Origin of the sequence: Vibrio genomosp. F6 (assembly GCF_005146325.1) — a bacterium.
Lineage (GTDB): Bacteria > Pseudomonadota > Gammaproteobacteria > Enterobacterales > Vibrionaceae > Vibrio > Vibrio cortegadensis.
This window is the reverse complement of record NZ_SYUT01000072.1, coordinates 1-55,198: the sequence shown is the minus strand read 5'-3', so window position 1 is coordinate 55,198 and position 55,198 is coordinate 1. Positions and strand designations below refer to the sequence as shown.

General features: G+C 43.6%; 50 protein-coding genes. 13 read left to right on the top strand and 37 right to left on the bottom strand.

The window, feature by feature from the left end:
• From tuf to fkpA, 9 genes are all read right to left on the bottom strand, one after another.
• Positions 1–1,091 (bottom strand): elongation factor Tu (gene tuf / locus FCV43_RS18905; protein ID WP_136996043.1); only part of this gene is annotated, 1,091 nt, incomplete at its 3' end.
• A 148-nt stretch (positions 1,092–1,239) separates the two neighbouring features.
• Positions 1,240–3,336, bottom strand: a complete 2,097-nt coding sequence (fusA, locus tag FCV43_RS18900) for an elongation factor G (protein ID WP_136996042.1) — start codon at positions 3,334–3,336, stop codon at positions 1,240–1,242.
• 170 nt (positions 3,337–3,506) lie between these two features.
• Entirely contained in the window at positions 3,507–3,977 is a 471-nt protein-coding gene (gene rpsG / locus FCV43_RS18895; RefSeq protein ID WP_012604916.1) for a 30S ribosomal protein S7, read from the bottom strand.
• Between the two features lie 104 nt (positions 3,978–4,081).
• Complete coding sequence (gene rpsL, locus FCV43_RS18890) at positions 4,082–4,456, bottom strand: 30S ribosomal protein S12 (RefSeq protein WP_012549145.1); 375 nt, start codon at positions 4,454–4,456, stop codon at positions 4,082–4,084.
• A gap of 176 nt (positions 4,457–4,632) precedes the next feature.
• Positions 4,633–4,914 carry a sulfurtransferase complex subunit TusB gene (gene tusB, locus FCV43_RS18885; protein ID WP_136996041.1) on the bottom strand — a complete coding sequence of 94 codons (282 nt, stop codon included), beginning with the start codon at positions 4,912–4,914 and terminating at the stop codon, positions 4,633–4,635.
• 17 nt (positions 4,915–4,931) lie between these two features.
• On the bottom strand, positions 4,932–5,288 hold the full coding sequence (gene tusC, locus FCV43_RS18880) for a sulfurtransferase complex subunit TusC (RefSeq protein ID WP_017053172.1): 357 nt from the start codon (positions 5,286–5,288) through the stop codon (positions 4,932–4,934).
• Positions 5,285–5,710 (bottom strand): sulfurtransferase complex subunit TusD, encoded by a 426-nt coding sequence (gene tusD / locus FCV43_RS18875; protein ID WP_017053171.1) that lies wholly within the window; start codon positions 5,708–5,710, stop codon positions 5,285–5,287. The genes tusC and tusD overlap by 4 nt, the downstream gene beginning before the upstream one ends.
• Positions 5,710–6,432, bottom strand: coding sequence for a helix-turn-helix transcriptional regulator (locus FCV43_RS18870; protein WP_017053170.1), 723 nt, complete (start codon positions 6,430–6,432; stop codon positions 5,710–5,712). Before FCV43_RS18870 ends, tusD begins: the two co-directional genes overlap by 1 nt.
• Positions 6,433–6,628: 196 nt before the next feature.
• The gene (fkpA, locus tag FCV43_RS18865; protein WP_017053169.1) at positions 6,629–7,417 is read right to left on the bottom strand and encodes an FKBP-type peptidyl-prolyl cis-trans isomerase; all 789 of its coding nucleotides are present in this window, start codon (positions 7,415–7,417) and stop codon (positions 6,629–6,631) included.
• A 128-nt stretch (positions 7,418–7,545) separates the two neighbouring features.
• Here fkpA and FCV43_RS18860 point away from each other — a divergent pair, with 128 nt between their 5' ends.
• Both FCV43_RS18860 and FCV43_RS18855 read left to right on the top strand, forming a co-directional pair.
• Positions 7,546–8,526: a WD40 repeat domain-containing protein gene (locus tag FCV43_RS18860; RefSeq protein ID WP_136996040.1), complete on the top strand. Its 981-nt coding sequence runs from the start codon at positions 7,546–7,548 to the stop codon at positions 8,524–8,526.
• Positions 8,527–8,528: 2 nt separating this feature from the next.
• The gene (locus tag FCV43_RS18855) at positions 8,529–8,756 is read left to right on the top strand and encodes a SlyX family protein (RefSeq protein WP_017053167.1); all 228 of its coding nucleotides are present in this window, start codon (positions 8,529–8,531) and stop codon (positions 8,754–8,756) included.
• A gap of 114 nt (positions 8,757–8,870) precedes the next feature.
• Here the strand turns inward: FCV43_RS18855 and FCV43_RS18850 are convergent, their stop codons facing one another.
• The 5 genes from FCV43_RS18850 to kefG form a co-directional block, all read right to left on the bottom strand.
• The gene (locus FCV43_RS18850; RefSeq protein WP_136996039.1) at positions 8,871–9,884 is read right to left on the bottom strand and encodes an isoaspartyl peptidase/L-asparaginase family protein; all 1,014 of its coding nucleotides are present in this window, start codon (positions 9,882–9,884) and stop codon (positions 8,871–8,873) included.
• A gap of 179 nt (positions 9,885–10,063) precedes the next feature.
• Positions 10,064–10,657, bottom strand: a complete 594-nt coding sequence (gene slyD, locus FCV43_RS18845; protein ID WP_017053165.1) for a peptidylprolyl isomerase — start codon at positions 10,655–10,657, stop codon at positions 10,064–10,066.
• A gap of 129 nt (positions 10,658–10,786) precedes the next feature.
• Entirely contained in the window at positions 10,787–10,987 is a 201-nt protein-coding gene (locus tag FCV43_RS18840; protein WP_017053164.1) for a YheV family putative zinc ribbon protein, read from the bottom strand.
• Between the two features lie 15 nt (positions 10,988–11,002).
• The gene (gene kefB, locus FCV43_RS18835) at positions 11,003–12,799 is read right to left on the bottom strand and encodes a glutathione-regulated potassium-efflux system protein KefB (protein ID WP_136996045.1); all 1,797 of its coding nucleotides are present in this window, start codon (positions 12,797–12,799) and stop codon (positions 11,003–11,005) included.
• On the bottom strand, positions 12,783–13,388 hold the full coding sequence (gene kefG, locus FCV43_RS18830; RefSeq protein WP_136996038.1) for a glutathione-regulated potassium-efflux system ancillary protein KefG: 606 nt from the start codon (positions 13,386–13,388) through the stop codon (positions 12,783–12,785). The genes kefB and kefG overlap by 17 nt, the downstream gene beginning before the upstream one ends.
• Before the next feature lie 347 nt (positions 13,389–13,735).
• Between kefG and FCV43_RS18825 the strand changes: the two genes are divergently transcribed.
• Together FCV43_RS18825 and FCV43_RS18820 are read left to right on the top strand one after the other, a co-directional pair.
• A complete protein-coding gene (locus FCV43_RS18825; RefSeq protein ID WP_136996037.1) occupies positions 13,736–15,658 on the top strand; it encodes an ABC transporter ATP-binding protein in 1,923 nt (640 codons plus the stop codon).
• Positions 15,655–16,134, top strand: a complete 480-nt coding sequence (locus tag FCV43_RS18820) for a TIGR02444 family protein (protein WP_136996036.1) — start codon at positions 15,655–15,657, stop codon at positions 16,132–16,134. Before FCV43_RS18825 ends, FCV43_RS18820 begins: the two co-directional genes overlap by 4 nt.
• Positions 16,135–16,178: 44 nt before the next feature.
• Here the strand turns inward: FCV43_RS18820 and FCV43_RS18815 are convergent, their stop codons facing one another.
• Positions 16,179–16,775, bottom strand: a complete 597-nt coding sequence (locus FCV43_RS18815) for a LysE family translocator (protein ID WP_136996035.1) — start codon at positions 16,773–16,775, stop codon at positions 16,179–16,181.
• A 128-nt stretch (positions 16,776–16,903) separates the two neighbouring features.
• On the opposite strand from FCV43_RS18815, the gene FCV43_RS18810 reads away from it, so the two are divergent.
• The 5 genes from FCV43_RS18810 to crp all read left to right on the top strand — a co-directional run bounded on the left by FCV43_RS18810 (position 16,904) and on the right by crp (position 21,456).
• Positions 16,904–18,292 (top strand): PLP-dependent aminotransferase family protein, encoded by a 1,389-nt coding sequence (locus FCV43_RS18810; protein WP_136996034.1) that lies wholly within the window; start codon positions 16,904–16,906, stop codon positions 18,290–18,292.
• The gene (locus tag FCV43_RS18805; RefSeq protein ID WP_113797176.1) at positions 18,289–19,266 is read left to right on the top strand and encodes a hydrolase; all 978 of its coding nucleotides are present in this window, start codon (positions 18,289–18,291) and stop codon (positions 19,264–19,266) included. The genes FCV43_RS18810 and FCV43_RS18805 overlap by 4 nt, the downstream gene beginning before the upstream one ends.
• Positions 19,267–19,407: 141 nt before the next feature.
• A complete protein-coding gene (locus tag FCV43_RS18800; protein WP_017052557.1) occupies positions 19,408–19,620 on the top strand; it encodes a YheU family protein in 213 nt (70 codons plus the stop codon).
• A gap of 87 nt (positions 19,621–19,707) precedes the next feature.
• Positions 19,708–20,577, top strand: a complete 870-nt coding sequence (locus FCV43_RS18795; RefSeq protein ID WP_113797178.1) for a phosphoribulokinase — start codon at positions 19,708–19,710, stop codon at positions 20,575–20,577.
• A 246-nt stretch (positions 20,578–20,823) separates the two neighbouring features.
• On the top strand, positions 20,824–21,456 hold the full coding sequence (gene crp / locus FCV43_RS18790; protein WP_004729651.1) for a cAMP-activated global transcriptional regulator CRP: 633 nt from the start codon (positions 20,824–20,826) through the stop codon (positions 21,454–21,456).
• Positions 21,457–21,556: 100 nt separating this feature from the next.
• Here crp and FCV43_RS18785 read toward each other — a convergent pair whose 3' ends face one another.
• The 21 genes from FCV43_RS18785 to pilM all read right to left on the bottom strand — a co-directional run bounded on the left by FCV43_RS18785 (position 21,557) and on the right by pilM (position 48,264).
• The gene (locus FCV43_RS18785) at positions 21,557–22,348 is read right to left on the bottom strand and encodes a DUF1338 domain-containing protein (RefSeq protein ID WP_136996033.1); all 792 of its coding nucleotides are present in this window, start codon (positions 22,346–22,348) and stop codon (positions 21,557–21,559) included.
• Positions 22,349–22,478: 130 nt separating this feature from the next.
• On the bottom strand, positions 22,479–23,936 hold the full coding sequence (astD, locus tag FCV43_RS18780) for a succinylglutamate-semialdehyde dehydrogenase (protein WP_136996032.1): 1,458 nt from the start codon (positions 23,934–23,936) through the stop codon (positions 22,479–22,481).
• 103 nt (positions 23,937–24,039) lie between these two features.
• Positions 24,040–25,059 (bottom strand): arginine N-succinyltransferase, encoded by a 1,020-nt coding sequence (astA, locus tag FCV43_RS18775; protein WP_136996031.1) that lies wholly within the window; start codon positions 25,057–25,059, stop codon positions 24,040–24,042.
• 90 nt (positions 25,060–25,149) lie between these two features.
• Positions 25,150–26,361: an aspartate aminotransferase family protein gene (locus tag FCV43_RS18770; RefSeq protein ID WP_029203370.1), complete on the bottom strand. Its 1,212-nt coding sequence runs from the start codon at positions 26,359–26,361 to the stop codon at positions 25,150–25,152.
• A 407-nt stretch (positions 26,362–26,768) separates the two neighbouring features.
• The gene (locus FCV43_RS18765) at positions 26,769–27,347 is read right to left on the bottom strand and encodes an aminodeoxychorismate/anthranilate synthase component II (RefSeq protein WP_017052563.1); all 579 of its coding nucleotides are present in this window, start codon (positions 27,345–27,347) and stop codon (positions 26,769–26,771) included.
• A gap of 151 nt (positions 27,348–27,498) precedes the next feature.
• Positions 27,499–28,398, bottom strand: a complete 900-nt coding sequence (locus FCV43_RS18760) for an endonuclease I family protein (RefSeq protein WP_136996030.1) — start codon at positions 28,396–28,398, stop codon at positions 27,499–27,501.
• 48 nt (positions 28,399–28,446) lie between these two features.
• Positions 28,447–31,395: an ExeM/NucH family extracellular endonuclease gene (locus FCV43_RS18755; RefSeq protein WP_136996029.1), complete on the bottom strand. Its 2,949-nt coding sequence runs from the start codon at positions 31,393–31,395 to the stop codon at positions 28,447–28,449.
• A 147-nt stretch (positions 31,396–31,542) separates the two neighbouring features.
• Positions 31,543–34,788 carry an ExeM/NucH family extracellular endonuclease gene (locus FCV43_RS18750; protein WP_136996028.1) on the bottom strand — a complete coding sequence of 1,082 codons (3,246 nt, stop codon included), beginning with the start codon at positions 34,786–34,788 and terminating at the stop codon, positions 31,543–31,545.
• 25 nt (positions 34,789–34,813) lie between these two features.
• Complete coding sequence (locus FCV43_RS18745; protein ID WP_136996027.1) at positions 34,814–35,902, bottom strand: porin; 1,089 nt, start codon at positions 35,900–35,902, stop codon at positions 34,814–34,816.
• 443 nt (positions 35,903–36,345) lie between these two features.
• Positions 36,346–37,365, bottom strand: coding sequence for a tryptophan--tRNA ligase (trpS, locus tag FCV43_RS18740; protein ID WP_136996026.1), 1,020 nt, complete (start codon positions 37,363–37,365; stop codon positions 36,346–36,348).
• Positions 37,366–37,513: 148 nt separating this feature from the next.
• A complete protein-coding gene (locus tag FCV43_RS18735; RefSeq protein WP_017052569.1) occupies positions 37,514–38,200 on the bottom strand; it encodes a phosphoglycolate phosphatase in 687 nt (228 codons plus the stop codon).
• A gap of 115 nt (positions 38,201–38,315) precedes the next feature.
• Positions 38,316–38,990: a ribulose-phosphate 3-epimerase gene (rpe, locus tag FCV43_RS18730; protein ID WP_017052570.1), complete on the bottom strand. Its 675-nt coding sequence runs from the start codon at positions 38,988–38,990 to the stop codon at positions 38,316–38,318.
• Between the two features lie 125 nt (positions 38,991–39,115).
• Positions 39,116–39,970 carry a Dam family site-specific DNA-(adenine-N6)-methyltransferase gene (locus tag FCV43_RS18725; RefSeq protein ID WP_136996025.1) on the bottom strand — a complete coding sequence of 285 codons (855 nt, stop codon included), beginning with the start codon at positions 39,968–39,970 and terminating at the stop codon, positions 39,116–39,118.
• Between the two features lie 69 nt (positions 39,971–40,039).
• Positions 40,040–41,635: an AAA family ATPase gene (locus tag FCV43_RS18720; RefSeq protein WP_136996024.1), complete on the bottom strand. Its 1,596-nt coding sequence runs from the start codon at positions 41,633–41,635 to the stop codon at positions 40,040–40,042.
• A gap of 117 nt (positions 41,636–41,752) precedes the next feature.
• The gene (gene aroB, locus FCV43_RS18715; RefSeq protein ID WP_113797203.1) at positions 41,753–42,841 is read right to left on the bottom strand and encodes a 3-dehydroquinate synthase; all 1,089 of its coding nucleotides are present in this window, start codon (positions 42,839–42,841) and stop codon (positions 41,753–41,755) included.
• Between the two features lie 23 nt (positions 42,842–42,864).
• Positions 42,865–43,383 (bottom strand): shikimate kinase AroK, encoded by a 519-nt coding sequence (gene aroK / locus FCV43_RS18710; protein ID WP_017052574.1) that lies wholly within the window; start codon positions 43,381–43,383, stop codon positions 42,865–42,867.
• A 184-nt stretch (positions 43,384–43,567) separates the two neighbouring features.
• The gene (locus FCV43_RS18705; protein WP_170961696.1) at positions 43,568–45,364 is read right to left on the bottom strand and encodes a type IV pilus secretin PilQ; all 1,797 of its coding nucleotides are present in this window, start codon (positions 45,362–45,364) and stop codon (positions 43,568–43,570) included.
• Between the two features lie 98 nt (positions 45,365–45,462).
• Positions 45,463–45,933 (bottom strand): pilus assembly protein PilP, encoded by a 471-nt coding sequence (locus FCV43_RS18700; protein ID WP_136996044.1) that lies wholly within the window; start codon positions 45,931–45,933, stop codon positions 45,463–45,465.
• A gap of 49 nt (positions 45,934–45,982) precedes the next feature.
• Positions 45,983–46,573: a type 4a pilus biogenesis protein PilO gene (locus tag FCV43_RS18695; protein WP_017052577.1), complete on the bottom strand. Its 591-nt coding sequence runs from the start codon at positions 46,571–46,573 to the stop codon at positions 45,983–45,985.
• Positions 46,566–47,201, bottom strand: a complete 636-nt coding sequence (locus FCV43_RS18690; protein ID WP_136996022.1) for a PilN domain-containing protein — start codon at positions 47,199–47,201, stop codon at positions 46,566–46,568. The genes FCV43_RS18695 and FCV43_RS18690 overlap by 8 nt, the downstream gene beginning before the upstream one ends.
• The gene (gene pilM / locus FCV43_RS18685) at positions 47,188–48,264 is read right to left on the bottom strand and encodes a type IV pilus assembly protein PilM (protein WP_136996021.1); all 1,077 of its coding nucleotides are present in this window, start codon (positions 48,262–48,264) and stop codon (positions 47,188–47,190) included. The genes FCV43_RS18690 and pilM overlap by 14 nt, the downstream gene beginning before the upstream one ends.
• Before the next feature lie 143 nt (positions 48,265–48,407).
• Here pilM and FCV43_RS18680 point away from each other — a divergent pair, with 143 nt between their 5' ends.
• Complete coding sequence (locus tag FCV43_RS18680; RefSeq protein WP_136996020.1) at positions 48,408–50,984, top strand: penicillin-binding protein 1A; 2,577 nt, start codon at positions 48,408–48,410, stop codon at positions 50,982–50,984.
• Between the two features lie 107 nt (positions 50,985–51,091).
• Here FCV43_RS18680 and oxyR read toward each other — a convergent pair whose 3' ends face one another.
• A complete protein-coding gene (gene oxyR, locus FCV43_RS18675; protein ID WP_017052581.1) occupies positions 51,092–51,985 on the bottom strand; it encodes a DNA-binding transcriptional regulator OxyR in 894 nt (297 codons plus the stop codon).
• A 167-nt stretch (positions 51,986–52,152) separates the two neighbouring features.
• On the opposite strand from oxyR, the gene FCV43_RS18670 reads away from it, so the two are divergent.
• The 3 genes from FCV43_RS18670 to FCV43_RS18660 all read left to right on the top strand — a co-directional run bounded on the left by FCV43_RS18670 (position 52,153) and on the right by FCV43_RS18660 (position 54,979).
• Positions 52,153–52,884: a glutathione peroxidase gene (locus FCV43_RS18670; RefSeq protein WP_017052582.1), complete on the top strand. Its 732-nt coding sequence runs from the start codon at positions 52,153–52,155 to the stop codon at positions 52,882–52,884.
• A gap of 138 nt (positions 52,885–53,022) precedes the next feature.
• The gene (locus FCV43_RS18665) at positions 53,023–54,495 is read left to right on the top strand and encodes a dihydrolipoyl dehydrogenase (RefSeq protein ID WP_113797209.1); all 1,473 of its coding nucleotides are present in this window, start codon (positions 53,023–53,025) and stop codon (positions 54,493–54,495) included.
• Between the two features lie 232 nt (positions 54,496–54,727).
• Positions 54,728–54,979 carry a DUF3624 domain-containing protein gene (locus FCV43_RS18660; protein WP_029203375.1) on the top strand — a complete coding sequence of 84 codons (252 nt, stop codon included), beginning with the start codon at positions 54,728–54,730 and terminating at the stop codon, positions 54,977–54,979.
• Positions 54,980–55,198 lie beyond the last annotated feature (219 nt).

Sequence of the window (55,198 nt, the reverse complement as noted above, 5' to 3'; positions counted from 1 at the left end):
ATTAGCTCAACCGTCATTTGAACGTTGTCACCAGGCATTACCATTTCAACACCTTCTGGAAGTGTGATATCGCCTGTTACGTCAGTTGTACGGAAGTAGAACTGTGGACGGTAACCTTTGAAGAAAGGAGTGTGACGGCCGCCTTCATCTTTAGACAGTACGTATACTTCTGACTCAAATTTAGTGTGTGGGTTGATTGAACCTTTAGCAGAAAGTACTTGGCCACGTTCAACGTCATCACGCTTAGTACCACGTAGAAGTGCACCAACGTTCTCACCTGCACGACCTTCGTCAAGCAGTTTACGGAACATTTCAACACCAGTACATGTAGTTACTGTAGTTTCTTTGATACCAACGATTTCTACTTCGTCACCTACACGTAGAATACCACGCTCGATACGACCAGTTACAACAGTACCACGACCTTGGATTGAGAATACATCTTCAATAGGAAGTAGGAACGGTTGGTCAACAGCACGCTCTGGTTCTGGGATGTAAGAATCTAGTGCTTCTGCAAGCTCAACGATCTTGTCTTCCCACTGTTTTTCGCCGTTTAGTGCGCCAAGAGCTGAACCTTGGATTACTGGTAGGTCGTCGCCAGGGAATTCGTATTCAGAAAGAAGTTCACGAACTTCCATTTCTACTAGTTCTAGTAGCTCTTCATCATCAACCATGTCACATTTGTTCATGAATACGATGATGTAAGGGATACCAACTTGACGACCAAGTAGGATGTGCTCACGAGTTTGTGGCATAGGGCCATCTGTCGCAGCAACAACTAGGATACCGCCGTCCATTTGCGCAGCACCAGTGATCATGTTTTTAACATAATCCGCGTGTCCTGGGCAGTCTACGTGTGCGTAGTGACGTGCTGGAGTATCGTACTCAACGTGAGAAGTTGCGATTGTGATACCGCGCTCACGCTCTTCTGGAGCGTTATCGATAGATGCGAAGTCTTTAGCTTCACCACCGTACACTTTTGAAAGTGTAGTACAGATAGCAGCAGTTAGAGTTGTTTTACCGTGGTCAACGTGGCCGATAGTACCAACGTTTACGTGCGGTTTCGTACGTTCAAATTTTTCTTTAGACACGAGCGTGTTCCTTCCTAGTTATGATTCGCCACGATCATTATTGATCGAGACGCGCCAGAATTTGCTATTTTATGCGCCAACTCTCGTCAGCGCAATATTTGGACGTATGGATTCTTCAAAAAATTGGAGAAATATACATCCTGCTTGTTTAACCACGCTCTGCAATGATTGCATTTGCAACATTTTTTGGCACTTCGGCGTACTCACTAAACTCCATAGAGTAAGAAGCACGACCTTGTGTCGCAGAACGTAAATCAGTTGCGTAACCGAACATGACAGACAACGGAACTTGTGCACGAATTATCTTCAGGCCAGCTGTTCCCTCGTCCATACCTTCGATGAGGCCACGGCGACGGTTAATATCGCCAACAACATCACCCATCCAGTCTTCTGGAGTAGTTACTTCAACTTTCATCACAGGCTCAAGCAGAACTGGTTGAGCTTCGAGAGCGCCAGTTCTGAAAGCCATAGAGGCAGCGATTGTAAACGCCATCTCACTTGAATCTACTTCGTGGTAAGAACCATCATACAGTGTCGCTTTAATATCCAAAACAGGATAACCAGCAAGAACACCATTGTTCATCTGCTCTTCAATACCTTTCGATACTGAGCTGATGTACTCTTTAGGCACTGTACCATTGGCAATTTCATCGACGAAGACAAAACCTTCACCCGGTTCAGAAGGTTCGAGTTTAAGCCATACGTGACCATACTGCCCTTTACCACCGTGTTCGCGGATAAATTTACCTTCCGCTTTCGCAGTACCACGGATAGTTTCACGGTAAGCAACTTGTGGATTACCAACGTTGCAGTTCACGCTAAATTCGCGCTTCATGCGGTCAACAATGATATCCAAATGCAGTTCACCCATGCCTGAAATCAGGGTTTGACCCGTTTCATCATCCATATCAACGCGGAATGATGGATCTTCTGCCGCAAGCTTGCTTAACGCAATAGTCATTTTATCTTGATCAGCTTGAGAGCTTGGCTCTACAACGATCTGAATAACTGGATCTGGGAACTCCATGCGCTCAAGAACAATCTTATGGTTCTGATCACACAGTGTTTCACCAGTAGTTACATCTTTTAAGCCAATAATAGCTGCGATGTCACCTGCTCGCACTTCTTTCACTTCTTCACGTTTATTTGAATGCATTTGAACAATGCGTCCTAAACGTTCACGCTGTTTCTTCACCGAGTTGTAAGCGGTTTTTCCACTTTCAACAACGCCAGAATAAACACGTACGAAAGTTAAAGTGCCAACAAACGGGTCTGTCGCAATTTTAAATGCGAGAGCTGAAAATGGTTCGTTGTCGTCTGCATGACGTTCAACTTCATTTTCATCTTCATCCAAACCTTGAATTGCTGGAACATCAATTGGAGAAGGCAAATATTCAACAACAGCATCAAGAACTGCTTGTACACCTTTGTTTTTGAATGCACTACCACAAGTGGCCAGTACAATTTCATTATTCAGTGTACGAATTCGTAACGCTTCCTTGATCTCAGCTTCTGTTAGTTCACCTTCTTCAAGGTACTTATCCATTAGCTCTTCAGTTGCTTCCGCCGCTGCTTCAACAAGGTTGTTATGCCATTCTTCTGCTAACTCTTGCATATCGGCTGGAATCTCTTCGTATGAGAAGGTCATGCCTTGATCGGCTTCATTCCAGTTGATTGCTTTCATCTTAATAAGGTCAATTACACCTCTGAAACTCTCTTCCTCACCAATATTTAGGTGAATAGGAACAGGGTTAGCACCAAGACGTTCTTTTATTTGTTCTACTACGCGCAGAAAATCTGCACCGGTACGGTCCATTTTATTGACAAATACAATACGAGGTACGCTGTATTTATCAGCTTGGCGCCATACGGTTTCAGATTGAGGTTCTACACCAGATGAGCCACAGAAAACGACAACGGCACCATCAAGTACACGCAATGAGCGTTCTACTTCAATGGTAAAGTCAACGTGTCCTGGGGTATCGATGATATTGATTCGATGATCTTGGAATTGCGCATCCATACCACGCCAGAATGTCGTAGTCGCAGCTGAAGTGATAGTGATACCACGTTCTTGCTCCTGCTCCATCCAGTCCATGGTAGCCGCACCATCGTGAACTTCACCGATTTTATGAGAAAGGCCAGTATAGAACAGAATACGCTCAGTTGTGGTTGTTTTACCTGCATCTACGTGCGCACAGATACCGATATTACGGTAGCGCTCAATAGGAGTTTTACGAGCCACGATTGTATCCTCATTATGTAGGGACTATTAATATTAAAAATGTAATTTAACAATCACTTTAGAAATATGAATAAACCCTATTTTCTATCTCTTTTAAAATATGGTTTTTAAAAAGGAAAGCTTAGAAAATAAAGAAGTGCTGCAGGCAAGCCCGCAGCACTAAAAAGGTATTACCAGCGGTAATGTGCGAATGCTTTGTTAGCATCAGCCATACGGTGAACGTCTTCACGTTTCTTAACCGAAGTACCTTTGTTCTCAGACGCGTCTAGCATTTCAGCAGCTAGGCGTTGAGCCATAGATTTTTCACCACGCTTACGCGCAGCTTCAACTACCCAACGCATAGCAAGAGCGTTACGGCGAACCGGACGAACTTCTACAGGTACTTGGTAAGTTGAACCACCCACACGGCGAGATTTAACTTCTACCGCAGGACGAACATTTTCAAGAGCTTCTTCAAATACAGCTAAGTGATCTTTACCAGATTTCTCAGCCATAACTTCTAGTGCAGTGTAAACAATTTTCTCTGCAGTAGATTTCTTTCCGTCAACCATAAGGATGTTAACGAATTTTGCCAGCAGCTCAGATTTGAACTTAGGATCTGGAAGGATCTTACGCTGGCCTATAACGCGACGACGTGGCATGGATATTCTCCGTTGTCTTCTTCAGGTTTTTTCCAAAACTTTTCAGAATAATAAATAAAATAGTGTTTGGCCTTACTTAACGCTTTCTTTTTAAAAAAGACGCATTAAGACTTAGGACGTTTAACACCATACTTAGAACGACCTTTCTTACGGTCGTTTACGCCAGCACAGTCAAGTGCGCCACGTACAGTGTGGTAACGCACACCTGGTAAATCTTTAACACGACCACCACGGATAAGAACAACACTGTGTTCTTGAAGGTTGTGACCTTCGCCGCCGATGTATGAAGTAACTTCAAAGCCGTTAGTTAGACGAACACGACATACTTTACGTAATGCTGAGTTCGGTTTTTTTGGAGTAGTAGTATATACGCGAGTACATACACCACGTTTTTGTGGGCACGCTTCTAGTGCTGGCACGTTGCTTTTAACAACTTGCTTTGCACGAGGCTGGCGTACCAACTGGTTAATAGTTGCCATTAAATAGCTCCTGAATTACTTGAAAGTAAGCTTTGTGAAAAATCTAGCCCTATCGATACTTAGTATAAATAGGGACGCAAAATTCTATTCAGCAGTGAGGGGTGTGTCAAGAAATATACAATCAAGATCGCATTTATTTTAGCCATCTAGCAGTGCGTGAGCAATTAGAGTGGAAATCACTCCCATGTCATTGATTGTTCATGCGTGGCAGTCAGCTCAACAAACCCTGTAAAATCAACACCTTGAAAATATCTATTTGTTGTTAAAGTCAAACCTCTGGCCAATGCATCGTTCGAAAGAAAAAAAACTGAAGCTGGACAATTTTTCAGCAAATAATGCGAGAAATGACCTTCATTAATCGCATAAATTGAATCTTCGACCAAAATCACGGCATCTTGATCAGCTAAATACGCTAAAACAGAAGGTATTTGATGGGGGGTTTTCACGATATGAAGCATAATTTCATCTCTTAAAACTAGAAGGTAAGGATCTTATTACAACGCTGAAGTTTGGCCGTAATTTCACTTTTGGATAACCACTCAGGTTCTAAAATTGTTGCCGTTTTTAACAACCCCATATGTTCATAACTTTCCTGACAGGCATAGATATTTTCAATCTCGTATAATTCCATCAGTTTGAACGCGCTGATGTAATCTCGTCCTAAAATAACTTCCGGTTGCTGATTTAAAATAAGCTGAGCAACGCCCTCTGCGATAAAAAACACATGGATGTTCTCACTGTATGCAGAGGCCGCCAATAAAGCATCTAAGCCTTCACGCCCTTTGCTTGTCGTATGAGGAGAGCTTTTAAACACAAACGCAATCGACTTCAAAATTGCACCACTCTATCTTGCATCAATAATGCTTCTGCTAATGAGCCTAAGCCACTTTGATTAAAACGACTGGCTAAGTTGTCGGAGTCTAAACCGTGTTGCTTAGACTCGCTCTCGCTGACAATACCACGACGTAATGCCGCCGCTACGCAAGTCTCTAACCTTACTGAATGTTGCTCAGCTAACTCTTGCCAATGTTTGACGAGATCAAATTCATCATTCGCTGGCACAGTAAGGCGAGAGCCGTTATTAACACCATCTTGATAAAAAAAGACACTGACCAAATGGTGCCCTTTTTCGAGCAATGCTTGAGCAAACAGATACGCCGTTCTTGCGGATTGACTCCCATAAACTGAGCCATTAACAACCAGTGTATATGTAAGTTTTTCAGCCGCTTGTTGCGCTTTATTTTCAGAGGCCATTACGCCTCTCCATCTTCAACTTTACGCTGGCGAATATACAAATAGACGGTATGTTTTGAGATGTTCAAGCGATCCGCGACACGGTTGATCGCATCTTTAATATCAAAAATCCCTTTGTCGTAAAGTTCCATTACGATTTGGCGATTCTTTGTATTATTCGATACCGATTTATCGGCATTAATATCTTCAATTGTGCGCTCAACCGTTTGGTCAACCAACTCTTCAACATCACTTGCGAAGTTAACTGATGACGCCGCTTCTTCCGCTTCTTGTGTTGGCATAAACGACTGCAATACTTGGGAGAATGGCGCGTCTAAATTAACGTTAATGCACAATAAACCAATCACTCGCTCTTCACCGTTACGTATTGCAACTGTGATAGATTTCATTAGCACCCCACCCTTTGCACGGGTGAAATATGAACGAGAAAAGTTACGTTTTGAGCCTTCAATATCCTTTAACATTCTCAGCGCTAAATCGGTGATTGGTGATCCGACTTGACGTCCTGTATTTTCACCGTTGGCAATTTTAATCGCCGATGTATTTAGATCTTCTAAAGAGTGCAAAACAATTTCACAGAATGGCCCAATGAGACTGGCAATTCCATCGACCACGGCTTCATAAGATTTAAGAATGATTTTGTCATGCTCACTAAATGGCATCACGGTAACGGATTCCATTTCGAGCAACATATCAGCATTTACTGTTTCTGTGGTTGTCACTTTAAATTAGCCTTAGAACGAAAAATCAACAAATTGATGTAAGTTTATCAGAAAATTTTAATTGCACATCAATGTAACTGGCTAACTAGTGATTTAAAACAACTAATCTCTTACAAAATTAGCGCTATAACCTTTATCTTCCTGCATAAAAAAAGCCTGAATCGCTTCAGGCTTTATTAGAAATATTGTTTAGATATTACTGAACTGCAGTTTTAGTTCCGTTATCGATGCTCAATAATTCCACTTCAAATACCAGTGTTGAGTTTGCTGGAATCGTTGGCGTATCTTGTGCGCCGTACGCTAATTCTGAAGGGATAACAAACTTGTATTTAGAACCCACTTGCATCAGTTGAACACCTTCAGTCCAACCTGGAATTACGCGGTTAAGAGGGAAGGTTGCTGGTTGGCCACGATCATAAGAGCTATCAAATTGAGTACCGTCAATCAATGTGCCTTTGTAGTGCACTTCAACAGTATCAGTATCTTTTGGTGATTCACCTTCAGCTTTTGACATTACTTGGTACAGCAAACCTGATTCTGTTTTCGTTACGCCTTCTTGTTTTTCGAAGTTCGCACGGAAATCATCGCCCGCTTTCTTTGCTGCTGCTGACTTTTCTGCAGCTTGTGCCTGCATTTTTTCTGAAACGCGCTTGTCTAAAGATTCCAACGCGGCACGAGTATCTTCTTCACTCATTTCAGGGTTACCTGCGAAAACGTGCTCGATACCTTTAAGAACCAACTCTTTATTTAGATCAATACCAATTTCACTCGGTTTATCAATACTTGTGCTCAAGTAGTTTGCGAATGACACGCCAATTGCGTATGCCGCTTTATCATCTTCTGTTTTAAAGTGAACGGTTTTGCCGGCTTCTGCTTGAACTTGCTCTGCTGGTGCCGTTTCTACTTTTGGTGCTTCTTCTTTTTGGCAACCCACTGCTAGCATTACTGTTGCTGCAAGTAGCGACACTTTAAAAATCGATTTCATTTATTTCTCCAAAGATGGACTAGCCATTTGTTATGGTGCACAAATCTCATGTTTAGATGGGTGCATTAAATTGTTGTTCCAATATACTAGTTATATGTCTTTAGACACAAACTGGATTATGAGAGCTGATGCGAATAATTTCTCACTCAATACTATGTGCCATTGTCATCACCATGTTAAATGGGTGTTTTTTTTCGAGCAAAGATGAACAGCGTTGGGAAATTGAACCTCAAGGCTCCACCAGCTTTGCGCTCAGCCGTGATGGGCGGTTTGCGCTACTCTATTCAAAACAGAGCCATTTACTCTTTTGGGATCTTGTTGAAGGAAAGCAACTGGATCAACTTGGCGAACAAGATCCACAAGCGAATACCGTATCTCGTATTCGCATTTCTGACAATGGCCGTTTTGCGATTACCGCCAGTCAAATAAACTTTGCCGTTTGGGATTTGGCTTGGAGCCAATCTGAAGGGCTATGGTCTATCTCTGATGGTTTAATTCGCGATGTTGATATCGCCAGTAATGGTGAACAAGTTCTACTAGGTTTATCAAATGGTAAAGCTATTTATGTGGACTTAGTCACCGGAAGACGCATAGAGTTCCTAGCGCATAGAGAAAAAATTAATTCTGTTGCGATTTCACCGAATGGTCGCTTTGCGCTTTCTGGAGGGAACGATTACAAAGCCTACCTGTGGGATACCCAATCCGGTTTAGTGCTGCGCACCTTTGAACATGAGCAGCGCGTGAATCGCGTCGCGCTACAGAGAGATGGCAAACTTGCCTTTACCTCTGATGGCGGAAATGGTGCATTTGTGTGGAATTTAGAAACCGGTGAGAAGGTGTCAGCACTAAGTAGCTTATCACGCCAGCTTATTTTTTCTGCTGCTCGATTTTCTGATGATGGTTCGCAACTCATTACAGGAACGCCCTCTGGCCGAGTGATGGTTTGGGATACAAAAAGCGGTAAACGCACTGATGGTTTTGAAGTCAAACCGCTAAAAGATGCTCGTCCTCCACGCGCAGTGGTGTATGATGCAGCCTTCGATTTACAGCAACGTGTGATAACAGCCACGTCTGCTGGCATAGCTCAAGCTTGGAAACTAGACGATTAATCATGACTGATAAAAACATTCAACAGCTCGAAGATCGCATCAATGATCTTGAGTGCAAACTGGCATTCCAAGAGCAGACGATTGATGAACTCAACGATGCTTTAAGCCAACAACAATTTTTGATCACTCGTATGCAAGATCAGATGAAGTTTGTTGTCGGAAAAGTGAAAAATATGGACTCTTCGAATTTAGCCGATCCAACGGAAGAGACACCACCACCTCACTATTAATGTGATGAGTCTTGTCTTTACTCCCTGAGTTCTCGATTCGATAAGAAGCTTATTTTATTAGATAAGCTTCTTACATCTAGAGTCAGTAGGGATAACAACAAGGAAAACTAAGTCCTATTCATCTGCGTAAATTTTGACACTGAACTTCCCATCGACATCAATACTCGCGCGATACATTCCTGAGCTATTCATTGCAAAGTGGATATCCCCTTGGGCATCGACCGCGATCAATCCGCCCTCTCCTCCCATCGCTTTTAGATCCCCCTGAATAATATTCTCACAAGCCGTGTGTACATTTTCTTTCAAATAACGCATACGAGCAGCCACATCTCCGGCCACCATTTTACGTAAGAAAAATTCGCCCATCCCCGTTGTAGAGACCGCGACATTACCGTTTTCAGCAACCGTACCCGCCCCTATTATGGGTGAATCGCCAACACGACCATATTTTTTATTGGTGACGCCGCCCGTACTCGTTGCGGCCGCCAAGTTACCTTGCTGATCCAGTGCGACGGCTCCAACGGTGCCATATTTATTATCATCAGGATACGCTGAATCAGTTTGGCTTCCTGTAAGAGGCGATTCTAATTGCTGCTTCTGTTGATCATAAGAGTGCTCATAAGAGGCTTCTGAAAGCGCAAACAAACCTTTCTCTTTCATCGATTGAAGCTGCTCATAACGACGGTCGGTAAGGAAGTAATCTTGTTCGGTATATTGGTAGCCCTGATCGAAAGCAAACTGCTCAGCCCCTTCGCCCATCAGTAACACGTGATCACTTTTTCTCATCACATCGCGGGCTAATTCAATCGGATTTCTTATATGGCGAACCCCAGCAACGGCTCCAGCATCCATCTTTTTCCCATGCATCACTGAAGCGTCCATCTCGATGAATTCTTGATGAGTTAACACTGAACCTTTACCAGCATTGAAATGTGGACAATCCTCCATCACTTTCACCGCGGCGACAACTGCATCCGCCGCATCACCTTTCGCTTGCAAAATTTCATAGCCAGCTCTCACTGATTTTTCTAAGGTGGTTAGAATACCCAACTTTAACGAGTCGCTCATCTGCTCACGCAAAATAGTACCCGCACCACCATGTATCGCGATAGAAAATGGTTGACGCATAAAACACCCTTTTATGTAGAAATATAGCGTTCCGCTCAGTATCAGCAGACTATTCATTAGCACTTAATATCCGTGCCAGCCTGTCATTAGTCAACCTGTCAGATCAGAAAGGGCCTTAAATTAAAGGCATAAAAAAACCCTCCAATTTGGAGGGTTTTAGAAATCATTTCAATGCGGAATTAGTGAGAACCACAACCGCCGCCGCCACAGCAGCCTTCTTTCTTCTCGCCGTGGTCGTGATCATGGCCTTCGCCGCCACAACAACCGCCTTCATGGTCGTGGTCATGACCGTGGCCACCACAACCGCCTTCTTGGTGTACATGGCCGTGTTCAGCTTCTTCTGCCGTTGCTTCACGAACTGCTACAACTTCAACGTCAAATGTTAGAGTTTGGCCAGCAAGCATGTGGTTACCATCAACAACAACTTCGTCGCCATCAACTTCTGTTACTTCTACAGGAATTGGACCTTGGTCAGTATCCGCTAGGAAACGCATACCCACTTCAATTTCTTCAACACCTTGGAATACATCAGCAGGAACGCGTTGTACTAGGTCATCGCTGTGTTCGCCGTAAGCATCTTCTGGAGATACTGTCACTGAGAATTTATCGCCTGCAACTTTACCGTCTAACTCTTTTTCAAGACCAGTAATGAGGTTGTTGTGACCGTGAAGGTAATCTAGCGGTGCTTCAACTGTTGATTGATCGACAACCACACCGTCTTCAAGTTTAACTTGATACGCTACGCTTACTACTACGTTCTTTTCAATTTTCATGTGTACTCCAAGGGAATAAAAGCTCTAGATAGTGACAACTAGGCCTAAAGAAGATCATGCTCTTAGGACGAAATAAAGGTCACATAAGAACTTATCCCCACATTATGGGGATGAATTGGCGAAACTCAATCATTCTGGTTTAAAAATACCGATCATTTCTTGTGTCGCATGTTCAGTTTTATCTACAGATTTAGGCTTACGCTGCTCAGTGAAGTCACATTCGACGCACTCAACCAACTCAATATTGTTTTCAATCCACCAGCGAAGGGTGTCTTGCGTTTTACAATTTGGACAACTTGCTCCTGCAATAAAGCGTTTTCTCTGTTTCACGTCTAGTTCCTTTTTCTATTCCCAATAGTTACGAGACTGGCGATCGTTCTCCATCTCATGACCAAATATCTCTTCCAACTCTTTCCGCGCTTCTTTCGATCGCAATGCGAGCTCTTTATCTTCACTGTGCTGAGGCAGTAACTCTTTAAGCATCGAGTTATCTAGCTTTCTAAAATGTGCTTCAGCTCGCTTTGCTTGATAAGGATGCATACCCAACTCAGTAAGAGCCTGTCGCCCTAAATCAAGTGCCCCTAAAAAGGTCTCACGAGAGTAATTATTAACACCATGATTCATTAATTGATAAGCTTCAACACGGCTACGTGCACGAGCTAATATTTTTAGACGTGGAAAATGCTGTCGGCAGATATCAACAATTTTCATGATTTCATCAGGAGAGTCAGTACACAGCACAATCGCTTCCGCTTTATCTGCCCCTGCAGCTCGTAATAAATCCAACTGAGTCGCATCCCCATAAAACACTTTATAGCCAAACTTACGCAATAAATGAATTTGGCTCGCGTCACTTTCTAATACGGTAATACGGATCTTATTGGCGTACATCAACCGACCAATAATCTGCCCAAAACGACCAAAGCCTGCAATGATCACTCTTGGACTACGATCAACCACATCAGATTGCATCGCATCTTCACTGATTTGATTAAGTTCGCGAGCGAAAAACCTGTCTTGTAGTTTAAGCATTAATGGCGTGGTGACCATAGATAAGCTCACCACAACCAATAAGAAAGAGACCTGCTCCCCCGACAAAATACCTTGCGCACTGGCAGCAGTAAAAATCACAAAGGCGAACTCCCCACCTTGGCTTAAAATCATCGCCATTCGGCTTCGAGCTTTGGTTTGAATGCCAAAAATACGAGCCAATCCATAAAGCACAAAGCCTTTAAATACGACTAAAGCGGTGACGGCAACCAAGATAGCCAGCGGACTCTCTGCCAACAAACCTAAGTTAACTGCCATCCCTACTGAGATAAAGAAAAGCCCCAACAGCAAGCCTTTAAATGGCTCGATCGCTATCTCTAATTCATGACGATATTCGCTTTCGGCCAATAGCACACCCGCTAAAAATGTCCCGAGCGCCATCGATAAGCCAATCTTCTGCATCAATACCGCAATACCAATCACCAATAACAGCGCCGCAACGGTGAACAATTCACGCACGCCACTCATCACTACATACCGAAACAGCGGTCGCAGCAAAAAGTGCCCACCAATCAATAACCCAAAGACTCCGCCGAGCATCCACAGCATGTCAGCCCAACTGCCTCCGGTACTCCCTGCTAATAATGGGAGCATAGCCAACATTGGGATCACCGCGATATCTTGAAAAAGCAGCACAGCAAAACCAGACTGTCCTGCCTCTTTACCACTCAGTTCACGCTCTTCGATAACACGTAGCGCAATGGCGGTAGATGACAAGGCTAATCCCATACCAATCACTAAACTGGTTTGCCAACTTAAGCCGAACATATAAGCGATAGCCGCAATCAATAAGGTCGTAATACAGACCTGTGCGCCACCAAGCCCGAGAATGGGCCCTCGCATCGTCCAGAGTTTTTTAGGGTTCAACTCCAAACCAATTAAGAACAGCAGCAGCACCACACCAAATTCAGAGAAATGAAGAATGGCTTCTACATCACTAATTAACCCTAATCCCCAAGGGCCAATAGCAACTCCGGCTAATAAATAACCCAGAACAGAACCAAGCCCTAAACGCTGAGCAAGTGGAACCGCCACCACCGCGGCAGAAAGAAAAATCACACTACTCTGTAGAAACTCACTGGCCATCCGCATCTCCATCTGTCGCTGATAGTTGTTCAGAAAGCTTGCCTAATGGATCTTGTAGCCAGTGGCGATATCTATCGGCGTGGTGCTCTCTCTCCTTGTCATTAATGTTTCGAGCCCAGTGCAGCACTAATGGATCTAACCAGTGCATACGGCACAGTGATGCGGTTAACTCAAATGGCTGCAAAATCTCTTCCAGTGGATACTTGTTGTAACCCTGCGCACCAAACGCGCCTTCTTGACCGCCAGTCGTAATGACACTGCGCCAATATTTACCCTCTAGTGCGCATTCATGGCCAAACGCAAAGCCTTTAGATAGAACGCGATCAAACCACTCTTTTAATAAAGCAGGACATGAATACATATAAAGAGGATGCTGAAACACGATGACATCATGCTCAAGTAGTAACTGGTGTTCGAAATTAACATCGATAAAGAAGTCAGGATAGGTGGCGTAAAGATCGTGCACACGAACATGCCCCAAAGGTTCAATCGCTTTGATCATGGCCTGATTGGCTATCGAACTATGCGGCTCAGGGTGCGCGTATATCACCAATATTTTAAGCGGTGATGCAGTGTGAGATTGGGTATCACTCATTCTTTAACTGTACTTCCTTGGGTGCTTAGTAGCCTCAACTCAGGATAATTGAAGCCGCTCTGTACTGCTCTTTTCGCGCCTAACCGCGTTAAAATCACCGCAATAGACAAGCTACTGACTTGTGATTTTGCCTTGTTATGCATCTAAAATTGCAACACTGAGCAAATAAATCGACTAACCATTTAAAATTAATAAGCTTTTAGACTTTCTTATCCAGAGTTGAGGCTAGTTATCAAATTGTTATATGATTTCTGCATCATAACCCAATTTGTATAATGATCGACTTTTATCTGGTTTCATCCTACTATGCTCACCGCCTAATCACCTCCAATCTCAATGCGATTTTTATGATTACTTTCTCTGATATTCAACTGCTTCGCGGCGGAAAACCATTACTCGACCAAGCATCTGCTACGATTCACCCTGGCGATAAAGTCGGCCTTGTCGGCAAAAACGGTTGTGGTAAATCAACGCTATTCGCTCTATTAAAAGATGAACTGTCTATTGATGCAGGAACCTTCCACCAGCCAAGCCATTGGGAATTAGCGTGGGTAGCACAAGAGACACCGGCTCTAGAACGTAAAGCCATTGAGTATGTGATTGATGGTGATAGAGAGTATCGCGGCCTAGAGAATGCATTAATAGAAGCAGAACAAGCAGATAATGGCACTTTGGTTGCAGAGCTGCATGGCAAAATTGAGACGATTGGTGGTTACAGCATTAATGCTCGCGCGGCGGAACTGCTTGACGGCCTTGGTTTTAGCCAAGAGCAGATGAGTTGGAATCTTACTCAATTTTCTGGTGGTTGGCGTATGCGTTTGAACTTAGCGCAAGCTCTACTCTGCCGTTCAGATCTACTACTGCTCGATGAACCGACCAACCACTTGGATTTGGATGCGGTGATGTGGTTAGAGCGTTGGCTACAAAGCTACCCTGGCACTTTGATCTTAATTTCGCACGATAGAGACTTCTTAGATCCTATCGTCAATCGCATCATTCATGTCGAGAACCAGTTGCTCAATGAGTACACCGGTAACTATTCATCGTTTGAAACGCAACGAGCTCAAAAGCTAATTTTGCAACAGGCCATGTACCAGAAACAGCAGAAACAGATGTCGCACATGCAGAGCTACATCGACCGTTTCCGCTATAAAGCCTCGAAAGCTCGCCAAGCGCAGAGCCGAATCAAAGCGTTAGAGAAAATGGAGCAAGTGCTACCAGCGCAGTTCGATAACCCATTCAGCTTTGAATTTAGGGAACCGTCCGCTCTGCCAAACCCAATTTTGATGATGGATGAAGTGTCTGCGGGTTACGACAACAATCTTATTCTCGAAAAGATTCGTTTAAACCTCGTTCCGGGAAGCCGTATCGGTCTATTGGGTCGTAATGGTGCGGGTAAATCAACATTAATCAAACTGCTCTCTGGCGACCTTGCGGCTCAGTCTGGTGAATTCAATTACTCTCAAGGCGTGAAAATTGGCTATTTCGCTCAACACCAACTTGAAACCTTGCACCCAGAAGAGACACCACTGCAACACATGATGCAGATAGCACCCCAACATACAGAACAACAACTACGAGATTACCTCGGCAGTTTTGGGTTCAATGGTGATAAAGCGCTGGATAAAGTTGCGCCATTTTCTGGTGGTGAAAAGGCCCGTTTAGTATTGGCACTATTAGTCTGGCAAAAACCAAACTTACTACTGCTCGATGAGCCAACCAACCACCTTGATTTGGATATGCGCCAAGCGTTAACCATGGCTCTGCAAACCTTCGAAGGTGCGATGGTGATTGTCAGCCACGATAGGTATTTACTGCGTGCCACGACCGATGACCTGTATTTAGTTCATGATCGTCAAGTTGCGCCTTTTGATGGTGACTTAGTTGATTACTACAAGTGGTTAACCGATCAACAAAAACTAGAGCGAAAAGAAGCACAAGCTCTCGCTCCAGCAAAAGACAGCGCAAACAGTGCGGCATCAAAGAAAGATCAAAAACGTCGTGAAGCTGAATTTAGAAAGCTGACCGCCCCTATCCGCAAAAATTTAACCAAGCTTGAAGCGAAAATGGATAAATTAGGCGAACAGTTAAGCGAAGCAGAACTACAATTATCAGACACATCACTTTATGATGCAGAAAATAAAGCTAAACTTACTCAAGTACTCGCGCTACAAGCATCAAGCAAATCGGAATTGGAAGAGACAGAGTTAGAATGGATGTCTGGGCAAGAAGACCTTGAGTCCATGGAAAAGGAATTTAGTATCGAATGAGCCAAGAGCACGTAAACATATCTTTGACCTTAGAACGCTTATGGCAATTTAGCTTGCAATATTACAGTGTGCGAGAAGTTAAAGAAGCGTGCTTAACGCTCCAAAATCAATTCCACGGGAATGTGAACCTGCTACTACTGCTCAAATGGCTCGACGAACAGCAGGTTGCCTTCCAAGAAAGTGAATGGCATAAGGTACAAGCGTGCCTTGGCCGTTCAGAGTCACTGCTCCATAGTTACCGAGAGCTTCGTCGCCATCTCAAATCCAATACCCCTGACTCACTCTACCGAGAAGCGTTACAATTTGAATTACAGCTAGAACGACAACAACAGTCTGATCTCGTCGATTGTATTAATGCACTTCGCCTACACAATAACTACAGTGAACCACTGACTCTGCGTTACTGCCGTCAACTCGGCGGTGAACAACTCTATCCCGCCTTTTCAGAACCCGCGCCAAAAATCGCAAATAGCTAGATCCATAACCCATAACCCATAACCCATAACCCGTGACATTACTATTACCAGATAAACACCACACAACTCGCGGTTAAAGTCCCCATACCGAGGTTAAATCGTTGCCATGCTTTCGGGGTTGATAGCCAACGCCTAATGAATGCACCAAACCCAACCCACACCGATGACGTGTGTACCTGAACAAGTAGAAAAATGATAGATATCGCAGCAATCGACCACCAGTAATCCTTGCCCGAATACGCAAAGGATCCAACGGCTGTAATCGACATCATCCAAGCTTTAGGATTTAAATATTGAAATAGAATCGCCTCCCAACAAGTCATCGGTTTGTTTGCCTTACCTTCCCCTTTACTCATCGCGCTGGAAAAAGCGATTTTCCACGCTAAGTAGAGCAAATAAGCACTGCCGAGGATCTTCAAAGCATCTTGGATCTCAGGATAGGTTTGAAACAATACGCCAAGCCCCAGGCCATTCAGGGAAATCAAACTGATCAAGCCAAATCCAATACCGATAAAGTGAGGGATAGACCGACGATAGCCAAAATTAGCACCAGAGGCGGTCAACATGACATTATTTGGCCCTGGCGTGCCTGTCATCACCAATGCAAATAATGCTACCGATAGAAAAAATTGCCACTCCATTGAACACCCCTTTAAATTGTATCGATACAATTATCCATTTAGATAACTAATTGTTGAGTTTTTGTTTCACTTTGCACACAATAACCATAACAATGCGTTTTATTATTAGCAAAAGGTTTATTGTCACCATGACAATTCAAGAAATGACGCTGTCTAAGCAAAGTACAACACCGATGTACAAACAGATCGCTGATCAGCTTTCTAAGCAAATTGATCATGGGGATCTCAAAGCCAACCAAAAATTACCGACTCAACGCAAGCTTGCAGACCAATTACAAGTGACTGTTGGCACTATCACTCGTGCGTATGCAGAAGCAGAACGACGTGGGCTTGTTGAAGCAAGAGTAGGATCTGGAACTTTTATTGCCGATAAAAACAAGAGCAGTTGGAGCTTTGAAGAGAGCACCGAAGATCCAGATGAGTGCAATTTTGGCTACAACATTCCGCCAAATATTGAGCGGAGCAATATGCTTAATCAGGCAATGGCGACCCTATCGCAATCCCCCCAACTGATTGAACAACTGATGCTGTACCAAAAGCCTCATGGATTAGAGTCTCATAAGCAGCAGATTTGCCACTGGCTCGATAACAAAGGCGTTCGCCTCTCTCCACAGCAGCTACTATTTAGCTCAGGCGCTCAACATGCCGTTCAAATTGTGATTGATGCTTTCACTCGTGCAGGGGACACCTTACTGGTAGAAAAAAGCACTTATCCCGGCCTCCTCAGTTTAGCGAGACAGAAACAGTTATCGGTCAAAGGGGTCGAAATGGATGAACAAGGGATAACACCTGCTGGATTAGAAGCGGCTTGCCGGCAATATCAAGCACGCTTTATCTACCTTACCCCAACCTTTCAAAACCCGACGACGGCCATCATGTCTCAACAGAGACGACACGACATACTCGAAGTCTGTAAGCGATATGATCTGCTGATCATTGAAGATGATGTAAACGGATTGCTTGCCGCTGAAGTTAACTCTCCAATGGTGAACCTCGATCCCGAGCAGGTGATCCACATTGGCGCTTTTTCTAAATGCTTAGCCCCCGGATTGCGAGTGGGCTACTTACACGCCCCGAAGAAACTCTACCAACCTTTGGTTTCAACCTTGCAAAACCACAGTTGGATGGTAAGCCCTCTATTGACCGCTTTAGCGTGTGAAATGACCGCCAATGGGGATGCAGACAAAACGCTTGATATTATTCGTCAGGAAATGGAGCAACGGCTAGCGATAGCCCTCGAATATCTCTCCCCTTTTCAGCCAGTGTATAAGCGAGATTGCTTCCATTTATGGTTACCACTCCCAGAGCACTGGCGATTGAGTGATTTCGTCGCTCAAGCCGCTAAAATGGGGGTTGTGGTGAAATCTGGAGAACTATTTTCCCCACCAGCAGGCAGTATTTCCCCTGCGGTAAGGCTTGCACTTAGCTCGCCAATCAACCAAGCTCAACTAAAGAAAGGGCTCATTGCGCTTCAAACACTACTCCACTCCAACCCAATGAATGAGTTTGATTTATGACTATATTCACAGCAGCTAAAGGGCTAAGTAATCCTCACCTGCAGACATTGATGCCGCGCTTTATTCGAAAAAAAGCACTATTTGATCCTCTTTGGCAAACTCTTGATACGCCTGATGGGGATTTTCTTGATCTTGCATGGAGTGAAGACTGGACGACTAAGCAAGCCAAAACGAAACCGGTATTCATTCTTTTTCATGGACTAGAAGGTTGCTTCAATAGCCCATACGCCAACGGGTTAATGAATGCTTTTGCTCAAGATGGCTGGATTTCAGTCATGATGCATTTCCGTGGTTGCAGTGGAAAACCAAATCGACTGGCAAGAGCCTATCACTCTGGCGAAACAGAAGATGCGCGTCTTTTCTTAAACTATATTCAGCAGCAATTTCCCAACCAACCCAAAGTGGCCATTGGGATCTCATTGGGCGGAAACATGTTAACCAACTATTTGGCGTCTTATAGAGATGACCCTATTCTTGATGCCGCAACCATCGTTTCTGCTCCTCTTGATCTCGCTGCCTGCTCTTCGCGTATTGAGCAAGGCTTTTCCAAGGTTTATCGAAACTACCTACTCAATTCACTCAAGCACAATGCACTCAAAAAGCAGCACTTACTGAGTGAAGAGCTCGGTGTAACCGACAATTGCATTAAACAAGTCTCTCGCTTGTACGACTTCGATGACTTGATCACCGCACCTCTTCATGGATTTAAAAACGCCGAAGACTATTACCAGCAGTGTTCAGGGATCCATAAGATCAAACAGATCACCATTCCAACTCAGTTTATTCATGCCAAAGATGATCCATTTATGACCGATGCGGTGATCCCTCGTTTTGTTTTGCCTGAGAATATTGACTACCGATTATTTGAACGAGGTGGTCATGTCGGCTTTTTAACTGGCCATGCGCTCAAGCCAACTTTCTGGCTAGAAGAGGCCATTCCTGCGTATTACGAAAGCTTTCTGAACCAATCATAATGTAAACGCTAGGAGCCACCCGATCCCAGATAAATGAGTGAAATGTAAATACGGTATTGGTTTTTGGGATCAACTTGGGATATAAAGCCTCTCGCTTCATATCCTAGCATCCTGCTCCCAACCAAAAATTCAGAGGTATGTATGATCATCCCGTGGCAAGAGATCGAACCTGAAACGTTACAGAACTTAATCAAAGAGTTTGTTCTTAGAGAAGGTACCGATTACGGCGAGTTTGAGTTTTCACTGCAAGATAAAGTGGATCAGGTCATTATCCAACTTAAGTCAGGAGAGGCAAACGTCGTATTTTCTGAGCTACATGAAACCGTTGATATTCAGATTCGAAATCGAGTTTAACCGCATAGCAGACCATGACAGATCACATTTACGTGTTATAGTGTTACCGATTGCTAACAAGTACGTTACTTCAAGACAAGGTTTGTCATGTCCGCAAAACACCCAATAATCGCAGTGACTGGCTCTTCCGGTGCCGGTACTACAACAACTTCTGAAGCCTTCCGCAAGATGTTCAATATGATGGATGTCAAAGCGGCATGGGTTGAAGGGGATAGTTTCCACCGTTTTACACGCCCTGAGATGGATGTGGAAATACGCAAAGCCCGAGAACAGGGTAAACACATCAGTTATTTCGGCCCTCAAGCGAATGACTTTCCTGCTTTGGCTGAGTTTTTCAGAGAGTATGGCAATGAGGGTGTTGGCCAAGTAAGGCGTTACCTTCATACATTCGATGAAGCGGTACCCTACAACCAAATGCCCGGCACTTTTACCCCATGGCAGGACATTTCATCTGACTCTGATGTGTTGTTCTATGAAGGATTGCACGGTGGGGTCGTAGATGGCGACATCAACGTTTCACAGCATGTCGATTTATTGATTGGCATGGTGCCAATAGTCAACCTAGAGTGGATTCAGAAATTTGTCCGCGATACACGAGATCGTGGCCACTCCAGAGAAGCGGTAATGGATTCGATCGTTCGTTCAATGGATGACTATTTGAATTATATTACTCCTCAATTCTCTCGCACTCATATCAACTTTCAGCGAGTGCCAACTGTTGATACATCAAACCCATTGAATGCAAAAGGCATCCCAAGTTTAGATGAAAGCTTTGTTGTCATTCGTCTACGTGGGATTAAAAATGTTGATTTTCCGTACCTATTAGCCATGATTGATGGCTCCTTCATGTCACGCCATAACACCCTGGTTGTGCCGGGAGGGAAAATGAGTTTTGCCATGGAACTCATCGTGAGACCAATCCTGCAACAGCTGATTGAAACAGGAAAAATTGGTTAGTCATCACGCTTAAATCTCGGTTACTTTTCATACCGTGATCATGTGCACAGTTTTGCGTAGAAGATCGTGGCAATGACACGATTAAAATCAAGAAATGGATTAGGAAAAAGGATACTATTCCTAACCGAAACACAAGATAGCTTGTAGCACTAACAAGAGTGCTCTTATCCTAACGGAACTGCCTACTACTAGGCTTTGCTAATTATGGAAAGCAGCAAGCGTACCCTGCAGAGGAAGTGAGATATTATGGTTCTAGGTAAACCTCAAACCGACCCAACATTAGAGTGGTTTCTTTCACACTGTCATATTCATAAGTACCCATCAAAAAGTACGCTGATTCACGCAGGTGAAAAAGCCGAAACTTTGTATTACATTGTGAAAGGTTCAGTTGCGGTACTAATTAAAGATGAAGAAGGCAAAGAGATGATCTTGTCTTACCTTAACCAAGGTGACTTCATTGGTGAGCTAGGTCTTTTTGAAGAAGACCAAGAGCGTACAGCATGGGTTCGAGCAAAATCTCCTTGTGAAGTTGCTGAGATTTCTTTCAAGAAATTCCGCCAACTTATCCAAGTAAACCCAGACATCCTAATGCGTCTTTCAGCGCAAATGGCAAACCGTCTACAAGTTACTAGCCAAAAAGTAGGTGACTTAGCATTCCTAGATGTAACGGGCCGAATTGCACAAACGCTACTAAACCTAGCGAAACAACCTGATGCAATGACTCACCCTGATGGCATGCAAATTAAGATCACTCGCCAAGAAATCGGTCAAATCGTTGGCTGCTCTCGTGAAACGGTTGGTCGTATCTTGAAGATGCTAGAAGAGCAGAACTTGATTTCAGCTCACGGTAAGACAATTGTAGTTTACGGTACTCGCTAGTTCGCGTTACTGAAAACACTATAAAATTTAAAAACCACCAATATCGCTATTGGTGGTTTTTTATTAGCTAATTTTTACGCCATGCGCTCGTATTAATGATCTAGCCGTTTGTACTCTCAAAGATCTTATCGGCTGACGCTGCAACAAAACCCGTGTACAACTGACCATCATTCATTGGGTAACGTTTCGCAAACTCGTAAAATCCGCCAGGGACAACTTGTTCACTCTCAGTAAATTGGACCGATACGCGATCGGCCATGGTCGATGATTGCTCCAATAGCACTTCAGGTGAGCCTTTAACCTCCCCCCCAGAACCATTGATAACAAACCCAACGCTACTGAGATGATCATTCACCTCTTGAACTTCGCTAAAGTCATTTAATTGATTCACACTGACCGTAAAGTGATTAGCACCATAGCCATGAGCCGCTAACCAAGAGGCGTATTCACTCTCTTTTGCTAAAGTTTGGTAATCTTCAAAGCTCAGTTCCCATTGACGGCCGCTGTATAAAAAGTCCTGAGTCTTCAATTGTTGAGCATCAACTTGATCCACCAGTTTAACGACGATGGCTTGTAACGCTTCAGAGCACTCTTCCACTTTCAGCTCACTAATAAAGACTTTTGGTTGGTTTGGATCATCATGTTCATAATGCTTTGCAACCAACTTTTTGCTTTCAAATAGATAATCACCACACTCTTTATACCCTAATGCTAAAAAAGGCTTCGCTAAGGTTTCAATCCCAAGAGGAGCAACATTAAACGTTCGAAGTGCGATGTGATCATTAATCAGCTCAGCATCTTCGCGAAGCAATTGATGAACCTTATCCGCAGAAGGGCAAAGGCGTTGAATATAATCTTTCCATAGGGATTCAAATAAAACATCTGGCGTCATGACGCCTCCTTGTTGTATTTATTAGGGTCTGTAGACCGAGTTTGCTGTAGAAAAAAGGTTATCTCATGCTGTATCACTCTGCATTCGATAACCATTTAGTACTGAATTGAGGTTTCCGCCTACCGTCGCCCTAAAGCTCTAGACCAGGGCTAAAGGTAGCAGGGAGTAATGTCTCTTCACCTTCCATTGATGCCATTGGATAAGCACAATAGTCAGCAGCGTAGTAAGCACTTGGTCGTAAATTACCAGAAGCGCCAGGGCCACCAAATGGCGCATCACCACTCGCTCCGGTCAATTGGCGGTTACGGTTCACGATGCCCGCGCGAATGTGATCCACAAAGTAATCCCACTCACCATCGTCTGTCGACACAAGTCCAGCAGACAAGCCAAATCGAGTATCATTTGCCATTTCAACCGCCGCATCGAGGCTTTCGTAACGAATAACCTGTAGTAACGGGCCAAAATACTCTTCATCTGGTAGCTCGACGATTTGTGTTACATCGATAATACCCGGTGTCACAAATGCCGCCTCTAAGCCTTTCGCAAGCACTAAGCTTTCACCACCTAACGATTGCAGGTTCGCTTGAGCATCCAAAATAAACTTCGCTGCCGCTTCTGAAATTTGTGGGCCCATAAACGGGGCTGGCTCAGCAAACGGTTGATCAACTAGAATCTTTTGAGTCGCACTGATTAACTTCTCAAGAAGTGCATCGCCTTTACTGCCGAATGGGATATACAAACGACGTGCACAGGTACAACGCTGACCTGCACTGATGAAGGCCGACTGGATAATGGTGTATACCGTCGCATCTAAATCGCCGTATTTATCAGAGATGACCATTGGGTTGTTTCCACCCATCTCTAATGCCAGCATTTTACTTGGTTGCCCTGCAAATTGGCGATGAAGGATATGTCCGGTATTCGCACTGCCCGTAAAGAGCACACCGTCGATTCCTTTCGCATCAGCAAGAGCAATCCCCGTCTCTTTTGCCCCTTGTACAAGGTTAATGACACCAGCAGGTAGACCCGCTTTTTGCCACAGTTTCATAACAAACTCACCTGTCCAAGGCGTCTGTTCTGATGGCTTAAAGACCACGGTATTACCCGCAAGAAGCGCAGGTACAATATGACCATTTGGCAAGTGACCAGGGAAGTTATAAGGCCCAAATACTGCCATGACACCTAAAGGTCGGTGGCGCAGTACTATTTGATTGCCTGCCGCTTCACGAGAAGCTTCACCCGTTCGCTCGTGATACGCTCGAATTGAGATAGCAATTTTACCCGCCATCGCACCCGCTTCTGTACGCGTTTCCCAAATAGGCTTACCCGTCTCTTTTGCTATGATCTGTGCGATCTCTTCGCTGTTCTCTTTCACTTTTTCAGCAAACGTTAGTACAACCTGTTCACGCTCTGAAAATGAAAGATGCTTCCAACTTTGAAATGCCAAGCGAGCGGATTTAACCGCAGATTCAACTTGAGCGGGAGTGGCACTATCACCATGCCAAATGACATCATTATTGAAAGGGCTGAGTGAAGTCATCGCTTCACCTTGTCCTGCAACCCATTCACCTGCGATCCATTGAGTCATCTTAATTCCTTCTAAATAATTCCTATCCACATAGCCAGCCAATGATTTGTTGACTGGCTATGACAATGAGATAGCTTGTTAATCACATCGCACAATCATTTATCTATTGCGCTAATAACCGAACAGAATCACCTTCATTCACTTCAAGCGCTTCCGCCACCTCAGAGGATAGGATCACACTTTCGCTGGCTAGGTCATACGCACCTTTCGCCGCCACTGCTCGGAAGTTTTCAAACGAGGTATTACCCATCAAGTAAGCTTGTGAACTTGAATGTTCAGCAATCACCACTTTCGCACGAATCGAATCTCGCACAGAGTCGATATTACGTAAATCACACTCTACTGTTGGGCCAGCATCGAAAATATCAACGTACCCACGATTGGTGAACCCTTCATTTTCAAGTAACTTCAATGCAGGTCGAGTATTTTCATGTACAACACCAATCACATCTTGAGCTTCTTGGCTCAGCAAGTTGATGTAAATCGGCAACTTCGGCATAAGATCAGCAATAAAGCCTTTCTTACCAATTCCGGTTAAGTAATCTGCGAGAGTAAAATCAATCGAGAAGAAGTGATCTTGTAGCCACTGCCAGAATGGCGAATTTCCATCAGCATCCGATACACCGCGCATTTCTGCAAAAATAGTCTTTGAAAAACGGTGTGGGTGCTCAGCCATCAGTAAAAAACGGCTCTTAGACATCAAACGACCATTCAAGCCTTTACGAAAATCAGGGCGTAAGAACAAGGTGCAAATTTCACTGCATCCTGTGTAGTTGTTGCCAAAAGTCAGAAGCTTAACCACATTATTCACACCGAGCTTATTCGATGAGTGGACCACTTTACTTATGTGATAAGAGTAAAAAGGGACATCCCAACCGATAGAGGCTTCAATACCCGTGGTACCCGCAACTTCACCCGTTTCAGTATCAAAGCCCACCATTAGGTAGCCTTCATCACCAGGTTCAGTCACGCTTTCTTTGCTAAAGCTGTATTCAGAATGAGTAATTCGATTTGTTAACAGTTCTTCGTTAACAGGAAGAGATGTAAATCCATGTCCAGATTCTACTGCGCATGTATGCAGCGCATCGTAGTCTGATTTTTTTATTGGGCGAACAACCAGCATCAATATTCCCTCCAGATGCAAACAACACAGCCCAACATAACTCCATTAAGTTATTACCACTGGGCTGTGCAAATGAGGCTTTAACGAAAATTAAACTAGAGTGCTGATCGCTTTATCTAGTTTCGCTAAACCTTCTTCTATTTCTTGTTTTGTGATGACTAATGATGGTGTAAAACGGACGACATTAAGACCCGCCACCAATACCATTAATCCTTCTTTGCCTGCTGCAACGAGTACGTCACGTGCTCGACCTTGCCATTCATCATTCAGCGCCGCCCCAAGCAGTAAGCCCTTACCGCGAACTTCGCTGAATATGTTGTATTTGTCGTTAATTTTCTCTAAACCTGCGCGGAACAGTGCTTCACGCTCTTTCACGCCAGCAAGAGTTTCAGGTTGGCTAACAACATCAACCACCGCTTCTGCGACGGCACACGCTAGTGGGTTACCACCATAAGTAGAGCCATGAGTCCCAACTTTAAGATGAGGGGCCAGTTTGTCCGTTGTCAGCATTGCGCCAATCGGGAAGCCGCCACCAAGAGATTTTGCAGTACTCAGAATATCAGGCGTCACACCAAGACCTTGATAAGCATAGAAATCGCCAGTACGACCATTACCTGTTTGCACTTCATCAAAAATCAGTAGTGCGTTGTGCTTATCACACAGCTCACGAACTGTTTGAACAAATTCTGAAGTAGGAGAAATGATGCCGCCTTCCCCTTGAAGAGGTTCCATCATCACGGCACAAGTACGGCTAGAAATATGCGCTTCTAGCGCGGCTACGTCATTGTAAGGTAGGTGAGTGATATCGCCCGGCTTAGGACCAAAGCCATCAGAATACGCCGCTTGACCGCCCACAGTGACCGTAAAGAAAGTACGACCGTGGAAGCCTTGTTGGAACGCGATAATTTCAGATTTTTCTTCACCGTGAACATCAGCAGCCCAACGACGAGCCAGTTTCAGTGCTGCTTCGTTTGCTTCTGCACCTGAGTTTGCAAAGAAGACCTTATCTGCAAAGCTGACTTCTGTTAGCTTCTTAGCTAAACGAAGTGCTGGTTCATTGGTCATGACATTACTTAAATGCCACAGTTTGTTTGCTTGTTCTGTTACAGCATTCACCATAGCAGGGTGACAATGACCTAAGCAGCTCACCGCAATACCACCAGCAAAATCGATATACTCGTTACCTTGCTGATCCCAAATTCTCGCGCCTTCCCCTTTCACAGGGATCATTTCCATTGGGTTATAACAAGGCACCATCACCTCATTAAACAAACTACGTTCTACTTTATTTTCCATTGTCATTGCACTCCTTTAGATACTGCATGCCAGGTAGATGCCTCTCATTTTATGAAATCGATGAGGGTTTCATTATGATGAATATTTTGTTTGGCATTTCTACTAATGCAGCATTGTATTTACATTTAATTAACTATTTCAATAGTGGATTGTTCTTTTACTTGCAGAAATAATAGTTCAAAGCTCACTATATGTGACTACTTATGCAGCAATCAAATCGTTTTATGAATTTTTTTCCGGATAAATTGCGTGCTAGTAATTATTAAATGAGGAAATACAAGGCATAGAAGAGGATCGAGGGATATAGCGCGAATAAACTTGCATAGAATATCCACAATAAAATAGATGAAGAAAATGTTAAGAAAAGTGATCCGAGTCAGGTGTTGGAGCGTAATGAATAGCCAAAAACAGGACTATCGTAAAAGGAAATTTGCCAGTAATTGATGGCCTTGCTCTGTTTTAATGGATTCCGGATGAAACTGAACCGCATCAATCGCGAGGGTTTTATGTTGATAGCCCATGATCTCATCCATACTTCCATCTTCAAGCTCAGTCCATGCTGTCAGTTCAAAACAATCAGGCAACGTACCGTTTTTTACCACGAGGGAATGGTAACGTGTCACGGTCAAAGGATTATTAAGCGTTTTAAACACACTTTTTCCGGTGTGTTTAATGGGAGAGGTTTTACCATGCATAACCTGCCTTGCACGCACCACTTCGCCACCGAAAACTTGAGCAATCGCTTGATGCCCTAAACAGACCCCCATAATCGGTAATTTCCCAGCAAAATGCTCGATTACTTCCAGTGATATACCCGCGTCATTCGGGGTGCAAGGCCCAGGGGAGATCACTAAATGGGTCGGCGCTAACGCTTCAATGCCCGCAATATCGATTTCATCATTACGCACAACGTTCACTTCCGCGCCTAACTCACAAAAATATTGGTATAGGTTGTAGGTAAATGAGTCGTAATTGTCGATGATTAGTAGCATGGGAAGTATCGATTACTCTATAGGAAACAGGCGAATAGATGGTGTATTGTGCAGTACCGAGAGGGAAAGGCAAGTGTTTATCATAATCTTATATGGCTCTGTGTATTTTTGATCAAAAAAAGGAGCGTATAAATACGCCCCTTTAACATGACTATTTCGTACAGTCTTTTCTGAAGATATTTTCGCCCCATTGAGGGTTGTCTACGAATGGATTTCGGTTACCTTGAATACCTTGAATTTTGCTATTACGGTTCAATTCAAAATCATCAACGGGATCCTGTGTATTCCACTCTAGTAATGCACAAACGTTACCTAATGCAGTACCATTTACGGCATCATCTACCGTTACTACAAGCTCTAAATCAGGTGTTTTTGGATCATTACCTTCATACCGAGTAGCCATGTAGAACATCATACGAGCAACATCACCTTTCACAGCATCACGCGGCTCAAATGAATCACTGTCTTTTTTGTTTCCAACGTCTGGAGATTCCGCGGTTGGAGAACCACCATTATCAAACTCTAAATTCCCACGCTCATTATTGATGGAAGCATCCGTTGGTCTAAGGTGATGGATATCCGTATACCCGTAGGCATTTTTATCATTAAAGCCACCATTTGACTTAGGATATGAGTGCTCACGGTTCCATGCATCACCATCATTATTACCGCTACTGCTGAACGTTTTCAGCTGAGAGCGCCCTGTGTACATCAAAATAACGTTCTTTGGATCATTAGGATCTTCATCGGTAATACCTAATGCATCCCAGACATCCATAGAGCTAGACGAAGAGTATGGCAGCTTAGTAATACCCGTTGAAATAATACTATTTAACGCCCCTTTCAGTTCATCTCCTGTCTTATTCAATGCACTGTCATAATAGCCATTAGGGTTATAGACCTCACCAGGAACAGGCGGTGGAATTTCATCTTTTGTTTGGCAAGTAATTGTCGGTAAAGCACCAACTACATGTGGATCGTGCGCTTGTTCATATGCTGCATTAACGCTGAAAGCACATGGAATCAGCAGAGCTAAAATTCTTTTTTTCATAACTTTTCCATTGAGGGGAAACTCCCCTCCTCCAATCAACGATACGGGTTACTTTTGAAATTTACGACGAAGAAAACCAAGGCCGAACATGGCAAACAGTCCACCTAGACCAGCAGAACCACCAGAGCTACTGCTACTTTCTGCGACCGTTAATGTTTTCGTTTCTAATACCGTGTTATCTACAGCAGTAATCACTTGGTAATCACCCGCGTTAAAGCCATTAGCAAATGTTACTTCCGTCCAGCCTAGAGCTATTTCAAAAGCATCTAAGGTGTCTTTTGCCACATAAGACGACATCACAACAACGTTTGCATCAGCATCGCTGACACTGACAGTAACCTCATCACCGACCTTCAAGTAGCCACTTGTCGCGGTTAGATCGACAAAGTAATCGAATGATTGGCCTGCGGATGGTGTACTTGGTCTAGGTTCGTTTATCGGCTCAGGAGGCAATTTAACCGGAGTGCCCGGAATAATTGGTTGATCTGGGTTTTCAGGGTAAATAGGATCAACTGGCTTAATCGGTTTACCATCAAAAGCAATGCTTAACACGACAGGATCATGCTCAGCAGAACGATAGGAATCCGTATATTGAGTGGCCAATCCTGAGTTTGCGAAGCCAAATAGAGATGACTCTCCAGCATTAACATTCCACTGCGTTGCATCTACCACTTTTGACTTTAGTCCTGCCGAAGTCAAAACATAATCTAAGCTGCCAACTTCATCATTAGCGATAACGTTATATGATTTAGGTTTAAGAATATTTAGCACATTCTCATAACCATAAGATGCGGTAATGACAGCCCCCTTCTCATCATGTAAAGCCGTATCACCAATAAAGGTGTTACTTGCAGCCGTAATCGAATAATCTTCAGGCGCGTTATCACGATTGGTTAATACCAAAATTGGGTCTTCGCTCGCGTAAGCATTCAAGCTACCTAGGATGATTTTCTCACCGTCGATATCAGCTAACTGCTGGCCTAGATAATCAGCGGCTGAAACACGTAAATTTTCACATGAACCTTGACGATCTAAATCAGCCAGTTGCTCATCAGTGGATGAGTCTTCTAAACATGGCGTATCTTTACCTTTAAACTGGCTTACCGCGACTGTCAGTTTCTCTTCACGATCTTTAAAAGTGAACGTCGGCACTAGCGCTGCATGTTGGCGATAAATATCATCCGTTGCTAAAGCACGTTGCTCTGGCATTGGCATAACAGACAAGCTATCTAAACCAACGGTATTTGCTCGGAAAATAACTTGGTTACTCGTAGCTAAAGAACCAATGTCAGTTAACCCTTCGCTGCTGGCGATACTGTAATGATCGGCCTCAGGAAGCTCAGCATTCAGCTGTTTAACAAGATGGACAATGGCAGAACTATCGCCGAAACCGTTATTCTCAATTTCCATTAAACCAATAATGTCGGCATCTAGCGCTTTAAGTGCACTGACTAATTTTGCTGTCTGAGTTTCAAATTCAGCAGCACTTTGAGCGCCAGGAGTTAAACCATCAGCTAAATATGGATTTGTCTCACCACCACCCTGTAGGCTATTGAAATACCCTTGTGTATGAAATGATGCAACTCGAATGTCACCATCTTCTAGCGATGGTGCGACTTGACGCTCTCCCTCTTCCGATCGAACAAAAGCGGTTTCATCAACAACATTCGTCACGTAGAAGCGATAATCTGAATATGAATACCCTATAACACCTTGTAAGCCATCAACGGTATCTGCTACTCGAATATAATCGTCAGCAGAGCCATCACCATCGCTGTCTGTCGCGCCAAACGCTGGGAACCAAGATGGTACTGATGATGTGTTCTTCGCAAATGACTCCACGACTAGGCGTTTATCTTCACTACAATCCGCCTGTTTTTTTGCATCATCGGTAGCGGGAACAAATTTTTGGTTTGGATGTTGATTTGGCTCTTCATGAGCCAGCAACATGTTAAAGCGTTTAGGCCCATCATCTAAGCTATAGCTACGAGCCACTTGCATATTAGAGGCTTGAGAAAGCTCGACCAACATGCCTTCATGACGCTCTAAAGTAAAATCAAAATCAGGATCCGCATATTGAGTTTTGATAATAGTAGGGGTAATACTACCCGTGCCGGTGGTCTCAATTTTAGTTGCTGGAATCTGAGTCCAGCCATATTTCTCTTCAACAGGACCCGTTACTTCAACTTTATCACCAAGGTTTAAGCCTGTAATATCACCAACGACAAAAATACCATCGGAAGTTTTTACATCACCATCTCCATTTTCATCTTGAATGAAGAAGCCTACAGGTAGGTCACCATCCAGAGCTTCAGTTTGAATCGCTGTGATTATGCCCGCGACTGTGAACTCTTCTGAAGAGATATAAATGCCTTTAGCAGGATCGGTATGAGGAGAAGCCCAAGAGTCGCCTTGAAGATCCATGATGGTAGTCGTAGGATCGGGATCTGGCGTTGGATCTGGATCTGGTGTAGGAGGGGTAGAACCATCAAGCTTACCAAACCCAGTCCAATCAGTATCAGGAAGAACATTAAACTTAGCGGCATCGTAAATAGTACTTGGTGACATATCTGTACGTCTTAAGGTGACATTCTCGTTATATTTAACACCATCAACTGCTCCGATAATATCAACAATAACACCATCACGCTTAACCGAAACAGCATCATTCCCGTTAAAGAAAGTAACATTTGAGCCTAAATTATCAGCTATGTCTTTAAGTGCAGAATCTGCATTACCATTTACAATTACGTAGGTTTGCCCCGCCGATAACGTCACACCATCTAGCAACAATTTATTTTCCCAACCATCCCCACCATTAGGGTCTAGCTCTACACTATAACCATCTAAATTTAGTGATGTGCTACCTGTATTCGCGATTTCAATCGCTTTATTATTGCCTTTTACCGCTTCCGTTATCTCCGAAATAACAATATTGGCATTAACATTAGGTGCAATCACAGCACCTACAGCAATAGCAATTAAACTCTTTTTCATTATATACCTCACGTAAGACTGCTTGGGTCAATCAGTCATGAATATAAACTCCGACTGATGCGCAGCACTTAATGGCTGAACCCCAACAAAACTTTTTAAAGTCAAAAAAAAGGCTAGCTGCTGCTAGCCTTTAAAAGTGCTTAATGATTAGTTACGGCGACGACGTAAGAAACCAAAGCCGAACAGTGACAATAGAGCGCCAAATCCAAACGCACCACCTGAACCATCGTATGACGGTGTTGTTGGTTTAACATTGCTTGAATCTTGCTTAATCACATTTACCGTCATTGATTGCGAGTTACTTGCTGTGCTTGTCGCTGCCACATCTGAACTATTCGTCATTGTCATCGTAAATGTATACTCACCCGTTGGCACACCCAGAACATCGAAGGTAACCATCGCATCACCAGCTGAAAGATCTTGGCTTGATAGCGTAATATCACCTTCTGGCATTGGGGACATTGTTATAGTTGCCTTGTCTCCTGCTACTGCTGGGGTTGTTAAAACAAATGGTACCTGTAAACGGCCACTTGTAGCAGCTAGGGTAACTAGGCTCTCACCTGCTTCACCATATTTATATCCAAGAGATAATATTGCTGAATCATGATCAGAAGAACGGAATGGTGTTTTCTCATAAAACGGGTTTTCCATTTCATTCGGTTCTTTCTTATAGTTACTGTAATCATAGAGTGATGACTCAGCAGCATTGATGTGCCAATCTGTCGCATCAACCAAACGATTCTCTAAAGATTTAGTGACCAGCAAATGATCTAAAGAGCCAGTATCACTTTCGTAAGAATAACTCCATGCTTTCTCTTTAGGAGAGCTCGTTGATTGTGATAACTCAACAACCTTATCAACCGCACTTACGTAACCAAATGATTTGGTAATCAAAGCTCCTTCAGGCCCAAACAGAGGCTCACCATTAACATAGGTATAACCCGCAGCGTAGATGTCTTTCTCTGTTTTATTCTCCGTTAGAACCAACATTGGGTCCTCAAAAGAGTATGAGTTCATGTCACCTAAAACAACTTGATCTCCTGGCATTTTAGCCATCTCTGAGCCTAACTGGTAAGCAGCAGCAACACGGAAGTTCTCACAAGATCCTTGGTAATCATCATTACGCGGGTCATCATATACTGGATCAAAGTCTTTCCACTCTTCCCAGCCGGCCCAATCTTCGTAACAAGTTGAACCTTTAGATTTTAAGTGATTCACCGCAACGGTTAGCTCTTTACCAGTATTCAACACCTTAAAAGTAGCAACAACAGTATTACGCTGATAGTTTTTACCGCTTTCACGGATGTCACCATTTTTATCCAGCAGTGGGGCGCCATTTTCGCCAACAATGATAGGAGCATCCTGTGACGGCATTGGGATAATTTCGCCTCTCACTACAGAGACTTTTGCAGGACGGTAGATAATGCCAGAAGTAATAACATCAGAGCCAACCACGTCATTAGAATCTAAAACTTGATCGCCATTTTTATCAAAACCTACAAACACATATTTATTAGTCGTAGAGTTAATTTTATTGCGATCTTTATAATCGTCATCGGTGTACTTAAGGTTAACCGCTTTTAACAGAGTATTGATTGCACTGAAATCACCAAAACCATTATTTTCAATTTCCATCAAACCAACAATATCTGCATCCAAGCTAAAAATAGCCTCTACAATTTTTGCTTGTTGACGTTCAAATTCCGGCTGTGATTTAGCACCACGGTTATCACCTTTCTGGTTGTCTGCACCACCATAAGGTGAATTAAAGTAATTCAATACATTCTGCGTCGCGATCTTAACTGTGAACCCGTCATCACCGTATGACTCATTTAAGTCAAGTTTATAGTTTCCATATTTTGAATCTTTACGTTGGCGAGGCAGGTGATGAGTAATAGAGCTGTTCTGTAAATCAAAATTCCCAGTAGGAATTAGGCGGTATTCATCATAGTTGTAGCTAATAACACCCTCTAAATCTTTAATGCTATCAGTTACACGAATGTAGTTAGCATTTGGATCTGTATTGAATGCTGAGAAGTAAGGAATATTGCCATTTTCTGGTGCTGTTTCACTATCTACATACAATTCAGAATCTTGGTTTTCCGCAGCTTGTTTCATTGAATCAATACTGCCAGCAACATGATCTTGGTTAGGATGACGGTTTACACGATCATAAGCTAATACCATATTGTTACGATATTTTCTTTTCGCAAGCAGATCAAAATCAAAACTAAATGCACGAGTAACTCGCATGTTTTGATCACCAGTAGCCTTGTCATCCATATCATCAACAAGTTTAACTAGCATCCCTTCGTGACGTTCTAAAGTCTCTGCAAAGCTCTTATCACTGGTTAAACGCTTAAGCTCTGTTGCTTCAATAATTGCAGGTGTTTCATTAATAACCTGCCAATCACCATCTTCCTTCTGATTCAGTTGAGTTAAACCAAAGTACTCTTTAGCGCTTGCAATAACACAAACCTCTTGGCCTAACATCGTTTCATCTGCTTTTTTCGAATAAACAAAAACACCGTTAGACGTTAGAGGATTATTATCATCTGCTTGTAAATAAAAACCTGGAGAAATAGCTTGATCAGCGCTTTTAATAACATTACTTACGCGGCCCGTAATCTTATAATAAGGAGTCTTGTATTCACCTTCTGGAATTAATGGAGAACTTGCCCCATCGCCTTGAATTTCACCAATGGTTTTAACTTCAAGATCTGTCGCATCATCACATGGTGCAGCAACTGGAGGTTCAGGTAGTGCTGGCAATGGAGAATCGTCAACATTTGTCGGATGACCTAAACCACCAAATGAATCTTTATCAAATTGTTCCCAATCACTTTCAGTATAAATACTTGATTGTGCTGTTGCACTAGCTTTACGACGCATACTCCTATCAGCCCATAGCTTATCTCCACTATGGCCAAAGGTACCAAATATATCTTTAACACCAGCAGCATTGTCACTTGTACCCAGCCAAACCGCATCATCACCATTAAAGTTCATTGCACTATGTGCAACTTCATCATAAGTGCCCGCATTAATCACGGCATTATCTCGACCGCTTAGTCGCTCGATATAACGAACAACATCGCTATTCACTTCACCATTAACAATAACAATACTTTCCCCAGCAGGGATAGTTATACCCGTCAACACATTCGCATTAGAAGCGTTCTTAATCTGGTTTTTGTGAGAACTGTAGTAAAGCCCTAAGGTCCCATCAAAAGTGTAGTTTTGTGTCGCATGTAAGTTACTAATTTCCACAGCTTTATTTTGTGCAGAACCTTCCACATATTCCGTAATGACAATATCGTTAATATCCGCAAGCGCAGCACCACTTAGTGCACAACTAATTGCACCAGCTAGAATTGTTATTTTCTTGTTCATAATTTTGTCTCAATTCCTTTAATGATTAGAAGTAAACACGCGCGTATGCGTATGCATCTTGTGCTGCTTCGCCAGTATTCATCTCTAAAGCGATGACACTTGACTTGGTCGGTTTGTAGTTCACACCAACCGTGCCCCACGTGCGTTCATCACCCCAGCTATGTTCCGTTTTGTTTGCATTAACATTATTCATCGCCCACTTTTCATACTCCTCGAAGTTGTATGAAGCTGTGAATTCCCACTGTGGGGTAAAGATGTATTTAGCCGAAACTAAGTAACCTTTATTTTCTTGCGTTTCATATTCGTTATAAACGTAGCTCTTCTCGCCAGTGACTGGGTCTGTAGAGACAAGAGTCTTCTTATCTGCAATATCTTCTTCTTCAAAGAACGCATTCACACCAATATGGATTTGGTCTGTTGCAGCAAAACGAGCACCGAAACCAACTAAGCGCTGTTCGCCGTATTTAGATTCACCGTCAGAACCTGCGCGACCTTCCATTCCAACAACTGCAGAGAAACGCTCACCAAAGTAGCCAACGTAGCCGTTCACCACTTCACCCAGTTTAGAGCCTGAAGATGACTCACTGTCGTAACTGTATGACGCGCCCACTTTGATAACATCAAAATACAGACCTTCGTATTTCACCGTCATGTCTTGGTCGCCCGCTTCACCAGTCTCGACTGTAGTATCGAAAGTAAAGTCACCCCATTTATCGTAATCATCAAATGCAGTATCAGTTAAACCGGCTTCAATGTAGTGCGAGTAACCTTGAGTTTGGTAAAGGTCATAACCCAAGAACACTTTATCAATCGCTAGAACCATATCGCCAGAACCGTATTTCCAGTTTTCGCGCTCATAATCCAGTTCTAGGCGGTAATGCATTTTTCCATTAAGGCCTTTTACGCCCATTGTGGCAAAAGAGTCATCAATAAAACTCTGGTCTTTATAAAACTCACCGTACTCGTAATCTGCACCAATGTGCCCACCAACGCCTACTTCACCGTAAAGCTTTAGAAAATCACCATTGTCATTTTTATAGATGGTTGCTGCATTTGCACCACAAGCAATAAAAAGCGAAGACAACGCAATCGCTATTGCATTTCTCTTAGTCATATCAATGTCCTTGTTGACTCATATTCATTTTGAATGATTATTAGATGTTCACCTCACCAATAGAGAGCACAAATCAATAAAAGGCATGAATAGACAAATCAAGCTTTCAAATTGACGGCAGCACATACAACAAACATGCACTGAGCAAATGCTCTAAACACTGAGAGAAGGTCGAATATCACACTTTAGTATGACAATAAGAAGTCACATCCATATTTTGTGCGATTGACATCACGCTTGAGAATGCAACTTTATGACGAGAAATATCGTTTCAACAGAAATAGGTATTATTATGAGAATTACATTTAACAGATTACATTATCTTGAACTAGATCCCGGTTTTATAAATCATACAACTTTGAATAATCAGTAATTTAGCGACACCTAATAAAAAACCACCTAATATAAGGCGGTTTTTTATAAATACTCAAAAAGCGTTAAATCTATGGGCGAGTAACGAATCCGACCGCTTCATACGCTTTTTTCAGCGTGACTGCCGCGCGTTCAGATGCTTTTTCAGCACCAGCTTTCATCACTTCATCCATGTAAGCTCGATCGGCACGGATACGATGATATTCAGACTGGATAGGAGTGAGCATTTCAATTAATGCCGCACCAACATCCTTCTTAAACGGTCCGTACATCTCTACGCCTTGGTATTGAGCTTCGATCTCTTCGAACGTTTTACCCGTTGCCGCAGAGTACAGACCCATTAGGTTTGAAATACCCGCCTTGCTTTCCCAATCATGTGCAATACGTGGCGGAGTTTCGGCATCTGTCTGCGCTTTGTTGATCTTCTTCTGAATCGATTTCGGGTCTTCAAGCAAAGTAATGACGTTCTTACGATTATCATCCGACTTAGACATTTTCTTCGTTGCATCTTGCAGGCTCATAACCCGAGCATTCACTGTTGGAATGTACGGTTCTGGCACTTGGAAAATACCTTGCTCTTCACTTCCGTATAAATTGTTAAAACGGTTAGCGATATCACGAGCCAATTCTAAATGCTGCTTCTGATCGCTGCCTACAGGAACTTGGTGCGCACCATAAAGTAAAATATCTGCCGCCATTAATACTGGGTAGTTGAACAAACCAGCATTAATGTCATTTGCGTAGCGTTTTGATTTATCTTTGAACTGAGTCATACGGCTCAGCTCTCCCATTTGAGTGTAGCAATTTAGAAGCCAACCAAGCTGAGCATGCTCTGGTACGTGAGACTGAACAAATAGCGTGCTCTTCTTAGGATCAACACCAACCGCGAGACAAATTGCTAATGCATCTAACGTTGCTTCATGCAGCGCTTTAGGATCTTGACGAACCGTGATCGCATGAAGATCAACAACACAGTATTGGCAATCATAGTCGTCTTGCATCTGTTGCCATTGACGTAGAGCACCCAAGTAGTTACCGATACTTAGTTCACCAGACGGTTGAACACCACTTAATACGATGGGTTTGCTCATAGTTGTGATTCCTTATTACTAACTTTCAAACTGAGAATTGAAATGAATTCTATATTAGATTAAACCGCATTCACTTATGAAATACGGTCTTTGCAGTGTACTCATTGGCGAGTATTTTACTAGTCGAAGTTATCAACTTTTCGCCGCTTTAGGCAGAAACCATAACGACATCGACTAATTGTTGAATATCATCGGCGATATAGCCTGGGTTTGAGGCTGAAATTGGCTCGCCATGGTTATAACCATACGTTAAGCCAAATGAAGCACAGCCCGCGTTCTTAGCCGCTAAAATGTCATTTTTTGAGTCGCCCACCATCAACATCTGTTCAGCACTGACGCTGTGTTTTTCAAGTAACCAATTCAATGCAATAGGGTCTGGCTTACGAACCGGAAATGAATCGCCACCGATGACATCGGTAAAGTACTTGGCGATATCATGTTGCGCCAATACCTCTGGCACAAAGACTGATGGTTTATTGGTGACTAACGCCAATATAAAACCCGCTTGGTGCAGTGTTTTCAATGTTTGTTGGACGTTTGAATACAGATGACTCAGTTTATGCCCGCCTTGTGCGTAAAACTCATCGAATCGGATACGAGCATCCGCTTTTAGTTCATCACTCAACTCAGGGTTGATATCCAAGCTTTGGCTTAGCGCACGGCCAATCAAAATATCCGCCCCATTGCCCACATAATCACGAACTTGTTCTTCGGAAACCGCTGGAAAACCTAATGACTGACACGCCTTATCCGCTGCGACCGCTAAATCAGGCACGCTATCAAGCAATGTTCCGTCTAAATCAAAGGCAATAAGTTTAATGTTACTCAGGGTCATGGTGAGCTTCCTAGCGTCGTATTTTGGTTGGAAAACTAAAAAGGAGCGACAGTTCGCTCCTTATATCAAAGGTAATCAAAACAAGTCGTCCGATTACCATCATCTATTTTTACGATTAACGCTTAACTTTTGCAAGCTCTGCACGCATTTCGTCAATCACTTCTTTGTAATCAGGACGATTAAAAATAGCAGAACCCGCAACAAACATATCGGCACCCGCTTCTGCAATTTCACGGATGTTATCTACTTTAACACCGCCATCAATTTCTAAGCGGATTTCACGGCCTGACTCATCAATCATTTTACGAACGGCGCGTAGCTTATCTAACGTGTTTGGAATGAAAGATTGACCACCAAAACCTGGATTCACAGACATCAGTAGAATCATATCCACTTTATCCATGATGTAATCCAAGCAAGAAAGTGGCGTCGCAGGGTTTAAGACAACACCCGCTTTACAGCCATTTTCTTTTATCAGTTGAAGAGTGCGATCGATATGCTCAGACGCTTCCACATGGAAAGTGATCATCGTTGCGCCTGCTTTTGCAAACTCTGGCACAATGCTATCCACTGGCTTAACCATTAGGTGAACATCAATTGGAGCAGTAATACCGTAATCGCGAAGCGCTTTACAGATTGGCGCACCAAAAGTTAGGTTAGGTACATAGTGGTTGTCCATTACATCAAAGTGAACAACATCAGCACCATCAGCGAGTACTTTTTCTACGTCTTGACCAAGACGAGCAAAATCTGCAGAGAGAATAGATGGTGCAATGAGAAAATCTTTCATACCTGACCTCTTAAGGCTAATAAGTTGGCTCACAAAATGTGAGTGAGTTGCGACAAATTTCGGGCGCAATTCTACCTAAGCAATCGTTTAGATCCTAGCTTTGAGGTCATATAGTTGGAGAAATGTTAGCTTTCGCTAGATGGCTCTTGGGTTAAAGCATTCTGCTGATCATGAAAAAGTGCCAATAATTCATCGACTTTATTACGGCTACCACCATTTCGGCTGATGGTACGCTTTACTTTTACCACATTCAGTTCCGCACCATGGTACAAGCGTCGAGTCAACGTTGTGTCGTGATTAGAGATAAGTACAGGGATCCCACGTTCAAATGCGGCTTTTTCTGCGACATCAGCAAGCGCTGCTTGATCATCGAGCGAAAAACCATTTCCTGCGTATGAGGTGAAGTTAGCCGTTGTCGAAAGCGGAGCATAAGGCGGATCGCAATACACAACACAACCTTTACGTGCTCGACTAAAGGTTTCTGAATAACCTTCACATACAAAAGTCGCTTTCTTCGCTTTCTCAGCAAAGAAGATCAGTTCTTTTTCAGGGAAGTACGGTTTTTTATACGATCCAAATGGGACATTAAACCCACCCTTTTTGTTATAACGGCATAGGCCATTGAAGCCAAAACGGTTCATATACAGAAAAGCCAACGAGCGATAAAAAATATCATCCGTTTGATTAAATTGCGCTCGAACGTCTAGGTATACTTCTTTGCGATTATATTCAGGCGTGAAAAAACGTTTTGCTTCCGTAATGTAAGCTTGAGGAGACTCCTTAATCAGATTATACAAATTAATCAGATCAGGGTTAATATCGGCGAGAAGGTAGTGATCGTAATCGGTGTTTAAAAACACGGAGCCAGCCCCAACAAAAGGCTCGACTAATTTACGTGCAGGCGGCAGATGACGCTGTATGTCCTCAACTAGGCCATATTTACCACCAGCCCATTTTAGAAATGCTCTCTGCTTTTTCATTTACCGCTCTACTTACCAACCACAAAATAAGGCTGCGGAATGTAACATATTTTGCCAAGAAGCTCAGTGTTATTTCGCACGTTCTATCTCTCTATGTACTTGATTCATAGATTTAGCCCAAGGACCAAGATTTTGAAGCGCTTTTGGTAGCGTTTCTACCGCATCTCGAGCCAATTGAATGGTTGGATAATCTTGATAGGTCACGATATACCAATCTTGACCATTACGAGCGGTTGGATACACACGAACTTGCTGCTGGATATTGTTATCTTCAATAAATACTTGAACATCTTCCATAGAGTTCATTGCGGCAAGCTGAAGTGTATAGCTGCGTGGTGACAAGGCTTTCAGCTCATCTCTCGCAAAGGAGAAGGTGATGACTTTGTTCGGAGCAGCTTGCTCTTCATTTACTGCAATCGCGGCTGTTGCGTCTGCAATAGCACTTTGCGTGTCTGCGGCTTCAGTCGAGTCAACAGCAGGCTCTGCTGCTTGTTGTGATCTCTTCATAGCATCCGCGACGGCATTATCAATTACGCTAGTATCAACTGAGCTGGTATCAGCGGCGTCAGTCTCAATCACATCACGACCAATGCTATCGGACTTACCATCTAACAGGGCATCAACCACATCTGATGTGATCACCACTCTCTGTTGAGAAGGCTCAGTAAATCCAACACTTGCTGTTTTACTTACGACGTTAGGCGGCAATGCTAAAGAATCATCTTCAGCCCCTGCGTAGTTGTCATCCACCTCAGTCTCTTGATTTAGTCGGTTAACCGAGCTCGATGTAGACGACGTCGATGCAGATAAGCTCGCCTCAGGTTCTGAGACGACCGTTAACTCTAAATTGGGTACAATGGCTTGCTCAGGATCTTCTGGCATTGGCTGACTTAACAACCACCAATAACCACCACCAATCATGATGATGAGCAACAAGACGACCATCGCAATTCGAACTGGCGAACCTACCATTGCCTGAATAATAATCCTTTTTTCCACTTTCAGATCCCCCAAAGCCATTAACTCACCAGGTAATGGTTTTGTTTTTTTGAATGCTGAACGAACTCGTTTCTCCATATCATCAGCAACATAACGTACCACTAATGATTCAAAAAACTGTTCGGCCTCCCTGGCTGACAATGCATCAATTTCAATGTCGATCGGTTTATGTTCTTGCCCATAACTTAAGCGAGTAAGTAAAGGATCTAAACAGTTCGATTCTGTAAAGAGGACGACATTGATATTCCACAAGCTATTATGCTGCGCTTCTAAAACCAATAACCATAGTTCAGAAACTAAGATTTCACTCAACAAATGAGCATCATCAATCACGATCACCACATCGACAGCATCACCATCTAACAGGCGTTGTAAGCTATCAACGAGAGGATCGTGTTGATTAAATAAGGGATCAGAGACTAACTGACTCAGCAACATCGCACGGTGTTGCTCATCATTTTGGCTCGGATGACAAAGTAACAAACATTGGTTTTGATCTTGAGCCCACGCTTCTAAATAACGTTGGGCTAACCAAGATTTACCTGAACCTTTACCACCATCTACGGTAATCAAATTAGAACCAAAGTTCGTCAAGAGCTGCAGTCGTTCTAGCAACTCTATCTGAGATTCTAATTCTAATACTCGCATTTCATGAGCCAAACTCATCTAACATCCCTACTGGCTAGGTATTCGCAATTATGGATTGATTGCGATATAAAAGCACAAACAAGAAGGACGTTCACTCACCCCGATGATGCGAGAAAAGCAAAGAGTCCATCATTATTATATGTTGCGGCAAAAATCGATTGCTTGCTGAATCATCGCCTCAGGAACATCAGAGACCACACTTGCACTTCCGATTCCTGTCGGTAGAACTAAGCGAAGTTGCCCTGAAAGGACTTTCTTGTCTCGCATCATATGTTTCATAAAATCATCAAAAGACATGCTTTCTGGCGTATGTATTGGTAACTTCGCCTTCTTCAGTATAGAGATGATTTGTTCAAGCTGCTGCTGAGAAATAAGACCTTGTAACTGCGCGGTTTTCGCCGCCATGACCGTTCCTGAAGAAACCGCTTCACCATGCAGCCAATTACCATAACCTAGTTCCGCTTCAATCGCATGACCAAATGTATGACCTAGGTTCAATAACGCTCTGATTCCAGACTCTTTTTCATCTTGAGCAACGACTTCAGCTTTAATTTCGCAACAACGTGCAATTGCCGTAATCAGTGTCTCTTCATCCAGACAATATAAATCCTCTAAATGCTCATCCAACCATGAGAAGAATTCGCCATCATAAATAATGCCGTATTTAATCACTTCCGCCATGCCCGCTGCGAATTCACGCTCAGGTAACGTTGATAAGCAGTTGATATCGATAATGACAGACTGAGGTTGATAAAAAGCCCCAATCATATTTTTACCCATAGGATGGTTAACGGCTGTTTTTCCGCCAACAGAAGAGTCTACTTGCGACAAGAGTGTCGTTGGTATTTGAATGAAATCGACACCACGCTGATAACACGCAGCCGAAAATCCCACAAGATCACCAATCACTCCGCCACCTAATGCGAGCACAACAACATCTCGTCCATAGTTACCATCCAGCAAATAGCTCATCACTGAATTAAACGTATCAAGACTTTTGTATTGCTCACCATCAGGAAGTTCAAGCAGAGAGGCTTGGCATCCAACATGTTCAAGTAAAGATAGGATTTTATCCGCATACAAAGGCCCGACGGTCACATTGCTGATCACGACGACTTTTTGTTTTGCCGACAAATAAGAAAGGTACGCCGGGTCGTCAAATAACCCGGCGCCAATAGAAATAGGGTAGCTACGCTCTGCTAGATTGACCGTAATCCGTTCCATGGTTTGATCTCCAAAAAATGAACTTAACGTTCTTCTAGCATTTTTACGATCTGGTTGGCTACCACTTTTGCACTTTGATCGTCAGTACGAACCGTATAGTCCGCCACTTCATCATAAAGTGTATTGCGTTCCACTGCTAAGTCTTCTAAAACTTCGCGTGGGTTGTCAGTTTGAAGTAAAGGACGCTTCTTGTCGCGGTTAGTGCGAGCAAGTTGCTTTTCTATCGTTGTCTCAAGATATACAACGATACCACGTGCAGATAGACGGTTACGGTTTTCTTTGCTCATCACTGAACCACCACCTGTCGCAAGAACAATACCCTGTTCTTGAGTCAAATCGTTGATTACAGATTCTTCGCGTTTACGGAAACCTTCCTCACCCTCAACATCGAATACCCAAGCGATATCAGCGCCAGTGCGCTCTTCGATTACAGTATCAGAGTCCAAAAACTCCATATGAAGTTGGGATGCTAGGTGTCTACCTATTGTACTTTTGCCGGCGCCCATCGGGCCAACAAGAAAAATATTGCGTTTCTCAGCCATGTTTAGCAGTAATTTACAACGTTAATTCAATGACATCGCCACAAGGTGTTCAGTATAAAAACTGAAATAATAAAGGCCTGTGGCACCAATTCCTCACAGATATCTCGTGATAAGACCCGAAATTATCAAGGTATGATGCCACTAATGCAAATTATATTTTGATCTATGGCGTAAATTTTAGCAGTTATTGCACTACAACCTTAGGTGTAACGAAAATTAAAAGCTCACTTTTCCCAATGTTTTCATAGCTTCGGCGGAAAAGTGCCCCTAATAATGGCAAGTCTCCAAGCAGTGGAACTTTATCGACGCTATTGACCACGCTGTGCTGAAAAATCCCCCCTAAAACCACAGTTTCCCCATTATTAACCAGAACTTGAGTTCCAATTCTCTGTGTATCAATGGCAATTGCCTCTCCCGTTCCCGTTTTCACCACTTGGCCCGGACGATCCTGGGTTACACTCAAATCGAGCACCAAACGATTATCGGGCGTGATCTGTGGCGTCACCTTTAAACTTAGAACCGCTTTTTTAAATGATACCGATGTCGCTCCACTCGACGCCGCTTCTAAATATGGAATTTCGGTACCTTGTTCAATGTAAGCTGGTTTTTTATTGGTGGTGATTAAACGAGGACTAGAAATAATTTCGGCTTTTGACTCTTGCTGCAATGCCGAAAGCTCTAAATCCAACAGCGTATCCGATCCTAATTTCGCCACCTGGAACGCAATACTCGAAGCATTAGGCGATGTGGCGGCAAGGTTCACACTCAAAAAGTCATCAATACTGACGCCGCCACTGCCTTCATCACCACCATCGCTACCGCCATCACTGCCACCGCCATCGTAAATACCGATAGCGCCTAAGTTACTTTCAAGCGAACCACCAATTGTTGTAGACCCATTAGTGGATGAGAACCCCCAACGAACCCCAAGTTCATCAAGGTTGCCCTCTTTGACGGTCACGATCCTAGCTTCAATTTGAACTTGCTTCACCGGAATATCCAGTGAGGCAACAATGCTGCGTATCACTTCAATATTCTCTGGCAACTCTCGTATCAATAATGAATTGGTTCTTTCGTCAATCGTAAGGGACCCGCGCTCAGACAGCATCGTGATTTCCCCCTCCCCCATGATCATCTCAGCGATATCTGATGCTTTAGCAAAGTTGATGGTGAGGATTTCTGATTTAAGCTCAATAAGTTCATCATTCATGCGTAGCTTTTCTAGTTCCCGCTGCTCACGAAGATCCAACTCTTCTTTAGGCGCGACAAGAATGACACTACCTTCGACTCTTTTATCTAACCCTTTAACTTGTAGAATAATATCAAGCGCTTGCTGCCATGAAACTGAATCTAAACGCAGCGTTAAGTTGCCAGATACCGAATCTGACACCACCAAATTAAAATCATTGTAATCGGCAATCAGCTGCAATACGTTTCGTACTGCAATATCTTGGAAATTAAGTGAAATCAACTTCCCCTCTTTATCCAAAATACTCTGTTTCTTTTCGGGTACGGGCTCTATAACAGGACTCACCGTCACTTCTAGAAAACGATCTTTTAACGCATAACTGTACTGATAATCTTCCGATACGCGAATGTCGAGCTGTGTGTTGTGTTTATTACGCGATACCTCGATATTATTTACTATCGTCGAGAAATCTTTTACATCAATAATATTGAGCTGCTCATCCGATACCTGAGTATTAATCAGCTCAACTTGTAACCCTTGAGGCGTACTTTTCAAAGTATCGACCTTTGATTGCTCTCCATTCAAATAACCTCTCTTCACATCCACCACAATGGAGCGTGAGCTTAATTCAACAATAATGACTGCTTCTTTGTCCTTATTCAGTTTAAAGTCAATATTTTGTAGCTCGTTGAGTGTCAGGTCAGCTGCGCCTGCCGTTGAGGCCAAGCACAGTGCACCAACGATGGCGCTTCGAATAAACCAGCGCATTAATATCTCTATTCCATTCATCATATTTACGTCTCAATCCTAAAACCATTTCAAATCTAAGCCATTCAACCATAAGTCATTCAAACCTAAGCCATTTAAATCTAAGCGGCTTCAAATCTAGGCTACTTCAATGCCAACTTAACATGACGCTTATACCAGCAGCCCAAGCCATCAGGCAGCGTCTCATTAATTAATAAGTACTTCGCATTCACTTGAATCACTTGGCCATTATTGAGGCCCATGTACTGCCCATTTTTGACTTTCTCAACGCTTCCTAATGGCGTCTGCACAAGTCCCGATATCGCACCACCAGATCCCATCACTCCTTTTAGGCGTAATTTTCCAATCGGATAACGCTCCAACCGACCCGACTTAGAGCGAGATCTGGGCTGCCAGCAATCCGTCTTGACCTTAGGCTGAGTGTGAACCACAGCTTCTTTGGGTAGAACGAAGGGTTCTCGCCCCATTCGCTGTGTATAGGGCTGCACGGACAATTGAGCCGCGGGTTCAAGCTGAATGGCTTGTTTACGCACTTGCCGCTCAACTTGCTGGACGTATTCATCTAATGGCTCATGATTTGCCTTACAACCCATTATGAGTAGAGGGAGCACACAGAGTGCCCATATAGGGTTAGGGTTAGGGTTAGCCTTCACTTTTCACCTCCGGTTTGAATTGGTAGGTATAGGCTCGAACTCGAAAATGCAAAGTACTGCTCTCTTGACTGACCCTTTGCCAATCTACGTCATCAAAACTGATGATCCTTGGCAGTTTGGCAATCGCTTCAGCAAAGTCACCTATGTCGTGATAACTACCCGTTAACTCAATATTCAGCGGTAAGCGATACAGAAAATCCTGATTTTGCTTCTCACCCCAATCGATTCGAGTAAAGGTTAAGTCATGGTCCAACCCAAGCTCATTCACCGATGCCAACATGCTCGCTAGCTCTTTCTGCACGGGTAGCTGTTGCAACAGGTAATCGTAACGACTGGTCAACTCCGTAAGTTGAGACTGCAACATTGGCAACACAGCCACTTTATTGGCCTTGATGTGCAAGGTAGATTTAAGCGTTTGTTCCTGCTGCTTTAGCTGTTGTAAATCCTCATTTTGAGGCACCCAATAAAACCACGCTCCGACACCTTGAAGTACAAGGATCAGCACTAAAAGCACCAGTGACTGAGCAACCAGCGGCCACTCAGTGATTTCGTCCATATCAAGCTCTTGGAAGTTAACCATGCGATCCTCCTAATTTAGCTTGCGAAGCCACCAGCTCGTCAGTTTCTGTCTCTTTCTTTTCCTCAGACAAATTAAAAGTGAACGACACATTGAAGGTTTGAAAATCGATCCCAAAACGCTTTTTGCCCAATACGATTGAGTGCATCTCTACATCGACCAGCAATGAAGAACGCTCTAAATTATCGAGCATCGTTGCCAAGCGAGCTGTGCTATCACTGATCCCTGATAGCTCAAGATCCTGACCATTCATTTTGATTTTATCGACATACACCCCTTCAGGAATCAGTTGAGCAATTAAGTTCATGAACTCCGTCGTTTTATTTCTCCCTCTCTGCAGTTTTTCAACCATGTCTAAACGCATCATGATCGAATCATGCTCCTGCTTCACCACATCCAGAGCATCAATTTTAGAATCTAACTGGGCGATATATTGCTTAAGGTAAGTCAGCCGCGCTTGTTGCTGGCTCTTTTGATCAAAGAAATAGAGGCCCCCACCCCACTGAATGCCAACTGCCAGCAAAAAGCTTAGAATGACTAAACCGAAAAACCGGCGACGATGCTGTGCGCGCTTTGCCTCCCTCCACGGCAATAGGTTTACCCGATGTAATGCATGACTACTGTCTAACATGAGCCGCCTCCATCCATTGAATCCCACTCACCGCCAACCCCGCAGCTGTGCTGTATACCTGGCTATTTGCCCTAAGCACCTTCCGTTTCGATGTCTTATCCTCAAACAGACTAAAAAGGTTTAAAGTTTCACAATCTAGGCTCAATTCTCGACTCAAATGCTCCGACAGCATGGGAATGTTTGCCCCTCCTCCAGACAGCCAGATACCCTCCACCGTTTTCTGATTATTCACCGATGCATAAAGTTGAAGCTGTCGCCGAATCCGCTCAAATACTTCTTGGAAAAAGCGGTCTACGTTATGATCGGAAGCGGCATCAAGTGATGGGTTGTCATCTAAAGATTTGGCGTGGCGAGTCCCATAAGCGATATCTTTATGGAAAGGCGATTTTCCCTCAGGAATGCTGCACAGCGAGATCTGTGTTAAACCGACATCCACCAGCATCCAATTTTTCTTATCTGGATGTTGATGCGCGAGCAACTGCCATACTTGCAATAAGCTATGAGCCTGAACGTCCACCACATAAGGTGTCATTCCTGCCTTCAGTACTACTTCAGCACGGCTTGCTACCACCTCTTTACGAGTCGCGTACACTTGATAGCTCGTCATCGAAGCATGAGGGGGAGTTCGTGGTGTTCGAGAGACCGAATCGATTGACGCTGGCAGTGTGCCCGCTTTAAGCCTATGTTTATCATCAAGTTTGATAAAATCTAAACTGACCTCTTCAATCGGAAATGGAGACTGCTGGGAAAAGGCTTGATAAAGCGCGAATTCGAGCTCTCTGTCTTGTAGCTCACTGTCGATTTGCAACACCTTGCTGATTACGGCATTGTCCGGGATCGAAATAGCGACTTGACGACTAAATAGAGGTAGCCCCTTTCTTAGTTCGTTTAATTTCTTTACAATTTTCTGATAATTCAGGGTGTGGTTATCAGCGACAATACCATCTGTAATAGGCAACTCTTGATAACTCATCAGAGCATAACGTCCACCCATTGATTTCAGTACTACCGCTTTAATGCTGTGATGCCCGATATCAATACCAGTAATTAATGATTTACCCATACAACTTAGCTCCAGTGTATTACTTAGCTCAAAAAGGTTGTGAATATTGGTTAAATAAGCGTTAATTAACACCAGAGCTAAATATTTAGCCTAGAGTACAAGGGTTTACAGCCCGGCAGCCTCAACTAATCAGGGATTATCCGGTGAAGTTCATAAAGCGATTGTTCATATTTTCATTTATTTGCACCATTCTTGGAGTGAGTACAATTTTTGGGTTCTACTTATACGTGAAACCAGAGTTGCCAGACGTTGCGACATTACGCGATGTAAAACTCCAAACACCGATGCAGGTCTACAGCCAAGATGGCAAATTGATCTCTCAATTTGGTGAGAAAAGACGTATCCCTCTGAAACTAGAAGAGATGCCACCAGAGCTGATTGAGGCGATTATTGCGACCGAAGATAGTCGTTATTATGATCACTTTGGATTTGACCCCATTGGTATCACCCGTGCGGCGATCACTGTGATTGCATCTGGCAGCGCAAAACAAGGTGCCAGTACCATCACCCAGCAACTCGCTCGAAACTTTTTCTTAACTAACGAGAAAAAGATCATGCGTAAAATCAAAGAGATTTTTATCGCAGTCCACATTGAGCAGTTGCTTTCCAAACAAGAAATTCTGGAACTTTACCTCAACAAAATTTACCTCGGACACCGCTCTTATGGTGTAGGAGCTGCCGCGCAAACCTATTTTGGTAAAGAGCTAAAAGATCTTTCACTTGGTGAAATTGCTCTCATTTCAGGTTTACCAAAAGCGCCATCCACAATGAACCCTATCTATTCGGTTGAGCGTGCGACTCATCGTCGTAATGTTGTATTAATGCGAATGCTAGATGAGCAATACATCACTCAAGAGCAGTATCAAGCGGCTCGCGCAGAGGTGCTCACATCGAAATTCCATGGTGCTGAAATTGAACTCAGTGCCCCTTATGTGGCAGAAATTGCCCGAGCATGGATGGTAGAACGCTACGGTGAAGAGGCTTATACCTCTGGAATGAAAGTGTATACAACCGTTGATTCTACACTGCAAAAATCAGCCAACACGGCTGCGATTAATAACCTTATCGCTTACGATGAACGCCATGGATATAGAGGGGCGGAGCGCACTCTTTGGACGCCAGAACAAACAGCTTTCGATACTGAACAAATAGAAAAATCACTGAAGTCACAGCCAACCTATGGTGAATTGGTTCCTGCTGTCGTGACTAAGGTCGAGCCGAAATCGGCAACGATCTGGGTCAAAAACAGAGGTGAAGAGACGATCACTTGGCAAGGTATGAATTGGGCTCGTAAATTCATGACCGACGACCGTCAGGGGCCAGCACCACAAAGTGCGACTGACATTCTAGCGACAGGTGAACAAATTTGGGTTCGAGCGGTGACGTTAGCTCAAGCCGATTCGAAACCAACATCAGAAGAAAACGCCGATAGCACTATGGTTGAATGGCGCTTAAGCCAAGTGCCGAATGCGAATACGGCCTTTGTGGCAATGAACCCAGAAAATGGCGCTGTACTCTCTTTAGTCGGTGGCTTTAACTTTGTACACAACAAATTCAATCGAGCGACTCAATCGGTTCGACAAGTGGGCTCCAGTATCAAGCCATTTATCTACTCTGCCGCGATAGACAAAGGATACACACTTGCCTCTTTAGTCAATGATGCGCCGATCAACCAATGGGACAAAAGCCAAGGCACAGCATGGCGACCAAAAAACTCGCCACCAACGTACATTGGCCCTACTCGTTTACGCATTGGTTTAGCACAATCGAAAAACGTCATGGCAGTACGAGTATTACGTAATGTTGGCTTAGATGAAACTCGTGAATACCTCACTCGTTTTGGGTTTGATATTGACCAAGTGCCTCGCTCAGAGACCATTGCATTGGGCGCGGGCAGTTTAACCCCAGTTAAAATGGCGCAAGGCTATTCTGTTTTCGCTAACGGCGGTTATTACGTTGAGCCTTACTACATTAATCGTCTTGAAGGGCCTTATGGGGATGTCATTTTTGAAGCGACACCAACCACCGTATGCCGACAAGATTGCTTAACTGATAGCAATACGAATGACACTAATGATCTCGCTCTACAAGATAATGAGTTCAATGAACAAGATATCTTGCCTGACGGAGAGCAACCTAAATACGCACCACAAGTGATCTCTGAACAAACGGCGTTCTTAGTTCGTGAAATGATGTACAGCAACATTTGGGGTGGTGGTAACTGGCGAGAAGGAACGGGCTGGAACGGAACCGGTTGGCGCGCTCAGCCGCTTAAACGCCGTGATATTGGCGGAAAAACCGGAACCACCAACGACTCAAAAGATGCATGGTACAACGGCTATGGCCCAGGCATTGTTGCCACCGCTTGGGTCGGTTTTGATAACCACAATCGTAAACTTGGAAAATCAAAACCCAATAAGAACCTTGGAAAAGATCAAATCAGTGGCGGTGAAGCGGGAGCTAAAACAGCGCAACCCGCTTGGGTGAGCTTCATGCGAGTGGCATTAGAGAACACGCCAGCACAACGCAAGCAACTACCTGAGAACATTGTTCGCGTTAGAATCGACCGTGAAACCGGACTGTTAACCAACAAGTTTGATGGCTCATCCATGTTTGAGTACTTCTTAAAAGGCACAGAGCCAACGGATTATGTGGAAGAGAACTTGGGTGACAATATCTACTCAACTTCAGACTCAACAGAGAGTGAAGCACTTTTCTAAATACAGGTTAAACGTACTTAGTAAGTAAATAACCAAGCAATCAAAGCCAGTGATGATTTACCTCACTGGCTTTGTTCTTTTTACGGCGACCCAAAAATCGCCCCCGCTTACTCAAATTCAGGTAAGCAAGATTCAATTGCAGAAGAGAGTTGCTCAAAACGCTTTCTCAATGGCGATCCAGGACGATAAGCGAGAACAATTTTACGTGATGGTTCAGGGTTAACGGCTTTTAAATAACACACACCATCTTTCACTTTTTCCTTCGGCAAGCAGAGCTGAGGAAGTAAGGTGATCCCCGCCCCTGCCGCCACCATATTTCGTAACGTCTCTAGGCTGGTTGCTTTGAAACGTTCATCATCTTTCGCACCTGCCGCAAAACAGAAGCCTAGCGCCTGATCTCTTAGGCAGTGACCATCGCCTAAACTCAGCACCGTTTTTCCATTCAACGCCAACATATCCAGTTGATCTAATTCCGCCCATTCATGATCGCAAGGCACCGCAATACTCAATGGTTCATTGTAAACCTCAAGCTCCTTAAACGGAGCCGTCTCAGCAACAGAAGCCAGAACCAAGCAATCTAACTTCCCCTCTTCTAATTGACGGACAAGCTGATGAGTTTGAGCTTCATGCAAATACAGCTCTAACTCTGGAAACTGCTCTTTCAACTGAGGCACAATCTTAGGGAGTAAGTAAGGCCCCACGGTCGGAATAAAACCAATATGCATCGGGCCTGACATCGCATCGCCTTGTCTACTCGCCAACTCTTTGAACGTTTTCACTTCATTTAAGATGGTTTTCGCTTGCTCCACTAACTGCAAACCAGAATCCGTAAACAATACTCGACGGCTGCTTCTTTCCAACAATGTTGTGCCAAGTTCCTCTTCCAATTTTTTTATCTGGCCACTTAATGTCGGTTGGCTAACAAAACACGCTTCTGCTGCTTTACGAAAATGCTTATGTTCGGCTAAAGCTACTAGGTACTCGAAATCACGAATGTTCATAAAACCGTTTTCCTGTTTGAATTCATACTTGATAGGAAATATCTATCAAAACCATAGCACCAAACGATTAGAACTATCAAAGCAAATCTTCAATAATAGCTTCAACAAAACGGAACGATGAAATAAAACGTTCCAAACTCATTAAAGAAAATTGAAAAGGAAACATTATGTTTGCATCTAAAGAAGGCCAAAACGTACCACAAGTCACTTTCCCAACTCGCCAAGGTGACGCTTGGGTAAATGTAACTAGCGACGAGCTATTCAAAGATAAAACCGTCATTCTATTTAGCTTACCGGGTGCATTTACTCCAACATGTTCATCAAGCCACTTGCCACGTTACAACGAGCTATTTTCTGTATTTAAAGAGCATGGCGTTGACGAAATTGTCTGTGTTTCAGTAAACGACACGTTTGTAATGAACGCGTGGAAAGCTGACCAAGAAGCAGAAAACATCACCTTCATTCCAGATGGTAATGGTGAGTTCACAGATGGCATGGGCTTACTGGTAGACAAGAACGAGATTGGCTTTGGCAAACGTTCATGGCGTTACAGCATGCTAGTGAAAAATGGCGTGGTAGAAAAAATGTTCATCGAACCAAACGAACCTGGCGACCCGTTCAAAGTATCTGATGCCGATACCATGCTGAACTACCTTGCACCAAACCATAAAGAGCAAGAGTCTATTACGGTATTTACTAAGCCTGGCTGCCCTTTCTGTGCGAAAGCGAAACAAAACTTGATTGATAACGGTCTTCAATATGAAGAAGTTATTTTAGGCAAAGACGCAACAACGGTAAGCCTACGTGCAATCACTGGTCGCACAACCGTTCCACAAGTTTTCATTGGTGGTAAACACATCGGTGGTAGCGAAGAGCTTGAAGTGCATCTAGCAAAATAACGCTTAATAACTTTAAACCATTGCTTACAACTTGAATCGGTTTCTGGCTCACCTTAAGCGGTCGCCAGAAATCAATTCATCATGGTAAGCCATACAAAACATTCTATTGAAGTTAAGTAAACAGCCAGAGAACTCATTATGAAACAGATAAACGTTGATGTAGCCGTCATTGGTGGTGGCACCGCAGGACTTGGATCTTACCGAGCAGCAAAAGCGCACACAGATAGTGTCGTGATGATCGAAGGCGGTCCATACGGCACAACTTGCGCCCGTGTTGGTTGCATGCCTTCTAAACTACTGATTGCCGCGGCAGAAAGCGTTCATCAAATCGAGAAAGCACCAGCCTTTGGAATTCATCCGCAAGGTGAAGTTGTGATCAACGGCCGAGAAGTCATGGACAGAGTCAAACGTGAGCGAGACCGTTTCGTTGGCTTCGTACTAGAAGGCGTCGATGAGATCCCAGCTGAGGATAAAATCTCTGGCTACGCAAAATTCGTCGATAACACCACCTTAATTGTTGATGACCACACGCAAGTCAACGCCAAACGCATTATTATTGCGACAGGTTCACGACCTGCCTACCCTGGCGTTTGGAATGAACTTGGCGATCGTTTAGTGATTAACGATGATGTGTTTGACTGGGATGATCTGCCTCAAGCAGTAGCCGTATTTGGCCCAGGTGTTATTGGTTTAGAACTTGGTCAAGCTCTGCATCGTCTTGGCGTAAAAACCAAAATCTTTGGTCTAGGCGGTCAAGTCGGTCCAATTACCGATCCTGAAGTGATGGCTTACGCCAATAAAGCTTTCCAAGAGGAGTTCTACCTTGATGCTGACGTTAAAGTCGAAAGCATGAAACGTATTCCTTCGCCAACGGGTGAAGGTGATGACAAGGTTGAAATCCAGTTCATCAACCATGACGGCGAACTTGAAACCTTCATTGTTGACTACGTGCTTGCAGCAACTGGGCGTCGTCCAAATACCGATAAGTTGGCGATTGAAAACACAGGAATAGAACTCGACGAACGTGGTGTTCCAACCGCCGATCATTACACACTGCAAACCTCCGTCGGCAGTATTTTTATTGCTGGTGATGCAAGTAACCAAATGCCACTGCTTCACGAAGCGGCTGATCAAGGTCGTATTGCAGGCGATAATGCAGGACGATTCCCTGATATTCGAGCGGGACTACGCCGTTCAGCCATTTCAGCGGTATTCTCTGATCCACAAATTGCGATGGTTGGTGAAACGTACAAACAAATCACCACACGCTTAGGGACTTGTGGCTGCTTTGCAACAGGTGAAGTGTCATTTGAAGGGCAAGGTCGTTCACGTGTCATGCTGCGTAATAAAGGTTTGCTGCATGTGTATGGCGAACAAGGGACTGGCCGATTCTTAGGCGCTGAAATGATGGGACCGAATGCAGAACACCTCGCTCACCTATTAGCATGGGCGCATCAGAACAAAATGACCGTATCTGAAATGCTAGATATGCCATTTTATCACCCGGTTATTGAAGAGGGTGTACGTACTGCACTGCGTGATTTAAATGCCAAACTGCATTTAGGTCCAGAGATGATCAAACATTGCTTAGATTGTGGCCCTGGTTGTTAATACCTCCGTTCGCGGTTAATAATTCCGTTCACGGTTAATAACATAATGCTTTAACACAGCAGGGGCTTAACTACTCTGCTGTCAGATAAAAACGACGATGCTTTGGTATCGTCGTTTTTTTATTCTTAGAAAGCAGCCACTCGGTAGCAAGATAAGAAAAAAGCGCAGACAAACAGACAACAGGGTAAAGCCGGAATATAATTGAGTTCTTACTTTCACTTGAGCGGAACCCATGGCTTGTAATGATTGCCGAAGCGCTTGGTTTTGGAAAAAAATCGGACGCTGCCAACGCTGTATGGATCAACTCACCGTCCTATCCGTTCTATGCTGGATTGTCTGGTGGTTTGGATTTAAAGAGGCGCCCACCAGTATTGAATCAATCACATTGATCATGGCGGGGTTTGCTTTTAATGCTTTATTGTTTCTCCATTTATGGATGAAGTATGTGATCTTTCCTTGGAGAGAAAGGAAGCATAAAAAGTAAAAGGATCATGGTAGGCCGAAAGCTTAGCTCTCTATTCAGGTGCAGATTCAAGTCCCATTCCAAACCCAAATCGCAGATAGAAAAAAGCCCCTAATCCAAATTGGTTAGGGGCCTTCTTAGATTCTTCTAAGAAAAAGCAGTGGTACAATTAAGACTGCCGCTTTTTCAGTTAGTTCAAAAAATATAAAATTTATTTGTTAGCATTTGCTAATTTTAAAT

What these genes read in the sequence shown, in the direction of transcription:
- rpsG (WP_012604916.1), bottom strand. Translation starts at nt 3,977, where the DNA reads ATGCCACGTCGTCGCGTTATAGGCCAGCGTAAGATCCTTCCAGATCCT.
- rpsL (WP_012549145.1), bottom strand. Translation starts at nt 4,456, where the DNA reads ATGGCAACTATTAACCAGTTGGTACGCCAGCCTCGTGCAAAGCAAGTT.
- tusB (WP_136996041.1), bottom strand. Translation starts at nt 4,914, where the DNA reads ATGCTTCATATCGTGAAAACCCCCCATCAAATACCTTCTGTTTTAGCG.
- tusD (WP_017053171.1), bottom strand. Translation starts at nt 5,710, where the DNA reads ATGGCCTCTGAAAATAAAGCGCAACAAGCGGCTGAAAAACTTACATAT.
- fkpA (WP_017053169.1), bottom strand. Translation starts at nt 7,417, where the DNA reads ATGAAATCGATTTTTAAAGTGTCGCTACTTGCAGCAACAGTAATGCTA.
- FCV43_RS18860 (WP_136996040.1), top strand. Translation starts at nt 7,546, where the DNA reads ATGCGAATAATTTCTCACTCAATACTATGTGCCATTGTCATCACCATG.
- FCV43_RS18855 (WP_017053167.1), top strand. Translation starts at nt 8,529, where the DNA reads ATGACTGATAAAAACATTCAACAGCTCGAAGATCGCATCAATGATCTT.
- FCV43_RS18850 (WP_136996039.1), bottom strand. Translation starts at nt 9,884, where the DNA reads ATGCGTCAACCATTTTCTATCGCGATACATGGTGGTGCGGGTACTATT.
- slyD (WP_017053165.1), bottom strand. Translation starts at nt 10,657, where the DNA reads ATGAAAATTGAAAAGAACGTAGTAGTAAGCGTAGCGTATCAAGTTAAA.
- kefB (WP_136996045.1), bottom strand. Translation starts at nt 12,799, where the DNA reads ATGCGGATGGCCAGTGAGTTTCTACAGAGTAGTGTGATTTTTCTTTCT.
- kefG (WP_136996038.1), bottom strand. Translation starts at nt 13,388, where the DNA reads ATGAGTGATACCCAATCTCACACTGCATCACCGCTTAAAATATTGGTG.
- FCV43_RS18825 (WP_136996037.1), top strand. Translation starts at nt 13,736, where the DNA reads ATGATTACTTTCTCTGATATTCAACTGCTTCGCGGCGGAAAACCATTA.
- FCV43_RS18820 (WP_136996036.1), top strand. Translation starts at nt 15,655, where the DNA reads ATGAGCCAAGAGCACGTAAACATATCTTTGACCTTAGAACGCTTATGG.
- FCV43_RS18815 (WP_136996035.1), bottom strand. Translation starts at nt 16,775, where the DNA reads ATGGAGTGGCAATTTTTTCTATCGGTAGCATTATTTGCATTGGTGATG.
- FCV43_RS18810 (WP_136996034.1), top strand. Translation starts at nt 16,904, where the DNA reads ATGACAATTCAAGAAATGACGCTGTCTAAGCAAAGTACAACACCGATG.
- FCV43_RS18805 (WP_113797176.1), top strand. Translation starts at nt 18,289, where the DNA reads ATGACTATATTCACAGCAGCTAAAGGGCTAAGTAATCCTCACCTGCAG.
- FCV43_RS18800 (WP_017052557.1), top strand. Translation starts at nt 19,408, where the DNA reads ATGATCATCCCGTGGCAAGAGATCGAACCTGAAACGTTACAGAACTTA.
- FCV43_RS18795 (WP_113797178.1), top strand. Translation starts at nt 19,708, where the DNA reads ATGTCCGCAAAACACCCAATAATCGCAGTGACTGGCTCTTCCGGTGCC.
- crp (WP_004729651.1), top strand. Translation starts at nt 20,824, where the DNA reads ATGGTTCTAGGTAAACCTCAAACCGACCCAACATTAGAGTGGTTTCTT.
- FCV43_RS18785 (WP_136996033.1), bottom strand. Translation starts at nt 22,348, where the DNA reads ATGACGCCAGATGTTTTATTTGAATCCCTATGGAAAGATTATATTCAA.
- astD (WP_136996032.1), bottom strand. Translation starts at nt 23,936, where the DNA reads ATGACTCAATGGATCGCAGGTGAATGGGTTGCAGGACAAGGTGAAGCG.
- astA (WP_136996031.1), bottom strand. Translation starts at nt 25,059, where the DNA reads ATGCTGGTTGTTCGCCCAATAAAAAAATCAGACTACGATGCGCTGCAT.
- FCV43_RS18770 (WP_029203370.1), bottom strand. Translation starts at nt 26,361, where the DNA reads ATGACAATGGAAAATAAAGTAGAACGTAGTTTGTTTAATGAGGTGATG.
- FCV43_RS18765 (WP_017052563.1), bottom strand. Translation starts at nt 27,347, where the DNA reads ATGCTACTAATCATCGACAATTACGACTCATTTACCTACAACCTATAC.
- FCV43_RS18760 (WP_136996030.1), bottom strand. Translation starts at nt 28,398, where the DNA reads ATGAAAAAAAGAATTTTAGCTCTGCTGATTCCATGTGCTTTCAGCGTT.
- FCV43_RS18755 (WP_136996029.1), bottom strand. Translation starts at nt 31,395, where the DNA reads ATGAAAAAGAGTTTAATTGCTATTGCTGTAGGTGCTGTGATTGCACCT.
- FCV43_RS18750 (WP_136996028.1), bottom strand. Translation starts at nt 34,788, where the DNA reads ATGAACAAGAAAATAACAATTCTAGCTGGTGCAATTAGTTGTGCACTA.
- FCV43_RS18745 (WP_136996027.1), bottom strand. Translation starts at nt 35,902, where the DNA reads ATGACTAAGAGAAATGCAATAGCGATTGCGTTGTCTTCGCTTTTTATT.
- trpS (WP_136996026.1), bottom strand. Translation starts at nt 37,365, where the DNA reads ATGAGCAAACCCATCGTATTAAGTGGTGTTCAACCGTCTGGTGAACTA.
- FCV43_RS18735 (WP_017052569.1), bottom strand. Translation starts at nt 38,200, where the DNA reads ATGACCCTGAGTAACATTAAACTTATTGCCTTTGATTTAGACGGAACA.
- rpe (WP_017052570.1), bottom strand. Translation starts at nt 38,990, where the DNA reads ATGAAAGATTTTCTCATTGCACCATCTATTCTCTCTGCAGATTTTGCT.
- FCV43_RS18725 (WP_136996025.1), bottom strand. Translation starts at nt 39,970, where the DNA reads ATGAAAAAGCAGAGAGCATTTCTAAAATGGGCTGGTGGTAAATATGGC.
- FCV43_RS18720 (WP_136996024.1), bottom strand. Translation starts at nt 41,635, where the DNA reads ATGAGTTTGGCTCATGAAATGCGAGTATTAGAATTAGAATCTCAGATA.
- aroB (WP_113797203.1), bottom strand. Translation starts at nt 42,841, where the DNA reads ATGGAACGGATTACGGTCAATCTAGCAGAGCGTAGCTACCCTATTTCT.
- aroK (WP_017052574.1), bottom strand. Translation starts at nt 43,383, where the DNA reads ATGGCTGAGAAACGCAATATTTTTCTTGTTGGCCCGATGGGCGCCGGC.
- FCV43_RS18705 (WP_170961696.1), bottom strand. Translation starts at nt 45,364, where the DNA reads ATGATGAATGGAATAGAGATATTAATGCGCTGGTTTATTCGAAGCGCC.
- FCV43_RS18700 (WP_136996044.1), bottom strand. Translation starts at nt 45,933, where the DNA reads ATGGGTTGTAAGGCAAATCATGAGCCATTAGATGAATACGTCCAGCAA.
- FCV43_RS18695 (WP_017052577.1), bottom strand. Translation starts at nt 46,573, where the DNA reads ATGGTTAACTTCCAAGAGCTTGATATGGACGAAATCACTGAGTGGCCG.
- FCV43_RS18690 (WP_136996022.1), bottom strand. Translation starts at nt 47,201, where the DNA reads ATGTTAGACAGTAGTCATGCATTACATCGGGTAAACCTATTGCCGTGG.
- pilM (WP_136996021.1), bottom strand. Translation starts at nt 48,264, where the DNA reads ATGGGTAAATCATTAATTACTGGTATTGATATCGGGCATCACAGCATT.
- oxyR (WP_017052581.1), bottom strand. Translation starts at nt 51,985, where the DNA reads ATGAACATTCGTGATTTCGAGTACCTAGTAGCTTTAGCCGAACATAAG.
- FCV43_RS18670 (WP_017052582.1), top strand. Translation starts at nt 52,153, where the DNA reads ATGTTTGCATCTAAAGAAGGCCAAAACGTACCACAAGTCACTTTCCCA.
- FCV43_RS18665 (WP_113797209.1), top strand. Translation starts at nt 53,023, where the DNA reads ATGAAACAGATAAACGTTGATGTAGCCGTCATTGGTGGTGGCACCGCA.
- FCV43_RS18660 (WP_029203375.1), top strand. Translation starts at nt 54,728, where the DNA reads ATGGCTTGTAATGATTGCCGAAGCGCTTGGTTTTGGAAAAAAATCGGA.